Source organism: Amycolatopsis sp. NPDC034160, from assembly GCF_055575355.1.
Genome location: NZ_JBVISU010000005.1, coordinates 170,516 through 228,186 on the forward strand (window position 1 = coordinate 170,516; position 57,671 = coordinate 228,186).

A 57,671-nucleotide genomic window follows, 5' to 3' on the forward strand; every position below is an offset into this window, starting at 1 on the left:
TTGTCCGCCGGGATACCGAGTTCGGCGGCTTCGTCCCGGATGGACTGTGTTTCGGCGATCCGAAACGGGTTCGCCTCCTTCTCCGACTGGGAGAAGCCGATGACCGCGTTCTTCACGTCCACCTGCGGATAGCCGATCTTCTCGCGGGCGCAGCCCGGCCCCGCGGCCTGGCTCGGCGCCGCCGAAGCGGCCGGTCCCGCACCCGACGGGGCGGTTTGCTGGGGCTCGCGGCTGGTGCAGGCGGTCAGCGCGAGCGCGAGGCCGGTCACCAGGAGCAGGGTGCGGTGGATGGGCAGGGACATCGATCGCTCCTCGGGGAAGTCGAGCTCAAGGGTCTGCGGTGACCCCTGTCACTCATTAGGACGATGCCAGATTTACATCGTTGGTACAACGTTGTAAATCGGCCGTTCGCGCGGCTAGGCTGTGCCGGATCCGCGCCAGGGATCTGTGGAGAGGGGAGTGAAGGTGGCCACGCTCAAGGACGTCGCCAAGCTTGCGGGCGTCTCGGTCAAGACCGTGTCGAACGTGGTCAACGGCTACGACTTCGTGAAACCGGAGAACCGCCGCCGGGTCGAGGAGGCGCTGGCGTCGACCGGCTACCGGCCCAATCTCGGTGCCCGCAACCTCCGCCGCGGCCGTACCGGGTTCCTCGGTCTGATGCTGCCCGAACTGAGCATCCCGTACTTCGGCGAACTCGCGGGCCTGGTGCTGCAGGCGGCGCAGGAGCACGAGTGGAACGTCCTCATCGAACAGACCCTCGGCACCCGTGAGCGAGAGCGCGACGCGCTGTCGACGCTGGGACCGCATCTCATCGACGGCGCGATCATCAGTCCGGAAGCGTTGCACACCGATGATTTCGAGGATCTGGCACCAGGCGTCCCGCTGGTGATGCTCGGCGAGCACGTCGTCGACGTCCCGATAGACCACGTCGGGATCGACAACGTCCAGGCCGCGCGGATCGCGGTACGGCACCTGATCTCCTTGGGACGCCGCCGGATCGCCGCCATCGGGGCGCACCCTCAGCGGCACACCGCCGCGCAGCGGCTGGAGGGTTACCACTCCGCGCTCGAAGAGGCCGGGCTCGCGCCCATTCCCGATCTGGTCCTGCCCGCGCTGCGCTACCACCGTGCCAACGGCGCCGAGGCGATGGCGCATCTGCTCGCCCTGCCGGAGCCGCCCGACGCGGTCTTCTGCTTCAACGACCTTCTCGCCATCGGCGCCCTTCGCGCCGCGGCCGAGCGGGGTGTCCAGGTGCCGTCGGACATGGCGATCGTGGGTTTCGACAACAACGAGGAAAGCGCCTACAGCCTGCCCTCGCTGACGACGATCGCCCCGGACAAGGCGGCGATCGCGCGGGCCGCGGTCGATCTCCTGCGACGCCGCATCGCGGGCGGGAGCGACCTCGCACCCGAGGACGTCCAAACGCCGTTCTCCCTGGAGATCCGGAACAGCACCATCACCTGACCCGCGTTTAGTCCTCTGGATGCGGTAGTTGCGCATGCAAGGACCGCATTCAGAGGACTAAACGCGGGGTTGTGCGCGCGGGGGTCGCTTGCGTGGGGGTCGCGGGGTCGAGCATTGTGTGTCCGTGAACCGGGCCCTGGCCGTGCTGACCGTCGTCGCGTACGTGACGTTGCCCCTCGGCTCGGCCAAGTACGAGACGCTCGTGCTGCCGACGCTCCTCGTCGGGCTCGTCTACGCCGGGATCGCGATCGCCGGCTTCCCCTGGGTCCAGAAACGCGGCCGCGCGTTCGCCATCGCCTACGTCTGTGTGCAGTTGCCGCTCGGCTTCACGCTGTTCTCGCTTTCGGGCGCCGCCGTCGGCGCGATCCTGCTGCTCGTCGTCCTGATCTCCCAGACCGTCCTGCTGTTGCCCCTGCCCGTGGCCTTCGGGGTCGCGGTGGTGATCCCGCTGATCCATCTGGGGATGGAGCCGATGGACGGGTTTCGGGAAGGGTTGGGGACACTGGCGGTCATGGTCTTCGCCGCCGTGGTGACCGAGTTGGTCCAGCGGGAGAAGCGGGCACGGGAGGAACTGGCGGCGGCGCACGATCGGCTGCGCGACTACGCGGCGCAGGCCGAACAGCTGGCGACCACGCAGGAGCGCAACCGGCTCGCACGCGACATCCACGACGGCCTCGGTCATCATCTGACCGTCGTGCAGATGATGCTGCAGGCCGCCAGGGCGGTGATCGGCACCGCGGACACGGACCGCGTCGACACGATGCTCGCCAAGGCACAGGACCAAGCCCGGGAGGCACTGGCAGAGGTCCGCCGTTCGGTGTCGGCGTTGCGGGAACCGCGCTCCGAGCCGCTCGCGGACGCGTTGCGGGCCTTGGCCGACGAGGCGTCCGCGGCCGGAGTGCCGACCGGGTTCGAGGTCAACGGCACGGCACGGAACGCCCGCGCCGAGGTGGAGGAGTCGCTGTTCCGGGCGGCTCAGGAAGGACTGACCAACGTGCGCAAACACGCGCGCGCCAAGACCGCGACCGTGGTGCTCGACTACGCCGCCACGGATCTGGTCCGGCTCGAAGTCCGCGACGACGGCCTCGGCCTGACCGGGAATCCACCGGACGGCAACGGATTCGGTCTCGTCGGTCTCCGGGAACGCATGGCCGGGCTCGGCGGGCGGGTCGCGGTGGACTCGACCGAAGGACACGGCCTGACGCTGACCGTGGAGGTGCCGGGATGAGCGTCCGCGTGCTGATCGTCGACGACCAGGCCCTGTTCCGTGAAGCTCTGGCGACCCTGCTGGAGGTCCAGCCCGAGATCGAGGTCGTCGGCGAGGCCGCCGATGGGGAACAGGCCATCCGGCTTTGCGCCGAACTCCACCCCGACGTCGCGCTGATGGACCTGCGGATGCCGGTTCTGGACGGGATCGCGGCGACCACCCGGCTGCGCGCCGAGCAACCCGAGGTCCGGGTGCTCGCGCTGACCACGTTCGACGACGACGAGGACGTCTTCGCCGCATTGCGGGCGGGCGCCGTCGGCTATCTGCTCAAGGACGTGTCGTCGACGCGGCTGGTCGAAGCGCTTGTCGCGGCCAAACGGGGCGAGTCGGTGCTTCAGCCGTCGGTGGCGGCCAAACTCGTGGCCAAGGTCGCCCGGCTGCCCGCCGAACCGCGTCCCCAGCCGCTGGTCACCCCGCTTTCCGAGCGGGAGCTGGAAGTGGTCCGGCTGCTCGCGGACGGCCACAGCAACCGGGAGATCGCGAAGAAGCTGTTCCTCGCCGAGGGAACGGTGAAAAACCTGGTGACGAGTGTGCTGTCCAAGCTCCAGGTGCGGGATCGGACGCAGGCCGCCTTGCGCGCCAGGGAACTCGGCCTGTTCTGAGCCTAGCCGCTCCGCCGTCCTGGGCTTGAAGTACATGAAGGCCCCCATACTTGCGCCTATGTACATGAAGGGGGCCTTCACGTACTCGGGAAGCTGCGAAGGTCGAGTCACATGACCCCGCACATGACTTCCGGCACCTGCCGAAGTGCCCCCGGCCCACCGAACATTGCTCCCGTCGCACCGAACCGCGAGGGAGTCCACGATGAACCACACGACCGAACCGAAGACCCGTAGCCGAGCCGTCCTGCACTTCCTTCGGCACGCCGTCGAAATGCTCGTGGCGATGATCGCCGGAATGATCGTCCTCGAACCCGTCTGGTCGTTCGCTTGGCCCGACCTCGCGAAGAACGTGACCGCGAGCGCGTTGGTGATGGCGACGAACATGTCGCTCGGCATGGCGCTGTGGATGCGGATCCGGCGGCACGGCTGGGCGGCGATCGCGGAGATGTCGGCCGCGATGTACGTGCCGTACGTGATCTTCCTGCCGTTCTTTTGGACCGGCCTGGTTTCCGGATCGACCCTGATGACGGCCGGACACGTACTGATGGTGCCCGCGATGCTCCTGGCCATGCTCCGCCGTCGCGCCGAGTACGGAGCCTGACCATGCGTGCCTTTCTCCGCGGCACGCTGACCGTGCTCGCGTTCGTTCTCGCCGCGTTGGCCCTGCCGCTCACCCTCGGCGGGGTCACGCTGAGCGCCGGTTTCGAAGGCCGCTACACCCCGAGAACCGACGGGATCTCGCCGCAACCGGTCCGCCGGGTGCACGATCCCGCCAAGCCCACCGCGGTCGTCGTGGTGGGGAACGAGGGCGCCGTCGTCTCGGACGCGCTCGCCCCGTACGAGGTCCTGGCGACGAGCGGCGCGTTCAACGTCTACACGGTCGCTCCCGAAGCCCGGCCGGTGACCCTCACCGGCGGGCTGGACCTCGTCCCGGACCTGAGTTTCACCGATCTCGACCGGCTGCTCTCCTCCGCCGCCCCGGACGTCGTCATCGTGCCGGCGCTGCCCGATCTCGGCGAGCCGACCACCCGCCCGGTGACCGAATGGCTGCGGCGGCAGTCCTCGAAGGGCGCGCTGCTCATGAGCGTCTGCAACGGTTCGGGCGTCCTCGCCTCGGCCGGGCTTCTCGACGGTCGCCGCGCTACCGCGCACTGGTTCGGCATCGACGGCTTCGACGACGAATTCCCCGCCGTGGACTGGATTCGCGGCACGCGGTACGTCGACGACGGCAACATCGTGACCACGGCCGGGATCCTGTCCGGGATCGACGGCGCGCTCCATCTCACCGAGCGGATCGCCGGCCTGGACGTCGCCCGCCGGACCGCCGACGCGGTGGGCTGGGTCCACTACTCCCCCGGTTCCGCCGCCCCGATGACACAGAACACCTTCGAGGCGGCGGACACCGTCGTCGGGTTCAACACCGCGTTCCGCTGGGACAAGCCGGTTCTCGGGGTCCTGCTGACCACCGGGATCCGTGAGCTGGAGCTGACCGCGGTGTTCGACACCTACGGGGAATCGCTGGCCGTGCGCACGATGGCCGTCGGCCTGGACGGCGCGCCGATCCAGTCACGGCACGGACTGACCTTCGCTCCGCGGAGCACTCTGGTCGGAGATGATCTCGACCGGCTGATCGTGCCCGGTGCCGACGCCGCCGCCGGGCACGTCGCCGATCAGTACTCCGCGCTCTCACCCGTGTACCTGCACGGAAAACCGGGCTTCCCGTTCGACGCGGTCCTCGAAGACCTCGTGCGCGTCACGGACACCGCGACGACACGCTGGACGGCGAGGACACTGGAGTACCCGACCGGACATCTGGCGCTCAGCGGTTCGGCCTGGCCGTGGACGATCACCCTCCGGCCGGTCGGGCTCGCGGCCCTCGGCCTGCTCGCGGCGTTCGGGATCCGCGCGCTCGTCCGGCGCCGTGGTCAGTCCTCCGCTCGCGGACCAGAGCCGTCTGGGTCTCGGGTCCGCCGACGGCGTACTCGATGATCGAGGAGAAATCGTTGTCCTCGTTCATGTTCGCTCCTCGAAGCAGCTGTCCGGGAGCTCAGGATTCACTCTCCACGTAGGTGGAGATCAAGCGTGCTCCGCCTCATGCGCGACGATCGCCAGCTGGATCCGGTTGCCCAGGTCCAACCGTGTCAGCGCGCTGGAGATCGTCGCCTTGATGCTGGAGCGCGAAAGGTGCAGCCGCTCGGCGATCTCCACGTTGCTCAGCCCTTCGGCCACGGCCCGCGCGACGTCACGTTCCCGCTCGCTCAGCAGGTCCATCCGGGCCCGCGCGGAGCCGGGATCCGGTCCCCGGCGCGCCGCCATCGCGATCACGCTCCGGGTGACCTCGGGGGAAAGCACCGGCTCCCCGGCCGCCGCACGTCGGACGGCGTCGACGATCTGCTCCGGCGGCGTGTGTTTGAGCAGGAAACCGGCCGCACCGGCGCGTAAGGCCGCGAGCACGGTCTCGTCGGCGTCGAACGTCGTCAGCATGACCACGGCGGGTGCCGGTTCTCCGGTGCGGCGGCCGAGCGCGGCCGTCGCGGCGATGCCGTCGAGCACCGGCATCCGCACGTCCATCAGGACGACGTCCGGCCGCAGCCGGGTCACGGTGTCCACCACGTCGGCACCGTCCGCCGCCTCACCGGCGACTTCGACGTCGGCGGCGCCACCGAGCATGAGTTTGAGCCCCGCCCGCACGAGGGGGTCGTCGTCGACCACGAGCACCTTGATCACGGCGTGCACGGTATCCGGGCTCGCATGCGGAACTCCCCCTCGCTGATCTCCCTGGTCAGTTCCCCGCCGTGCAGCGCGACCCGTTCGGCGAGGCCGATCAATCCCGCGCCCGCGCCGGGAATCTCGCTCGTGGTGACGCCCAGCGGCGCGGCGTTGGCCACCTGCACCAGTACTTCGCCTGCCTCGACCTCGCTCACCCGCACGTCGACGGACGCGCCGGGGGCATGTTTGCGGGCGTTCGTCAGTCCTTCTTGAACGATCCGGTAGATCGTGCGCTGCACCTGCGGCCGTAATCGCCCGAGTCCCGTGGCGAAAGCCGCGTTCACCTGTTGCCCGCTGCCACGAGCCTCCTCGATGAGCGCGGGCAGGCGGTCCGCCGTCGGTTGCGGGGCCTCGCGGCCCTCCCCGTCGCCGGGATCCTGACGCAGGAGGTCGAGCACCTCACGCAGCTCGTCCAGCGCCTGGTTGGCGTTGGACCGCACGACCGCCACCACATCACGCACCTCGGCGGCCGAGGGTTCCGGCGCGGCACCCTTCTCCGCCTGCTTCGTGCGGTACTCGAGCGCGCCGGCGTGGACCGCGAGCAGTGAGATCCGATGTGCGAGGACGTCGTGCATCTCGCGCGCGATGCGCTGGCGTTCGGCACGGCGGCTGCCCTCCAGTTCGCGGGCGTGCCCGCGCCGCTCGGCCTCCGCGCGCATCCGCAGGGCCAGTACGACCTGACGGCGGGCGCGGACCGCGAGCCCGGCCGTCACGATCAGCGCGGCGCCGAGCAGGAGGCTGATCAGCCACGGCAGCGGCTGCCCGTCCGCGCCGGGGAAGTTCAGATAGATATAGGGAATGCTGATCAGCACCGCGAGCGCGGTGATCGGCACCGCCCATTTCCAGCCGCGGTGCAGCGCCAGTGAGAACAGCACCAGGATCATCGCCGCCGCCGCGGTGTTCGCCAGCGCCCCGGCCGTCCCGGCCAGCAGTCCGGCCGTCACCGGGAACCGCCGTCGCCACCAGACGGCGAGACAGACGACGGCGCCCGCGACCGGATCCGCGATCCGCACCCAAACGGGTTGGCCGAGCGCGTCGGGAAGGACGAAGTACCGGAATTCGAGCAGCCAGACCAGCACCGAGATCGCGAACATCGTGACGTCCACGACCCAGTCCCGGGCCGTACGCCGCACCCCGCCCTGCCGCTCCCCCGGCTCGTCGGCGCGGGCGAGTTCGCCGGGCAGCATCCAGCGATCCACCGTCACGGCCATCCACGCAGTGTAGATAAGGACGGTCCGGACAAGTGGTCATGATTTTCCGGCCACCCGGCCAGTGATCGTGCCCCCGAGGCCGGGGCGCCACACCCGGGGACCGGTCATCGTGGGTCCATGCTGACCGAACCGGCCCCCGCGCTGCGACTGGACGGGCTGACGAAGACGTACTCCGGGAAGATCGCGGCCGACCACGTGAGTCTCACCGTGCCGGCCGGTTCGCTGACGGGGCTCGTCGGACCGAACGGCGCGGGCAAGACCACCTCGCTCGCCATGGCCGTCGGGTTGCTGCGGCCGGATTCCGGAACCGCGGCCGTCCACGGTGTCGACGTCTGGGCCGAACCCGCCGCGGCGAAGACCATGCTCGGGGTGCTGCCGGATGGTCTCGCCCTGCCGGAACGCCTGACCGGTGGCGAACTCCTGACCTATTGGGGTCTGCTGCGGGGGATGGACGCGGCGGTGGTCCGGTCGCGGGCGCTGGAGCTGATGCGGATCCTCGAACTCGACGACGCCGAGGAACGCGGAGTACTGGTGATCGAGTACTCGACCGGGATGCGCAAGAAGATAGGCCTCGCGACGGCGTTGCTGCACGCGCCCAAAGTCCTCGTGCTCGACGAACCGTTCGAAGCGGTCGACCCGGTTTCGGCACGGGTTCTGCGGGCGATGCTGCTGCGGTTCGTGGCGGCGGGCGGCTCGGTGGTCATCTCGTCCCATGTCATGTCGCTGGTCGAGGACCTGTGCGACCGGGTGGCCGTCATCGCGGACGGCAAGGTCGTGGCGGGCGGCACCCTCACCGAGGTGCGCGGCGGCTCGACGCTCGAGGACGTCTTCGTCCGGCTCGTCGGCGAGCGCGGTGTCGGGGAGGAGGAGCTGCTGTGGTTGGCGACCTGATCCGGTTGAAGCTCACGCTCCAGCGGCACACGATCAGCTGGAAACGGGTGCTCGGAGTGGTCGGGGGGCTCGTGGCCGCGGCGATCACCTGGGCGATCGTGTTCGTCACCGAACCAGCGGCCCGCGCCGACGTCCTGCTGCTCGTCCTCGCCTTCTGGGTCGCGGGCTGGCTGATCGGCCCCGTCCTCACCTCCGGGGCCGCGATACTCCGTCCCGAGTACTTCGCCCTCCTGCCCGTGCCGCGGCGCCGCCTCGGGGCCGGCCTGCTCGTGTCCGCCTTCGTGGGCGTCGGTGGTGCCGTAACGATGATCGCGTCCTTCGCGTTGGTCGCTTACGCCCTCGTCACCGCGACCGACGCGAGCGCAGTCGCCGCGGCCACGACAGCCCTCGTCGGGGCGGTGCTGCTGGTCGTGTTCGTCGTGGCGCTCTCCAGGACCGTCTACGCGCTTCTCGGCGCGGCGATGCGCACACAGCTCGGTGTGGAGCTCGCGGCGGTTCAGTACGGCCTGCTGCTGTCGTCGATGGTCGCGGGCTGGGCCGTGGTCCGCCCGGTGCTGAACTCGATCCCGGGATTCCTGCGCGAAGGTTTCGGCTCGATCCCGGCGCACGCGGTGCTGGAATGGACGCCGTTCGGCTTGCCCGTGCGTGCCGTCGACGCGATGGCCGCCGGGCGGCCGTTGCCCGCGCTGGGTTCGATCACGCTGCTCGCCGCGATCACCGCGGTCGTGACACTCACCGCGGTCGTGCTGCTGACCCCGCACGTCGGCAACCGCACCGCCCGCCGTCGCCGCCGTCCGTGGGGCAGCCGGGTGTTGACCCACGCCCGGCTGCTTCCCGCGAGCCCGCTCGGCGCCGTCGTCGGCAAGGAACTCCGCACCTGGTGGCGTGATCCGTGGCGCAGCCTGGAGGTGCGATCGGCCATCTGGTTCGGCGTGTTCATCGCGGTGTACGGCGTACTCGCCGGACTTCCGGAGATCGCCGGACTCGCCGGTGTCGCGGTCGCGCTGACCGTCGCGCTCAGTGGGGCGAACCTCTACGGCCAGGACGGCACCGCGCTCTGGCAACTGGTGGTCACCGAGAGCCGGGAGGCGGTGAGCGCGGACATCCGGGGTCGCCAGCTCGGCATCACCGTCCTTTTCGGACTGCCCGCCTTCGTCCTGTCCGGGGCGATGATGGGCGTGACCGGGATCTTCGAATACACGATGCCGATCCTGGCGGTCCTCGTCGCCCTGCTCGGTGTCGGCTGCGGTACCGCGGTGGTGATGTCGGTACTCGGCGCGACGCCGGGGGTCGATCCGCATCGCCGGGTCAACGCGACCGACGCGGGCGAGAACACGGTCGGAATCTTCGCGGCGTTCCAGATCCAGCTTTGGGCGACGGCGCCGACGTCGGCGATGGCCGTGATGCTGACCTTCGCCGTCGACTCGCTTCCCGTCTGGTTCGGAGCGGCGACGCTCGTGGTGGCGTTCGTCAACGCCGTCGCCGGTGCCTGGCTCGGTGGTGCCATCGCGACGCGCAGGCTGGCGAGCCGACTGCCCGAGACGTTCGCCAAGCTCCGCTGATCCGCCCGGCCGAGGGGGGTGCGGCCGGGCGGATCGCGGTCTCGGCCGAAGCTGACAGATCGGACACATTGCTCCCACTGGCCCTGGTGATCCGGTAGCGGGTCGACAAGGATCGCCCGATGCGCGAAGGCAAGCTGTTCGACCTGATCGCCCGGGGCGGGCTCGTCTGTTACTCCGTCGTCCATCTGCTCGTCGCGTGGCTCGCGGCGCAGGTCGCGCTCGGCGACCGGGCCAAGGCCGACAAGGCGGGCGCGTTGCAGGTGGTCGTCGCGGAAGGCGGCACCTGGCCGCTCTGGCTGATCGCGGTCGGTCTTGCCGTACTGGCGCTGTGGCAGCTGAGCGAGGCGCTCACGGGACATCGGCACGTGAAGGCCCGGCGGCGGACGGTGCGGCGGATCGTCAGCGGGATCGAGGTCGTGCTCTACGGCTTGGTCTCCTACAGCGCGGTGAAGGTCGCCATCTCGGGTGCCGACGACGGGCAGTCCTCGCTGGTCGCGGACATTCTCGCCGAGTCCTATGGCCAGGCACTCGTGACCGTCGTGGGGATCGTCGTCGTCGCGGTGGCGGTGTTCCTCGCGCAGCGAGGGTTCCGGAAGACTTTCGTCCGGGAACTCGATTTCGGCAGTGCCCCGGCGACGACCCGGACCACGACGATCCGGCTCGGCCAGGTCGGTTGGATCGCCCTCTCCGCCGCGTACGGAACCATCGGCGTCCTGACGGTGGTCTCCGCGGTCACCTTCGACCCCGCGAAGGCCAGCGGTCTCGACGTCGCGTTGAAGACGTTGGTCGCCCAGCCCTACGGCGGTCCCCTGCTCCTCGCGCTCGCGGCCGGGATCGCCGCGTTCGGCGCGTTCGCGCTGCTGGACGCGCGGTTCCGCAAGATCTGATCTGCCCGGCCCGCCGACCTGTGGCACGGTGAACCCCGTCAGGAGGTCGTGATGGCAGGTGTGGTCGAACGGATCCGTGAGCAGGGCGAGGACGGGCGGCGGGCACGTATCGTCGAGGTGCTGGTGGAGGCCTTCGACGACCTCATGCGTGCCGACGCGGACGCGTTCCGCCGGAAGTTCCGCAAGATGGCCGCCGCGCCGTTCGCCTTCTACCGCGGTTCGGCGTGCCTGTTCTACGCGGACATGGCGAACGAGGCCGACCCGTGGGCGAACGACGAGACCAGCCGGGTATGGATCCAGGGCGACCTCCACGCCGAGAACTTCGGCAGCTACATGGATTCGTCCGGGACGCTCGTGTTCGACGTCAACGACTTCGACGAGGCGTATCTCGGCTGCTTCACCTGGGACCTCAAACGGCTGGCCGCGAGCGTCGCGTTGCTGGCCTGGAGCAAGGCGATCTCCGACGACGACATCGCGACGCTGATCGGCACCTATCTGCGCGCCTATGTGAAACAGGTCCGCCAGTACGCCGAGCGCCCCGGTGACGAACTCGTCCGGCTCCAACTGGACAGCACCGAGGGCATCCTGCACGACGTGCTGCTGCGGGCCCGGTTGAAGACCCGGATCGACCTGCTGGACGAACTGACCATTGTGGAGGATTACGACCGGCGATTCCGGCACGGTCCGGGGATCCGGGTCCTCGAAGGGACCGAACGCGCGACCGCGATCACCGCGTTCGAGTCCTATTTGGACACGATCCCGAAGAGCAAGCGGTTCGGCAGCATCACCTATCGGGTCAAGGACATCGTCGGCCGGACGGGGTTCGGCATCGGCTCGGCCGGACTTCCGGCGTACAACATCCTCGTCGAAGGCCGGACTCAGGCGCTCGAGAACGACGTCGTCCTGTCGATGAAGCAGGGCAATGTCGCCGCACCGAGCCGGATCGTGTCCGAGCAGAGCATCCGCGACTACTTCACCGACGAAGGACACCGCACCGCCGTCTCGCAGCGTGCCCTGCAGGCCCACGCCGATCCCTGGCTCGGTCACACGGAGATCGGCGGGACCGGGTTCGTCGTCTCGGAGCTGTCGCCCTACGTCGACGACCTCGACTGGTCGGATCTGACCGAGCCCGCCGAGATGGCGCCGGTGCTCGACTATCTCGGCCGCGCGACGGCGAAGATGCATTGTGTGTCCGATTCGGACTCCGAGCAGACCCTGGTCGATTTCCAAAGCGAAGCGGCCATCGCCGGAGTGATCGGTGACGGCGAGGACGAGTTCGTCCGCGAGCTGACCGAGTTCGGGATGGCCTACGCCGAGCAGTCCCGGGAGGACCACCGGTTGTTCGTGAACGCCTTCCGTGGCGGCGAAATCCCCGCCGTCCGGCCCGCCTCGAAGGGCTGACCGGACGACGGGAAGAGTGCTACTCGCGGAGACCGATCGCCTCGATCGGTTTGGACCGCAGCGCCACCCGGGTGGCCAGGCCGAGCGAGACCAGGCCGAGCAGGACCGCCCCGGCGATGACCCCGCCGAAGACGGCGATCGGTCCGGACAGCAACGGGGTCCCGCGCAGGGCGAGGTTCAGCACGACGAGGGGAACCCCCGCCACCACCGTGCCGAGCACGGCGGCGAGGCCGACGGTCGCCAGCGCTTCGAAGCGCATCATCCGCACGACCTGGTGCTTCGTGGTACCGATGAGCCGCAGCAGCGCGAACTCCCGTGACCGCTGAGCCGTGCTCATCACCAGCGTGTTGGCCACCGAGATCACGACGTAGCCGAGGATCACGCCGACCGCGACCAGGTTCACGTAGAACTGGGCCTGCTCCTGGCCCCCGCCGGGCGAGGCGACCGCCGATCCCGGAGCCACGGCCAGCCCCGGATAGCGGACGGCGAGGTCGCGCAACGCGGCGACGACCGTCGCGGGGTCGGCGCCGGGTTCGTCCCGCACCAGGACCGAGTCGTCCATCCGGTCGCCGGTGTGGGCCCTGGCCAGGTCGGCGGGCAGCAAGTAGCGGCCGAACGCCTGGTCGCGGGTGTAGGTGGCGACCAGCCGCAGCTTCGCCGGAGAGCCGTCACCGAAGTAGAACTCGACCTCGTCACCGATCTTCTTCTCGTACCAGTCGGCTTCCGACTCGCTCATCGCGACGGTGTTCCCGGTGAGGTCGGTGATCCGGCCCGACACCAGGCCCAAGTCGAGGTTGCCGCGCACTTGGCCGCCATCCAGGCCCTGTGCCGCGTACCGCTCGACGCGCAGGCTGTCCTGCTCCTGGACGGTGTTCAGCACCTCGGTCCGCACGACGGGGGTCGCCGCGGCCACGCCGGGAATCCGCCGCGCCGCTTCGGCGACCTCCGGGGAAAGACCGCCGGTGCCGCTGGAGAGGACGTGGTCGGCGGTGGTCGACTCCACCGTCTGCTCCTGCCGGGCGGCCGCGGCGGTGGTCTGGCTGTAGAACATCGTCAGCGCGAACGAGACCGCCAGCATCACCGGGGTCACCGCGGCGGCCAGCCGCCGTGCGTTGGCCTGGCTGTTGGCAGCGGCCAGGTACCCGCTGATCCGGGAGGTCCGGACCAGCACCGGGGCGATCAGTCGCGTCATGAACGCGACCACCTTCGGGCCGACCACGGCCAGCCCGATCACGATGATCAACGCCGAACTCGACGAGGCCGCCAGGGCCGGTTCACCACGCAGGAAGATCGGGACCAGCGCGCCGACGAGGCCGGCCACCACCAGCGCGCCGCCGATGGCGGTGCGCACGCGGCCGAGTTCACGCCGTTCCACTGCGGCCTCGCCGAGTGCTTCGACGGGGCGGATCGACGACGGGCGCCGCGACGCCGACCACGCGGCCAGCCGGGCCGTGCCCAGCCCGAGCGCCAGCGCGGCGATGAGCGGAAGCGGGCTGATCGCCAGCTCGAAGTCCGGCGGGATCACCCCGATGGCACCGAAGGCGTTCCTCAGGCCGTAGCCGACCGCCACCCCCAGACCGCTGCCCAGCAGTCCGGCGATCACCGCGACCAGCATGGTCTCGGCGCCGATGAGCTTGCGGATCTGCTGCGGGGTCGCCGCGATCGCCCGCAGCAGCGCGAACTCTCGGCGGCGCTGGTTGATGACCAGTGCCAGCGTGCTGGCTACGACGAACACCGCGATGAGCAGCGCGAAACCGCCGAACGAGCCCGCCAGCGCCATCAGCAGCATCCGGGTCTGGCTGACGTCGAGGAACTCGACCGTGCTGCGCTCGACCCCGGTCGTCACCGTGACCTTGTCGGTGCCCACCGCGTCGCGGATCCGGTCGGCGAGGTCAGCCGGCGAGACACCCGGATCCGCCAGCACGCCGATCGCGTGCGCTTGGCCGGGTGTCCCGGCGAGTTCGGCCGCCTTCTCCTGCGAGAAGAACAGCGCGGACTGCCGAGTGAGGCCGTTCCCCGATTTCGGGGTGGCGATCCCGGAGACCCGGAATTCCACCGGAGCCGAGCGGACCGCGATCTTCACCCGCTGGCCGACGGCCACCCCGCTTCGGGACGCCAGGTCCGCGTCGAGGACGACCTCATCGGCACCAGTGGGCGCCAAGCCGTCACGCAGCGAGAACGGCGCCAGCGCGGCGGCCTCCCAGTTGTGTCCCAGCGACTGGCCGCCTTCCGGCGCGTTCAGCGCCCGGCCGTCGGCCGTGACGACGTTGGCCGGGAAGCTCTGCTCCGCGACCACGCCGCGGACCCCGGGCACCCCGGTGATCGCCCCGGCCAGCGAGACCGGCACCGAAGCCTGCTCGGCGACCTGCTGGGTTTCGAGAGCACCCACGCCCGGCGGATCGACCGTCTGCTGACCGCCCACGACGACCGCCGCGTCGGCGTAGCGCTGCGTCGGGACACCCGCCCGCAGGCCCGATTCCATCAGGATGCCGCAACCGGCGACCAGCGCCGTCCCGCAGAGGATCGCGACGAACGCGCCGACGAAACCGCTCAAGCGGGTCTTCATCGTCTGCCATGCCAAGTCCCACACGACGGTCACCACTCCCCGAGGTGGGTCATGCGCTCGGCGACGCGTTCCGGGGTGGGCTGCGGGAGGTGACCGGCGAGCTTGCCGTCGGCCAGGAACAGCACGCCGTGCGCGGCCGACGCCGCTACCGGGTCGTGGGTGACCATCAGCACGGTCTGCCCCATGTCGTCCACAATGGAGCGAAGCAGATCGAGTACTTGGCGCGCGGTGCGCGTGTCGAGGGCCCCGGTCGGTTCGTCGGCGAGGACGACCTCCGGCCGGGTGATCAGCGCGCGGGCGATCGCGACCCGCTGCTGCTGCCCACCGGAGAGCTCCGACGGGCGGTGTTCGAGCTTCTTCGCGATCCCGACGCTCTCGACGATCTGCCGCAGCCATTGCGGGTCGGGCTTCTGCCCGGCCAACCGGGTCGGGAGCGTGATGTTCTGCAGCACGTTCAACGACGGCAACAGGTTGTAGGCCTGGAAGATGAACCCGATGCGGGTCCGCCGCAACTCGGTGAGCGCTTTCTCCCGCATCTTGCTCAGTTCCGTGTCCCCCAGCAGCACCCGTCCCGAAGTCGGCCGGTCCAGTCCGGCCGCGCAGTGCAGGAAGGTGCTCTTGCCCGATCCCGACGGGCCCATCACCGCGGTGAAGGTACCTCTGCGCACCCCGACGGTCACCCCGTTCAAAGCCGTGACCGCGCCGTCACCGGAACCGTAGATCTTGCTCACGGATTCCAGCTCCAAGGCGCACGCGCCCCCTGCATTCATCGTTTCCCCTTATGCGGTGGTGATCTGTCTCGTCACAACCTACGGTTGACGAGGACCGGGATCGAACCCGCCAGGGGGAAGCTTCCTGGTAGAGCAGGCACCACCATGGGCCATGGCTGGTAGGGCAATAGCTCAGCCCAGGCAGGCCGAGCCGAGGGTCAACACGGCAAGTCGAACGCTCCGGCGTCCGCACCAGCAACAACTTGCTCACATGCTTCGCCGAGATGAACGCGGCACAAGCCCCGCAGCCTTCCCCGACACACAGCCGTGACCAGTGCCGATCGATACCTGCTGTCACTGCTTTCGCCTGTGCCTCTCATCACTCCTAGCAAGCCTCTGACCGCGTCGTCACGCGTGATCGAGGCTGTACCTGCGTTCCTTGAACGCGTTCGCGAGGAATGCGCTCCGACCACAGTGGACCGGTACGTCGTCACGCTGAAGACACACATCATTCCCGGGATAGGCAGCTCCTGTTCACCGAGTGCACTGTCAGTCGCCTGCAGCAGTTCGAGGCCGGGTTGAGGAGTAAGCAGCACCTCAAGGCACAGGAGAGGCAAAAGCAAGTCCAGCCCAAGAAGCTGGCACCGACGACACGACGCGTTGTCCGTGAGGTCACCCGCGGTCTGCTTCAGATCGGCGTTGAGGCAGGAATACTCACCCACAACCCAGTCAAGTCGATGCGTCGAATCGTGGGGCGACCACAGAACGCCGCAAAAGCAGTCACCGCAGCGGCGGTTCCCTCGCTGTTAGCCAAATCGACGGCGACAAACTGGCGCGTGACGCTGACTTGCCTACCATCGTTCGGGCGCTGTTTGGTCTAGGAGGACACGGTGACGCACTCCCGTACTTCTTCACCGTGTAATCGCGGCTCCGGTTGAGCTTTACGTCGATGCCTTGCCGCGAGCGGCGGTTCCACTGGCGCGATCACCACCACCGCCTCCACTGCGACTCAGCGGACACCACTTTTGCTTTGCTGACAGGATCTGCTATCGCAACCGGTGGAATAGCGCCAGTTCCTCAGGTCAGTCTCCCCGCTCCCCTTACTCGGGTGGTGGTGTTCGCAGTCCGGTCTCGGGCATTCAGCGGCGTGCCGCGCGTTCCAGGCCGCGCCCATCGACTCATACCGCCGGGTGAACTGCGCGTCCCGCCGTGCACGCCACACCGAGGGAACCACCCTGCGAGTGACCAAGAGCTCGTGGGGTGCGTAGTCGTTGCGGGTGCAGGACACCGCCATCCCGGCGGCCGTCAGGATGGTTCGCATCGCCGCGGACATCGCCTCGTCGATCGTAGACAACAACCGCTCGAACGCGGCAGATTCCTCGCCTTCCCGATGAGGGTCCTCGGCCCAGGCGTCCTGTCCCGCATCGAGAAGGACAGCGTGCTCTCGCCAGCCAACCAACACGCCAGGCAGATCTGGTACATCGACCGTCACGACCGCACCGGCGGTCCCTATCGGACCGTCACCAGGGGCACCGGCAATCCGGCGGCAGCCAGTTCAGCCTGAACTACATCCCGTAAATCCTCCAGCTGGAGGCGTCACTCCGGGTCCGCTGCGGCGGGTGCTTCGGTCATGCCGACATCTTTCCGTACACCCACGACAAACCTGAGCCTCGGGACGTCTAGCCACCGCACTGTCCGGGCTATGGCAAGCCTGATCACGACCCGCGAAGCGCTCGGCTAATGACGAAATCGCTTGACGAAGCAATGGCATGCGGTCGGCTACGACTCCGCTTAGCAACCGGCCGCTCAAGTTCCAAGCCGACGGCAGGAGTGGTTGACGATCAAGGCGAGGCCAGCACGGTCTACCACGCGTCCGCGTCTGACCAGGGCACCACCAACCCCGCCCACATCGGAGATCCTGACGACAAGCGAGGAGGTGTGACCCCCGGATCACACCTCCTCGCGAACACGGTCACGTCACGGACGACATCCCACGCCGCCGATATAGACGGCGTACGAGATTCCCGCCGCGGTGCCGAGTCTGGTCTCGCCGGGGCGAACGCACCAGTACCAGTCGTTGGTGAACGGGTTGTGGTGCTCGATGCGGATCACGACGGTGGTGCTGCCGCAGTGACCGTAATACGCAGTGGAACTCGTTTCGTAGAACCCGCATGCCATAGGCCCGATGCCGGTCGGTTCCTCAGCGGTTGCCGCATTTCCGACGCCGGCGCCGCCGAGCAGAAGCGCGCTGGAGGCGAGCGCGGCACCGGCACCCTTCGCGACGTTTCGGAGAGCCGCGTTCATCCGGCCCGTCTTCGCCTGACCGCCGTGACGCTTTTCCCTTGAGATGGACACCATGAATCCTCATTTCTCTTGTGCCAGAAGCAGAAGCGGTTCTTCGTTCGCTTGAGCATGGCGCGACTTCTCCGCCGGCACATCCCCGAACCGTCGTGCCGTATCTACGCAGGAATACGTACGCCGGGATACGCCCTGGAGGGGATGTTCGCCGGTCGCCATCGGGTTACCGTCGAGGCATGGGGCGAGGGGAACGCGTTCGGCGATGGCTGCTGTATGCGTGGCCGAGTCTGCCGTTCATCGGCATAGGCCTGGCCACGACCGGGAGCAGCCAACCCGAGGCATGGCTGGAGCCGGACGTGCCGGCCTATGCGCTCGTGGTCACTGCCTCGCTGACACTGATCATCCGCCGGTATCCGCTGCTGTGTCTCACGGTGAACGGGATCGTGGTCGTCGGCTATCTGTCGCTCGGCTACCCGTTCGGCCCTATCCTGCTCACCATGCCTGCCGTGGTGCTGGTGATGGCCGCGTGCAGCCCGCTGGACGAGGCGATCCTGACTATCGCCGGGTACTTCGCCGTGTTTCTGGCCGCGTCCTGGGCCAAACGTGCCCGCGAGCAGCCGCCGGAATCCGTCGGGGCCGCCATGACGTGGCATGCCGTGGGCTGGGGCGTGCTCATCGCGCTGGCGGTCGTAGTGGGTGTGGCGATCCGGGTCCGTCGCGAAGCGCTCGACACCGCTCGTGTCGATCAGGCACGCCCGTTCGGGTCAGCGGACCGGCTGCGGATGGCCGAGGAACTGCACGACTCCCTCGGCCATGGGCTCGCCGTCATCGCGATGCAGGCAGGTGTCGCGTTGCACGTGCTCGACCGCGACGCGCAGGACGCGAGAGCGGCACTGGAAGCCGTGCGCGCCACCAGCAAGGAGTCGCTGACCGACCTTCGCGCCGCACTGGAGTCGTTGCGCGGCAAGAACACCACGCTGCGTCCCGCACCAGGCCTGGCCTGCCTCAACCGACTGGCCGACCGAGTCCGGCGCGCCGGCGTGGATCTCCAAGTGCAGGTCGCCCCTCGGCTCCCGCAACTGCCGCCGACGGTCGACACGATCGCTTATCAGATCGTGCACGAGTCGCTGACCAACGTGCTTCGTCACGTCGGCCCGGCGTCCGTCCGAGTACGCATCGCCTGCGCCGAGCACGACTCAAAGCTCCTGCTTGAGGTGACCGACACCGGCCAGACGACAGGCGACCCGCCGGTCGGCGCCGGCATCGGCTCGGGCATCAAGGAAATAACGGCGCACGCGGAGGCGGCGGGCGGGGCACTTCGTGCGAGGCCGAGGCCTGGCGGAGGATTCGCGGTCGTGGCTTGGCTGCCACTCTGAGGGGAATTCTCATGACGCGAGTCGTGGTGATCGATGACGAGGCCTTGATCCGGATCGGTGTGCGCACCCTGCTGAAGACCGAGCCCGACACAGAACTGATCGGCGAAGCGGCCGATGGCGGCGCCGGTCTCGCGATGATCCGCGACACCGTTCCCGACGTCGTCCTCATGGACATCCGGATGCCGGGAACGAGCGGCCTGGTCACGCTGAGGAAGATCACCACAGACCCGGCACTGGCCGCGGTGGGGGTGGTGATCCTGACAACCTTCGACCTCGACGAGTACATCTTCGAGGCCTTGCGCTGCGGAGCACGCGGATTCGTGCTCAAAGACGCCGAACCGGCCGACATGCTCCGCGCCATCCGGGCCGTCGCCGACGGCCAATCGCTACTCTCCCCATCGGTCACCCACCGCGTCATCGACCGGTTCCGCCACACCGGCCGGCCGGCGACGGCACACCCGGACATCGCCCGGCTGACGCACCGCGAACGAGAGGTCCTCTGCTGGGCGGCCACCGGAATGTCCAACCACGAGATCGCCCGGCAACTCGTCATCAGCACCGAAACGATCCGGACCCACATCAGCCGAGCCATGGTGAAACTCCACGCCCGCGACCGGGCGCAGCTCATCGTCTACGCGATCCAGGCCGGGCTCACCCTGCCCATATGAGGCACGACGCCAAGTAGCACAGGCCGGACTGGGTTACGAAAGCCACTCAGCCCGTCAACGCTGTGGAGGTGGCTCTCGCAACACCCTCGCCTGGCAGTATGTGCGCGGCGGCTGGTCGCTGTGGTGGCGTGGTCGCCCATAGGCGTGAACCCTGGTAAGGGGGCCAGGGGTTCGAGCCCCCTTGGGAAGCTGGCGGTCACCCTCTTCCGGGACGGGCCTCGTGGGCTCGGGGAGCTGTGGGATCCCTTGATGGCGGCCTTCGTCAGCCTGGCCAGAGCGACACAGCGAGGTGCGGGAGAGAAGGAAACCGTCGACTCGTTCTTCGCCCGGCTCGACCCGGCACGATGGCGCTGCCGGAGACGGTCCGTCGAGCCGTTGCTGGACCTGCTGCTTCAGACTCGCGTACACGCCGATGCCCTGATGCTCTCCACCGCCCAGCGCATCGTGAACATGTCGGTCTGGGAGAGTCGCGACAGCCTGTGGGACTACGTCTACCGCAGCGGTCATCTGAATGTGCTCCGGCGCCGCGCCGAGTGGTTCGAGCTGCCGAAGACGGCGTTCCAGGTGATGTGGTGGATCCCGGCCGGCCACGTGCCCACCGTCGAGGAGGCGGTCGAGCGGCTACAACATTTGCGCACGCACGGCCCGTCGCCCAGCGCCTTCGGGTTCAGGGACACGTTCACACCCGAGGGCGCGGGCCTCGGCCTCGCGACCACCGCCGGACACGACCACCGCCAGACCGCCGGCTGAGCACCACCAGGCGACCGGCACCGGCCGATACCGGCTCCACGCCGAACTTCCCGATCCTGAAACGCAAATACGCCGACGCCAGCGTGAGCCGATGAATCTAGACGTCACTTATTGAGGGGTAAGGAAAATATGGCGTGATCGGGTCGCTGTCGTGAAGCTCCCTTACAGTTTGCGCAGACGTCGCGCACGGCAGCCGGTCCACCGCTCCGGCCGGCCCGCTCCGCCGCACTCGCCTGCCGCAGCAGGGCCAGTGCCGCCTCCGACGGTGAGCCCGCGGGCGTCGTGCACACCACGACGGACTGCCCCGGCGAACGCGCGAGGACGAGGGTCTGCTGGGTGACGGTCACTGTGCCGACGACCGGATGGCGAAGCTCGTAGGTGGCCGCGTCGCACGGCGTCACCCGGTGGTCACCCCACAACGCCACGAATTCCGGGCTCTTCATCGTCAGCTCGCCGATCAGCTCGGCGAGCTGACGATCCTCCGGATGACGGCCGACGGCGATCCTCAGGTTGCCCACGACAGCGCGCGCCTTGCGCCACCAGTCCCCGTAGAGCTCCCGGCAGTGCGGGTCCAGGAACAGCATCCGGCTCATGTTCGGCCGGTGCGCGGCGTCCTGGGGGCTCCGCGGGTCCACGTGGCCGGCGAGCAGGGCGTGACCAAGGGGGTTCCACGCCAGCACGTCCGTGCGCCGGCCGAGGACGAGCGCCGGGACGCCGTCGAAGGAGCGCAGCAGGTCTCGCGTCTCGTCGGCGAGCTTCTCGGGCCGGGGCCTTCGCGCCCGCGGTACGCGGCGGGAAGCCCCGGCGAGGCGTTCCAGGTGGTCCCGCTCGTGGTCGTCGAGCAGCAGGGCGCCGGCGATCGCCTCGAGCACCTCCGCCGACGCGCCACGCGACAGGCCCTGCTCGAGCCGGGTGTAGTAGGACACGCTGACCCCCGCCAGCTGCGCCAGCTCCTCCCGGCGCAGTCCCGCCACCCGCCGGCGCGGCCCGAGGTCGCGGAGACCCACGTCTTCCGGGCGCAGCCTGGCCCGCCGTGCCTGCAGGAAATCGCCGAGCGGGCCTGGTCCGTTCATCACTCCACTATCCACGCCCGCGGCGCCTCGTAGCCAGACCCTCCGGGGGGTAGGACAACGCGGGGCTGGTCGGCGCGCGCGGACACGATCAGGCTCGACCTGGTCAGGGCGGCTGCCCGCGACTCACGAGGAGTGATCATGGATCAGATCAAGCTGGGCGACGTGACCGTGACCCGTGTCAAGGAGTACTACGGCTCGGTCGAGATGGGCCCCGCGGACTTCTTCCCCGAAAGCCCCGACGGCGCCTGGGACGAGCACCGAAGCTGGCTTGCCCCGGACTTCCTGGACTCCGGCGCCGGCGAATGCGTCTCGGCCATCCAGACCTGGCTGCTGCGCAGCGAAGGCCGCACCATCCTCGTCGACACCGGGGTCGGCAACCACAAGGACCGCCCCTACGCGCCCGTCTGGAGCCGGCTGGACACGAACTTCCTGGACAACCTCGCCGCCGCCGGCGTCCGGCCCGAAGACGTCGACATCGTCATCAACACCCACCTGCACATCGACCACGTGGGCTGGAACACTTACCTCGACGACCGGGCCTGGGTGCCGACCTTCCCGAACGCCACGTACCTGATGACGCGGCAGGACTTCGACTTCTGGAACCCGGCCAACAACCACGAACCGCGGTTGGGTCGCGGCAACCAGAACGTCTTCGAGGACAGCGTCGCCCCGGTGCACGAGGCCGGGCTGACCCGTCTGTGGGACGGCTCGTACCGGATCGACCGGAACCTCCGACTGGATCTCGCGCCCGGCCATACCCCCGGGTCGTCCGTGCTGAGCCTGGAGTCGGGCGGCGACCGCGCGCTGTTCGTCGGCGATCTGGTGCACAACCCGCTGCAGCTCGTGGAGCCGGAGACGAACTCCTGCTTCTGCGAGGACCCTGCCGAGGCCCGGGCGACCCGCTACAAGCTCCTCGGCCGCGCGGCCGAGGACAACGCGCTGGTCTTCCCGGCTCACCTCGGTGGCCACGGCGGTGCCGTGGTCGAGCGTGACGGGTCGAAGTTCGCCATCAAGGAGTGGGCGGGCTTCTCCCGCATCGCGTGAATCCGGCCCTGTTCCGCAACAGCCCGAGAGAGGAAGCGTTTCCCGTGTCCCAGCAGGCAGATCCGATCGCCGAGACCCCGGCGGGCGTCGTGCGCGGTGTTCGTGACCGCTTCGGCGAGCTCTACCGGGCCATCCCGTATGCGGCGGCTCCCACGGGCGCCGGCCGATTCGCGCCCCCGGTGTCCCACCCGGGCTGGTCCGGTGTCCGGAACGCCACCGCGCCTTCGCCGACCGCGCCGCAGCCGGTCCGCGACTTCGGGCGGCTCGACATGACCCCGTACTTCGGCCCGGGCTGGGTGCGCGGCGAGGAGTACCTGACCGTCGACGTCCGCACCCCCGGCACCGACGGCGGGAAGCGGCCGGTCATGGTCTTCGTGCACGGCGGCGGGTTCGTCACCGGCTCCACCCGCGCCGCCCTCTACGACGGCCGGGCGTTCGCCCGCGACGGCGTGGTGCTGGTGACGGTGAACTACCGCGTCGGCATCCCTGGCTTCCTCGACCTGGAGGGTGCCCCCGCCAACCGCGGGCTGCTCGACGTGATCGCCGCGCTCGGCTGGGTGCGGGACACGATTGCCGGGTTCGGTGGCGATCCCGGGAACGTCACGCTGTTCGGGCAATCCGCGGGGGCCACCATCATCGGAGCCCTGCTGGCGACGCCGGAGGCCAAGGGGCTGTTCCGGCGCGCGATCGTCCAGAGCGGCAGCGGTACCGGCGCCTTCACCCCCGAGCAGGCGCACCGGGTCACGGCCGTGGCCGCGCGGGCGCTGGGCGTGCCACCCACCGCGGAGGCCTTCGCCGATATCCCGGACGAGAGGTTTCTCGAGATCCTGCCGGATCTCGCGGGGATCGACCTGCGGACCGCGACGGCCACGGACCCGCTCGTCGAGCTGAGCCCGTTCTCCCTGGTCCTGCCCGTACAGCCGGCCGACGCCCTGGCGGAGGGGCCGGCGGGCGAGGTCGACCTGCTCATCGGCACCAACACCGAGGAGGGCCACCTCTACCTGGTACCGCAGGGCAAGCTGGAATCGTCGACGGACGAGGATGTGCTCGCCGTCGCGGCGAAGGTCGACACGGACCCCGCCGCCGTCGTCGCGGCCCATCGGGTGGCCCGGCCGGGGGCGACCCCGGGCGAGCTGCGCTCCGCGGTGCTGGGCGAAGGACTCTTCGGGGCCGGCACCGCGCGGCTGGCCGAGGCCCACGCCCGGCTGTCCGGTGGCCGCACCCACGCCTACTCGTTCGGCTACCGTTCGACGGCTTTGGGCGGGCGGCTGGGCGCCACCCATACGGTCGAGCTGCCCTTCGTCTTCGACATCGCCGATGAACCGTGGCTGCACGGCGACGCCGGTCTGCTCGGTCCCGACCCGGCGCCCGCCGGGCTGGCAGCCCACGTGCACGGCGCCTGGGTCGCTTTCGCGACCCACGGCGAACCGGGTTGGGCAGCGTACGACCCGCTGCGGCCACAGGCGGAAGCCCTGGGTGGCGTTCGCTATTGCCGATGATCCCACCACCCCGACGCATTGTGGATGATCGACACCATCGATCACCTTCCCGATATCGAGACAGCGATCGGCCCGTTGCTCGACAACGTCAACATCGTCGTCAATAAAACCCCCAGGAATCACCACGGCCTCAGCCACAGCAAGAAACGCTTCCACATCAGACGACCAATCGAAGAAATCGACGCAATCTTCCACACGCATGGCCTTCATCTCGCAACAGAACGCGTACCGGCGACATCGGTACAGTGCTGGACGCGACCGACCACCCAGGACGACCACGCCGGCGGTCGCAACCCCAGCCCGTCGCGTAGAACCCCACCGACGCCGACACCTCACCAACTGACCTTGCATTTCTCCAACCGGAGCCAGAATGATCCCCGCACCGGTGAACCACTCCAGTGACGTCGTGCCCACTGAACTTCTCACTTACCTGCGCACTGTGCTGCCCCCACGCTCTCAGTCGAGAACCCCTCACCCGCACGTTGAAACATCCTGGTCTCGGTTTGCAGGGCTTCCATGACTACGCTTGTCTCTCGCGTCTCCATATGCGAAGTATCAGAGTGAAAACGCAAGTTGTCACCTATGAACGATTCGCATCCTGGAGTGAACCCGGGTCAACGCGCATAGCACTAGCCAGTTCACTGAACGCCTCTCGACACGACCGGCTACGTCCGCGATCGGAACTTCTTCAGGCTCCACACCAAAACGGGACTCGACTATCGATAGTCTGATGTCTCCGCGTGGCGATCACTCGTGCCATGACCAAAGCAGGCTCTCCCTCAGCCGTCGCGATCGACCGCACCTGGCAGCCCATCGGGGTCCGAGCTACCACCGGACGACCCTGTGACCGATCGCGACGATCCCGGCGTCGCCGCCATCCGTTTCCGTCCGGCTCAGCCGAGTTCCGGGGCAGACGCTCTAGGGTCGGCCTCTCCGGCCGAGGTGCACGGCGGGAAGTGGTCTGAGCGTGCTGATCTGCGACTGAGGTCTCGACCGGATGGGGGCACCGAACTTCCGCACACTTGTCGGTCGGACAAGGCAACCACAGCGACCAGTCGCGCGTGATCCTGCAGACCGCTTCCCGCGTTCCAAGGGGTATTCATGCGTAAAGCCGTACTAAGCGCCGTACTCGGCGCGTCGCTCGCGTTCGCCGTCACCACCGCCCTCCCCGCCACCGCGGTGGCCACACCCTCGGCGGCTCCCTGCACCTGGGTCGCCTCCGACCTGCCGGTCCCCGCCGGAGCCAGCGGTGGCTCGGTGGCCGTCGCCGGACCGAACGGGTACCTGGCCGGGTTGGTGTGGAAGGAGAATAAAGGCGTGAACGTGCTGTGGCACAACCGCGAGGTCGTCGAAATGCCGCAGCCGCCGAACGGCACCGCGGTCCAGTTCAAGGCGATCAGTGGCCGCGGCGAGGTTGTGGGATATCAGTCCTCGGCCGACGTCAGCGCGGGATTCCGTTACCACGACGGCGTTTACGAGACCCTGCCGAGCCCGCCCGGGGTGCGGGCCACTGCCACCGCCATCAACGAGTCCGGTGACATCGTGGGGTACGTCGGTGATGGACGAGTGCCCTACCAGGTCATCCTCTGGCCGGCGAATGCTCCCGGCAGCTACCGGATCATCGCCGACGGCATAGCGGTCGGCATCGACAACGCGGGCCGGGTGGTGACCGAGCCCGGGCTGGTGTGGTCGCCCGACGGCTCCACCCGGCGGCTGGCCGGGTACGGCGATCTCGTCATCCAGCGATACCAGGGCGAGCGGATCGTTGGCTTGTCAAGGTCTCACGGTGAGCAACTCCTCGAGTGGGACGTGAACACCGGTGCCGTCCTGGGCGAGACGCCGGGGACCACCGCGATGGGCATCAACGCGAACGGCCTGCTCGCAGCGTGGTATTTCAACGACAACGGTTCGCACACGCTCGGCATCTGGCGGAATCGGACCTTCATCGGCGACTTCGCCCCTGCCAGCAGGATCTCCGCGGTCACCGACGACGACCAGCTCGCCGGTTCGCACGGCCCGGCGTCCCCCTGGGTGCCCGCTACGTGGAGCTGCGTTTCCGCGCCATGACCGGCGTTGCAGATCGAAACGGTCGAGGTACCTGGCGCGCCGATCATCGGTCGCGTCGGTGAGGTAGGAGCGGACCGCGGCCGGGATGGGTTTATAAGTCACCGCTGAGGATCGGCGTGTCGCCGGGGTGAGGTCAGAGCGGATGGTCGTGTGGGTGAAGGCCGACCTGACCGGTATTGACGATTAGCGGCGGGATCACTGGGAGGACCTGTGATCCCGCCGCCGTTAGTCGAAATCGCCACCTACAGATCAGCAGGTGCAGACGCCGCCGTTGTTGACTCCGGCAATGCCGTTGCCGCCGCCGAGGCCGCTGGCGCCGGACGGGGTGGCGATGGTGTCCGCGCCGTCGTTGATGGTTCCGGAGTTCCCGAGGCCACCCGCGCCCGCGGCGCCGCCGAGGCCACCAGGACCGCCGGGGCCACTGCAACCGGTACCGCCGTTACCGCCGCCGGCACCGTTGCCACCCTTGCCGCCTGCCGCGGTGATGTTGTCGATACCGGTTCCGCCGGTGAGCGTGCCGGAGTTCCCGATCCCACCTGCTCCACCGGCACCGCCGACACCACCGGCTCCGCCGGGCTGGACGGCGGCGAGGCCGTTGCCGCCCTTGCCACCTGCGCCACCGTTACCGCCGAGCCCGCCGTTGACCTTGAGTGTGTCGACACCGGCACCACCGCTGATGGTCCCGGCGTTCCCGACGCCGCCGGCTCCCCCGGCGCCACCGACCCCGCCGGCGCCGCCGCCGTGACCGCACCCGCCGACGCCACCGGCCGCACCGGTACCTCCGGCGCCACCGTTGGCGGTGACGTTGTCGAGACCGGGATCGGCGAGATTGCCGGTGAATGTTCCGGAGTTTCCGACGCCACCGGCCGCACCCGCGCCACCGATACCCCCGGCGCCCGCGCCACCGGCGACGAGGCCGCTGTTACCGCCGCGACCACCGAGACCACCGTTGCCGCCCCTGCCCGCGGTGAAGATGACGGTGTCACTGCCGACGCCACCGGTGACGTTCCCGGCGTTACCGGCGCCGCCGATCCCGCCGACACCACCGTTACCACCGGCGCCGCCGGCGCCGGTGGCGAATCCGGCGCCACCCTGGCCGCCGTTCCCGCCGTTGCCTCCCGCACCACCGAGGACGGTGATGCTGTCCGTACCGGTACCGCCGTCGATCACCCCGGTGCTGCCCACACCGGCACCGCCGACGCTTCCAGTTCCACCGTTTCCGCCCGCGTTGCCCGCGGGAGTGCCCGCGTTACCGTCGGCCCCCGGAGGACCGTTGGTGCCTGCGGTACCGGCGACGCCGGTGACCCTGATCGTGTCATTGCCGGCGAGCCCGTTCACCGTGCCGTTCACAGCGCCGCCGGTGATGGTGATGATGTTGTTCCCCGTGGTGCCATCCAATACCTGACCGGCGGGAATCCCTGCCGTGCAAGTGAAATTGGCGCCGCTCTGGGTACATCCCGGCGGAAGCGCCCACGCCTGCGCGGGCACGAGAAGGGCGAATCCTGCCCCGGTGCCCAAACCAATCAGGGCCCGGCCGACCCGGCCTGCCGTGCTGATACGTGCTGTCGATCTCATGATCAACCTTCCACCCGTAAGGGGGTCCGGGACTGATGCCACGGACCTGCGAGGTGGTGTGTGCTGACCGGAGTCTGGGGCCATTGCCCGGTGCCGCATACCTGAGGGCACCGGATCAACCAACACCCTCGACATGACCGACCCTTCGCCCCTTCACCTGGGTTTTGCAAGCGCAACCGCGGCCAGTCACCCATACGCCATCAGACCCCATGGATGCCAGCGATCGCGGCCGCCGTCAGCCGGCGGCGATATCCGCCGTGCGGCGCCCTCTCACTCACCGCATACGCTTCTTGCGCTGCACGCCAGGCTCGGAATCGAAAACCACACCGACGAAACTCGTTCGGCCCTTTCGCCGACCTCGCGCATCCGCCGACGTCACTCGGAGGTGAAGTCGGTGTCGCCGTGTGCGGCCGAGGGCGGCGCCCAAGAGGCGAGACACTCGACCACGCGGCGGTGCACACGACGTTCGCCGATGGCCGTGATCTGCAGGCACAAGCCTCCTCTGGGGGCGCCACCGGACGTTCCGGCAGACCGAAGATGGCTCAGAGGGGACCCCGACACCCTCATTTCACCGGAAATGCGCGAAATGATGTCGCGCGAACTCAGTCGGCCGGCGACGGCGGCCCCGCGAGGTGCGGAAGGCAGTCGACTTGGTCGATATTGCCCGCCTTACCTGCCGATCCGGCCCCTGACTCGCCGGTCCAGCACCACGCTGATGGAATTCCGGACCGCAACCGTCCCGGCGCAGGGTCCGAGGGCGGCAGGCTCGTCTTCGAGGGCTCACCCGCCGAACTCGCCTCACGACAGGACTCGCTCACCGGCTTGTCGCTCGCTGCGGCGACGCGAGCAGCGCACTGAGCCCCGAAAATTGCTGGCCGCGCGTCCACGTCGCCGCTCAAGGGCGCACCGCGCGGGCGCGACGATCTCCCCATCCAGCACCAGATCGCCCAGCCCGGCCGCCACCGCCCATGAGGTCAGGGAACCGATCGGCCAAGTTCGTCTCCCGGCGCGGCTTCAACCCACCGCCCGCGGTGGCGCAGCACCCGCCAATCGTCGAGCTTCGGCTCGAACACCCACTCGCGACCCGGCCGCGCCCCTGGCGTTGAAGTGAGTCAGTCGCCTGAAGCGTGGTTCTTTCCCTGCCCGCGTCAGGCAAAAGCGGTTGGACGCTGCTGCGGAAGCCGCCCTGCCGTCGTGGCTCGAATCTACCGCCCCCAGCCAAGGACGCAGGTTACGGAGAGTGTTCGTATCCGGGATTCGCTCAAAGGGTGGGTGGTTCGGGTTCTCGATGGTGTTCGTCGCGCCCCGGGATGAAGCCGGGCGAGTTGTACTGGCGTGCGCCAGAAACCTTCGAGAACAAGGAGAACTCATGTTGGTGCGTACCGCGTTCACCACCCTGCTCGCCGCGGCCGCGGCCGGAGCCCTGATCGTGCCGTCCGCCGCCGCGGACGAACCGGCCGATTACGTGATCGAGTCGGCGAACGGCACGGAGCGTGTGTGGCAGCAGACGTGGTGGGATGGCGAGCCCACCATCACCGGGGATTTCCGTGGCAGCGACAACCAGCACTGGATTTTCTGGGGGAACCGGACGATCCAGAACACGGGAACCGACTTGTGCGCCACCGCCCACTACGGCCGGGTCATCGGCGCGGACTGCAACGGCGACGACCCGGGGCAGCGGTGGCGCGTCCTCGGAGAGCGCAACCAGAAACAGCTTCGGAACGACGAGAATGGCCTCTGCGCGACCTATGAGGGCCACGACGACCAGCTGAGCCTGCACACCTGCGACGGCGGCCGTGTCAACCAGCGCTGGTACCTCAACATCTGAGCGACTCAAGGCCATCGTTCTTCCAGCCCATCATTGAAATTGTCCGGAGTCACCCATTTCAGGACGGCCGGGGCGATGCGAAGTCAGCGCCCCGGCCACGACCCCGGCGGCCTACCCCAGTACCCGGACTTCCAGCTGGCTACACACTCGTCTCACAGTCCCCGCGGACGCTGCAGCAGGTCGTGATGCGCGGTGTCCCTGGCGCGCTTCCACCTCGAACCCGCCGGGCCGTAAAACCACCACCCCGGGGAAACGGGGTCCAGTCGGCCAATACGGCGGGCTACGTGTCGAACGCGGACATCGGGAACAGCACCGCCTATCCGGCGGGCTTCAGAAGAACTGACCTCCGCGCTGAAACCTCGAGAAACACCCTGTCGGAAAGTTATCGTCCCGAACAGGCTCACCAACCGCCGCCCGGAAAACGGTGCGTCACTTTTTTTCACTATTCCGGGGGGCTGTCCGCGTGCTCCCGCCTCAATAACATGAAAGGTCGCCGACGTTTTCCCCGAGTGAGGGATGGTTATGACGACCTCGGAACAAACCTGGCCCTCGACCGACTGCAACGGCATTACGCTGGTCGATCCCGTCGGTCTCACCCTCGCGGGAACAGTGGTGCTACTTGCCCGAAAAGCCGCCACGACGGTCACTTCGCTGTATTACAACGTGCGTGTCTCCGGGGCGGACCCCGGCGTTCCCCAGGAATGGGCAGGCTGGAACGAACTGCGGCTCACCGGGAAAACCGCCGGGTCGGCGGATGACCGTCCGCTGTTGCGGATCGCCGGCATGGACCTGATCACCGTCGCTTCGGCCACCGCCGCTCCGAAGCCCGCGAATGCGCCTTTCCGGGCCGTCACCGACGGCAGGTACATCTCGTGCTTTCGCCAGTCCGCCTCCGGCACTCTCTACGTGGATCGCTTCGCGCTCGTGCGGACTCCGCCACAGCAGTCCAGCGGGTCGCGTGACGGTGAGAACCAAGGCGGCTGGCGGATGGAGCGGGTGTGGGAGGTGCGGTACCGGCGCAGCGAGCGCCGCGACGCGCCGGCTGGGCCCGGCGACGAACTCGGCTTCCGCAACATGATCGACGAGCCGTTCCCGGAGCCCACCATCGAACTGTCGGCGCTGTCCGGTATCACCGGCGGCCGTTTCGACGTCGTTCTCGCGCCCACGTCGGACGCCGATGTCCGCCGCTGGCACATCATCGCCACCACCGGCGAAGTCCTCACCTTCGTCTCGTATCCGCAGGACAGCACGGGCGGCATCGAGGTCGATCCGGCGCTGTCACGTACCTTCACGATCACCCCCACCCTCTGGAATTCGGGAAAGAGCACCCCGTTGACCCCGACCGCCGGTGTCGGCGCGAGCCTGTACGCCGAGCAGGAAAGGACCGGCGCGGAGCCGAGTCTGCCGTCGAGCTTGCGCCGGGCCGTCCGCCTGGGCGTCACCGTCCCGGTCTCCAACGCCGGGGCCGGACTACCGGGAGCGCTGGCCGTCTACGACTTCGGCGTGCTGCCGGACGGGACCATCCCGATGTTCCCGGCGGGGATCGGCTGTGTGCTGATCGACGGCACGTTGAACGGCGGCGGTTTCACACCGGGCGCCGGCGACCACCCAGTCCCCGCCAAGGCGGTGCGCTCGGCCGGTGCCGGCACGGTGAGCGCGGTCCTGCTGGGCACGCCGAGACCGGCTGCCGCACCCGCCGTCCTCGACAGTGCCGACGGGCTCGTGCACTGCTACTTCCCCCAGCCGTCCAGCCCGGCGGGCACCGAAGCTTTCGCGGTCGCCCAGTACGACCCCACGGTGACCAGGACCCGGCTCACGATGCCCTGGAACGCCGACGACCAGACCGGCACGTTCACGCTGATCGCCCGGCGCAGTGGCAGCACGGTCGACGACGTCGTGGCGACCGTGGCGCCCTGCGTCCGTGACGGCGTCACCGCGTCCGACCTCTGTGACGTGACGATCGACTACGGCACCGCCGCCGGCCTGCCGCACGAGAACTGGGGCGGTGTCCCGCGAGACGTCCGGGGGATGGTCTCGGTCCTCAACGGAGCGTTCTCCGACGACCCCGCCGACAAAGCGGTCCTGTCCGGAGCCCGGCCGTTCTACGACTTCCTGGGCCACCAACCGTCGGTACGGTTGCCCCTGGCCTCGGCGGGCAGGCTCGTGCTGATCTCCCACCGTCCCGACATGCCGCTCTCCCGGGTCGAGGTCACCGCCGCAGCGAACGGGACCGTGGATCTGATCATGCGCTACACCTCGGACACCGGTGTCACCGCGGTGCAGACCTGGCAGACGGTGCCGGCAGGCACCGCCAACGCGGCGCCGGTCCTCAACGGTGACGCGGATCCGGCGACCTACCCCTATCACCGGGCCGCGGCCGACACACCCGTCTACGCGTTGAGCACCGGCGGTGGCAGCATCCTGCTCTTCGGCAAGACGACCGCGAATCCGTCGCTGACGGTCTCGCCGGCGGACGGCGATCCGTCGCACTGCACCATTTCCCTCGTCACCGGCGGACGGCCCGCCTTGAGACTCGAGAACGTTCCGCGTGACCAGGCGGGTTTCGTCGCCCGGTTGCGTGCCTGGAGCGCGGCCGACGCGGTGTTCGGCTACATCTCCGCCGATCCGAAACCAGGCCCGGTCGCCGACCAGACCTTCACCACTCCCTTAGATCTGCGCGGGGGTTCGGTGCTGTTCGACGTGCTCCAACCGGCCGACGTGGGAGATCTCGCCGTCGGGCAGGTCGACGCGGCGAGCTGGCAAGGACGTTCGCTGACCCCGGCGCCACCGGACGGCACCGTCGGCCGGGGGATGATCGCGATGACCGCGCTCCCGCCGGAAAGCCCGCTGTTCGGCAGGGCACCGCGGGCGGTGGACGGCACGAGTACCCGTACGGTGACCGGCGACAACGGCAAGTGGCTGGCCGCGCACCAGGCGAAAGCGCTCACCCTGAACGGCCACCAGGCGATGCGCGTCGCGCTCACCAACACCCAACTGGCGCCGCGACCGGCTTGGACCATGGAATCCTGGATCCGGCCGGAAGGCAGCGACCCGGCCACGGTGATCACCTACGACAACGGGCCGATGAAGGGGCTGGGCGAACTCACGCCGTCCTACTATCTCGGCGTCGCCGGTCTGCCCACGGTGCGCTTCGATGCCTTCACCCAGAAGAACAACACCACAGGCTCCTACCTCGCGGTGCCGTCGAACCCGGCCTTCACGCCCGGCCCCACCGGCTTCACCTGGGAGGTATGGATCAAACCGGACCAGAAGCCGTGCCCCAAGGCGAACCGGCTCGGCAGCGTCCTGCAGGTCTGCGACGCGAAGAGCAAAAGCAAGCCGCTGCTCAATCTCGGTCTCGACGTCGGGCGCCACCTGTCGCTGGGCTACCGGCCGCAAAGCCACGAGCCGAAGTCGAGTTATCTCACGGCCGTGGATCCCCTGCCCGCCGGTGTTTGGTCGCATGTCGCGGCGACGGGGGCATGGCGGAACGGGACCTGGACGCTGAAGATCTACGTCGGCGCCGTGCTGGTCGACACCGTGCGGAACGTCAAGCTGCAACCACCGTCGAAGTCGACCTCGCCGTCGCTGGCGATCGGCGCGGCGATCGGCCCGCACGTCAGCATGTTCGGCGCGCTGTCGGATGTGCGTTTCTGGTCCTTCGCCAGGACGGCCGCGGAATTGCGCCAGACGAACACCGCCGCGCTGACCGGAAGCGAACCGGGGCTGGAGGGCGCCTGGTCCTTGGCCGAGGGGCACACCACCGCCAAGTCGGTCTTCGCCAACCACGCGACCGCGACCGGGTCCGCGCTCGACGCGCAACTGAAGCTCGCCAGATCCCAAGCGGTCGGTGCCAGCGATGACGACCCGTTCCTCGGCATCGTCGCCGGCGTCGGCGGGACGGCGCCAGTGCGCGCCCGGGCGCGCCTGCGGCCCGGCGAGTGGAACCATGTGGCTGTCAGCTATCAGGCGGCCGGAGCCCTGAAACTGAACCTCCCGGCCGCAGCCTCGGCTCCGCCGGCCTACGGCGTCTGCCCCGAACCCGGCGACCTCGCGTTCGACGGCCAGTTCAGCATCGACTGTTGGGTGCAGGGGGCAGGCTCCACTGGTCTGGAGCAGACGATCCTCGCGCAGTGGGGAGAATCCGGAAAGGACCAGTCGTTCCGGCTCGCGCTGGACTCCGACGGGCATCCGTTCTGCACGGCCGGATTCGCCGACCCGGCGAGTGGCGACCGGAGCAGGCTGACCGTGCGGAGTAGCGCGTCCGTCCTGACCGGCCCGGCCGTCCACATCGCCGTGACGCTGACTTCGGCTCAGGTCAAGGCGGGCCTGCGGTGCACGCTCACGATCTACGTCGACGGTTTCGAGAACGGAACGGCGCAGACGACACTGAGTGGCGCGAAAACCGTGACGTCCGTCGATTCCTCGGCACCACTGACACTCGGCATCGGCACTCCGCCGTCGAAGGCGGGCCGGGTGGCCTTGGAAGCGCAAGCGCGCTTCACCGGTGCCTTGGGCGGACTGCGATTCTGGTCGGCAGGCTTGTCGGCGGCCCAGGTGCGGTCGGTGCTGCGGCGCAATCAAGCCGCCGACACCGACCACGGCGTGGTTTCGGCGTGGTGGTTCACCGAAGGTTCCGGCAATGTCGCCGCGGATTCGGTGAACGACAACGACTTCCTGCTCACCGACACGGATCTGTGGGGTGTGCTCCAGAACGTCGGCCGGTACCGGTGCTACCACGACGGCCTGCCGATCGGGTCGGTGCTGCCGGCGGGCGAAGTCGACGGCTATCTCGGGTACGACCAATGCACCTTCGGCGCCTACCAACAGAGCGCGGGAAAGTTCCAGGACACCCTCACCGGATCGCTGGCCGAAGTACGGATCTGGCGCTCCGCGCGCACCCGTTCCCAGATCACGTCCACCCTGTTCCGGAAGCTGAAGGGCGACGAAACCGACCTGGCGGGCTACTGGTCACTGGACAAGACCAGCGCGGACCTGACCGGCCAAGGCGCGAACGGGCATCCCATCGGCTCACCCGGCTATGTCGCCTCCACCGCGCCTGTCGCGAACGAGGGTCCTCAGCTCACCAACGTCTACCAAGGTCCGCGGACCCGGTTCCAGCGCCCGCTTTCCGGCAAGGCCGCAGTCGTCGAATACCCGGAGATGGAGACCCACGGGGACGGCACGCCCTACGCGGTGATGCGTCGTGCCTATTTCTTCGAGGACACCGCGCTCACGTTGTCCACCGGTTACGGCATGGGCGAGACGGATCTGGTGTACCTGGGCCAGATCCAGACCCGGCCCACGCTGATCGGGTACATCGAGGGCGCGCCGCCCGTGCCCAGCGAAAACCTGTCCCGCCCGCTCTACGACAGCCCGTTCGGCTACAACTCCTATCAGGACGCGTCCACGGTCACCGTCCGGTCCGAGGAGAGCACGTCGGTCGAGTTCACGTCGTCGGACTACAAAACCGCGGTGAAGATGGAGATCGACACGAAAGCCGGGGTCGCCGCGAAATGGGCGGACAGCGCGTCCGTGCTGGCGTGGACGCATCTGCTCACCGCCGGTACCGGGAAGATCGGCGCCCGGCACAAGTCGAACCTGGAAACCGCCCGCCAGCGGGACGAAACGTACCTCTCCGCGTGGACCCGCACCACGACGGACACCTTGGGGCTGCGGGGAATGTGGGAACAGGCGCGGCCGGACCGGTCGGACTACCTCAACCCGGTGGTCGGCCGCCGCTACCAGCCGCTGAACCTCGGGTACGCCATCGTCGAGTCGATGACGGCCGATCTGTACGCGATGCGACTGCACTCCACCGGGGCGATGGTCGGCAAGGTGGTGCTCCCCGATCTGGGCATTCCGCCGGACCGCAACATCCTCACCTTCCAGATCGACCCGCGTTACGTGAAGAACGGGACGCTGGACGGGAAGGTCGGCCTGGTCAACGACCCCGACTTCCCGCGCGCCGACGTCGGCAGAGGCAGCTACTTCAAACCGGACGAGGCCTACCGGCTGGCCGCGAAGATAGCGAAGTCCGACGCGGCCATGCGGAGCAGGTACAACCAGTTCAGGGCGGCGAGCCTCGGCGAGAAAGGCAGCGCCGACCTGGACGGGATCAAGAACGAGCAGTTCTACGACTTCGGCGGAGACGTCCCGACCCGCGGCATCGCCAACCGGTACGTCTGGACGGCGTCCGGCGGCCTGCACACCGAAACTGAGCAGTTCTCCTCCGCCCACGAACGCGTCTACACGGGATTCAGCGACTACACGCATCTGACCGGCCTCACCGGCGAGATCACCTTCACCGCCCAATTCGGTCTGTACGGCGCGATCGACGCGTTGTTCGGCGGACACGTCAAAGTCCAGGTCGGCAAGTCGGAGAACGAGTCGCGAGGCTTCTCGCTGGCGGTGACCTGCCCTGGCGATCCGATGCTGCAGGGCTACCACGCGGAGACCGGCTACACCCCGGATTACTGCCCCGGCAAGGTCGACGCCTACCGGTTCATGTCGATCTACCTGCCGCCTTCGGCGGACAATGGTGACACGTTCCACGATCAGGTGGTCGACAAGCAATGGCTGACCTCCAGTAGCGACCCGGACGCGGTGGCCCTGCGCAACGTCCAGCTGACCGGGCAGGGCGCGTGGCGGCTGCTGCACCGGGTCACCTACGTCAGCCGGGTACCGCCGCAGTTCGACACCAATCCGGACCAGACGGTCGCCCACGAGCCCGCGCAGGTGATCGACCTGGCCGACAACCCGCTGCTGATCGAACTGGTCGAAGACGAGGTGCCCGCCGAGCACCCCTCCCCCGCCGACATCGGGAACGGGGTGGCGAACGTTCTGGCGCCGCTGGACGGCCACACGGCATCGAAACTCGGCGATCTCGTGCCGTGGTGGGCGGCGTTCCTCGCCGCCACCCGCCTCGCGAAGCCGGATCCCGCGAAAGTGGCGCTGCTGAACCGGATCCTGACCGACACGGTGGCGTACTTCCAAGCCGGATACGCCTCCGGTTTGCTGCCGCGGCCGGAAACCAGGCGCGACGGGCACCTCGTTCCGGCGCCACGGACTTCGGAGAGTCTGAGCGCATCGGTGCCTGTCGGGGCCGGAGATGGGTCTCCGGTCTCATGATCCTGAAGGCCCACTTCGTTGCGCCTGGCGCAAGGAAGTGGGCCTTCAGGTGGTAGCTCGCTCAGGCCGTCGAACTGCCCCTTCCGGTACGGTAGCCCCCGTTCGCGGCGATGTTGATGTCACCTATACACGTCCATAATGGAGTCTGGAAAAGCACGACGGCTCTGATTCGGGCTATTTCCTCGCGGCATGATTTTCCTTTACAGCGTTCCGGCGATGGCCATGCGACACATGCCTAGCTCGACCCGCATCACGAGCCCGAATTTTTCTCCATTCCTCACTCAATGGTTCCGGATCGCTTCCCGTGTGAGGAGGATGGTCTGCGCGGGTGAAATGCCGCGCGGCCCGGCCGGGGACGGCTGTCCGAAGCTCACCATCGGCGGCGAGCGTCGTGGATCGCTGTTCCAGCATGCGTCTGGGCGGGGGCTGGCTGTCCCTGGGCGAGGCCGTGCTCGTAGGCGTAGATCACGGCGTGCACGCGAGTGCGCAGGCCGAGCTTGGTGAGGATGCGTGCCACATGTGTTTTCACGGTGCCCTCCTCGATGGTCAGGGCGGCGGCGATCTCACCGTTGCTCAGGCCGCGGACGACGTGCGTCAGCACCTCGTGTTCGCGTGGGGTGAGCTGGTCGTGCGGGCGTGCCGCGGGCCGGGGCGACAGCTGAGCGAAACGGGCGATGAGCCGCCCGGTCACCTTCGGGTCGATCAGGCCGCGTCCCGCATACAGGTTGCGCACGGCGTCCAGCAGGAGGGCGGGATCGCTGTCCTTGAGCAGAAAGCCGGCGGCTCCGGCGGCCAATGCGCCGAAGAGGTACTCGTCGAGGTCGAACGTGGTCAACGCGAGGACCTTCGCAGGAGACTCGGCCGCGGCCAAGCGGGTGATCGCGGCGATGCCGTCGCCGCGCGGCATCCGCAGGTCCATCACGACCACGTCGGGGCGTCGGGTCAGCGCCAGGTGGACCGCGTCGGCGCCGTTGGCCGCCGCACCGACCACTTCGATATCCGGTTCGCCTTCGAGGACCATTCGCAGTGCTTCCCGCACCGCGTCCTGGTCGTCGGCGACGAGCACACGGATCGTCATTGCGTCGTCCCTCCTGCGGGTAGTTCGGCCCGTACCCGCCATCCGCCACGCGGCTGATCGGGGCCGATCGTGAGGCTGCCGCCGGCCACGCGCACCCGTTCCCTCATGCCCCGGATGCCCTGGCCCTCCAGGTGCGGCCGGGCGACGTGCGGGCCGTTGTCGGAGACGGTGACGACGAGGCGGTCCCGGTCTCGGTGCAGCTCGACGTCGATTTCGACGGCCCCCGAGTGCTTGGCGGCGTTGGTCAAGGCCTCTTGCACCACCCGGTACGCGGTGTGGTCCACGGCGGGCGGCAGTGGGGACGAGGCCCCGGACCGTCGCACCGTGATGCGACGGTCCGGGGCGGAAAGCCGTTCGGTCAGCTCGTTCAGGGCCGCCAGCCCGGCACCGGGCTGGACGTCCCGCAACGCGGTCAGCAGATTCCGCACCTCGGTCAACGCGGACAGCGAAAGCTCGGCGATGGTGCCCAACGTCCGGTCGGCGACCGGTGACGCGCCGTCCATGGCCCGGCGAGTGGCCGTGGCCTGCAGCCGGATCGCGGTGAGATGGTGGCCGACGCTGTCGTGCACGTCGCGCGCGAGCTGTGCCCGTTCCTCGGCGAGCACCCGGTCTGCTTCCGCGCGCTGCACCCGCAGCGTCTGGTCGGCGCGCTCCCGGTGCAGGCGCAGTGCGTAGCCGGTCGCCACCGGCGCGACACCCATGACGAACAGGTCGGTGATCGTGAAGATCTGCACCGGGTCTCCCGCGATGACCGCACTGACCAGTACCCAGCACGCGCACACCGCCAGCACCAGCCCCGGACCCCGGTCACGGTGGTACACGGCCGCGCAGAAAGTGCCCATCGTGACCAGCATCCCCGGCCAGGAAGGCAGGAAGCCGAGACCGCCGAGCCCCACGACCGCGGACAGCACCGCGCTCGTCAACGGCAGCACGCGCCGCAGCAGCAACGGCAGGCTGACGCAGAGGCTCGACCCGAGCAGGACCAGAAGGTCCACCGGTGGTTGCCCTCGCGCCTCCCAGCACGTCAGCAGCACCAGCAGCGCCGTGACGCTCAGGATCAGCAGGACTTCCCGCAGGTATCGCATGACACCATCGTCTACGCGGCGCCACACGCCGTGCCGTCGGGCGGCAGTGCGCCGGTGGTCAGGTAGCGGTGCACGTGCGCCCGGACGCACGGGTGCCCGCCGAGGTACAAGGCGTGGCCACCCTGCACCGGGAGGTAGTACGCGTCGCCGAGCCGCGCCGTCACGCGCCGCGCGTCCCGTGGCGGTGTCGTGGCGTCGTACTCGCCACTGGCCACGAGAATCGGCGGGAGCACCCGGACGTGCAGCGGGTACGGCGGATAGGTTCCGGTCCCGGCCAGTCCGGCGCAGTGGTAGGCCATCGGCCACGTCTGGACCCACCCGATGTGCGGCGTGATCTCGCGCAGCCGCGCTTCCCACGACTTGAGTACCCGATAGTCGGAGGGGTACGGGAAGTCGGCGCAGAAGCTGATCCGGGACAGGTCGGGGTCTGGGTGGCCCGGCGGCTGCGCGGCGAACAGCGTGGCGTCGCCCGCGTGTGCTTCGGCGATGGACCGGGCCAGGCGTGACCACTCCTGCGCGAACCCCGGATTGGTGCGCGAAACGATCAGGGAGAGGTTGGCGGTCGTCCCCGCACCGGGAGCGGGGATCGGCTCACGCGCGGCGCGGGCGAGCACTTCGTCCCAAGTGGTGAGGACGTCACGGCCGTGCAGCGCACAGGTCGGTTCCGCGGCGCACCACTCGGCGAACCGGACCATGTTGCGCTCCATGGTCTGCGCGCGCGGCACCAGCCAGTCGACCCAGGAACGGTTGGTGTGGTCCAGCACGCTGTCCAAGTACATCCGGCCGATGCGCCAGGGGAAGAGCCGCGCGTAAGCCTGGGCGTAGACCGTGCCGTAGGAGTTGCCATAATAGTTCAGTTTCGGCTGGCCCAGCGCGGCACGCAGCGCGTCCATGTCGTGGGCCGCCTGCCAGGAATCGAGGTTGCCCGCCAACGGCCCGGCCGTCTGGCCGCAGTCGGTTCCGAATTCGCGATTCGCCGCGCGGTACCGTTCGTAGGCGGCTTGGCCAGGGGACGCCCACTCCAAGTTCTCCGGCAGCGGCGCGGGGTAAGGGCACTTGATCCCGCCGCTCTCCTCGAACCCACGCGGGTCGAAGACGACGACGTCGAACCATCGGGTCAGGTCGGTGAACGCGCTTTTCGCGATGCGCAGCACCGAGATCTGCTGCGCGGGCCCACCGAGGTTGACCAGCAGCACGCCCTTCTTCGCGGCCTGGTCCTGTGCGGGCAGCCGCGCGACGCCGAGCTCGACGCGCGTGCCGGACGGTGCGGCCCAGTCCACCGGCACGGTGATCGAGCCGCACTGCAACCCGTCACCGCAGTCCGCCCACGACAACCCGCTTCCGGTGGCCTCTGCGACGGCAGGCGCGGCGGTGAGCGCGGTGAGCAGACAGACCGTGCTCGCCAAGCCCTTGATCGTTTTTCTCATGCGTCCAGGGTGCTCGCCGAGCACGGCGCGGCGCGTCTGTCTTTCGGCAGACATCGGCAGTGCGATTCCCGCCGATGGAGCCGTCGTGGAGCTGGTGGTGACCCGCAGCCGGGCGCAGGCCAGTACCCGCGGGCACCGGCACCAGGGCCGCGATCAACCGCCGACCAAGCAGAACAACTCCGCGACACTCTCGCCTCCGCCGGACTCCTCGGCGACGAATGCCCACCCCGCTCCCCCTCACCGCCCAACGCGATGACCGAGCACGATAGTCGTAGCGCCGAAAACGCGACATATTCCGGGTGCGCCAACGCATCCTGTGGGGCCGGACAGGGTGTCCCAATATGCCGTAACCCTCGCATGCTGGGTTCATGGTCACTCTGGAGCTGCACCGGCAGAGAAACGCCGCCCCTCAACGAAAGCCCGAGGCGGATGCGGCTGCACAGGCAGAACTGCGGCGGCGGCGGCCGATTACGGCAGCGTGGCCGATGTCAGGCGGAGCCCACGCAGGCCTCGGACCACTTCGTGTCCGGGCGCTTTGCTCGCGAGGCGCCACCGGCGTTCGGGTGCGGGTCCGGCGTTGATGCTCGTCGCACCGGCTGGGGTGTCGAGGGTGCAGCTTCACCGATGTCGGCGACGCGATAGCCCCGGTGTCGGTACCACCGCAGGACCGGCCGTCCCCCGCGTCGACCTTCGCGACGAACACCCGCACACCTTGATCACCGAGGTACCGCTCGGAATGGTCCAGCAGCGCAGTTCCCGCTCCGCTGCCACGCGCCCCCGCCTCGACAGCCGAGATCTCGATCTCGGCGACAGACTTGGCGAGCCATTTCCTGTGCTCGCTGTGATGCGACAGTGCGCCGAAACACCAGCCCAGGCAGCCGGGTAGTCCGGGGAACTCGCCCCGGCCACCGGACAGGTCGAGAGCCGCTTGCAGAGCCCCGCCTTCCGCGGGCGCGGGCACTGCCGCCCGGCCGCGTAGCCGGCTCAGACGCACTGACCGGGGATATTGATCGACACCTCGAACATCAATGGATATAAGATGTCCACTATGAAGATGGGCAAGGGAGTCGAGGCAGCGCTTCACTGCTGCCTGATCATGTACTGGCTGGACGGCCGGCCCGTGACGTCGGCGCAGCTCGCCGAATTCTTCGACCTGCCACCGGCGTATCTGCAGAAGACCCTGCGCATGCTGGTCAGCGACGGGATCGCCGAGGCCGTTCGTGGCCAGTCCGGCGGGTTCACCCTTACCCGCTCCGGCACCTCGATCTCCCTCATGAACGTCGTTGCCGCGATCGAGGGCCGCGACCCGGCCTTCCGGTGCGAGGAAATCCGTCGCGCCGGACGTTCCGGCCAGCTTGGGCCCCGCTCGGGTGAGTGCGCGATCTCGCAGGCCATGAACCGCGCCGAGTTGGCCTACCGGGCCGCGCTGGCGGCGGAGAATATCGCCGACCTCGCCCAGCAGGCCGGGTCAACAGTGCGCGACCGCACCCTGAACGCCTTTTCCTGACCGGCCGCCCTGCTCACTGCGCATGCAGGCGCACCCATGAAAGGATTGTGGACATTGAATATCCGTAATTACGAGGGTTGGTGGTTTCGGTTGCTGCCCTTGCTCGTCGCGACGATCGCGGTGGGAACTGACGCCTGGGTCGTCGCCGGATTCCTTCCCGCGTTGGCACGCGACATGGCCGTGACCACGAGTGCGGCGGGGCTGTCAGTGACCGTGTTCGCCGTCGCCTACGCGCTGGGCGCGCCGCTCTTGGCCGCATTGACGAGCACTGTCCCACCCCGTCGGGTAATCGCCGCTGCCTTGGCGGTCCTGGCTGTGGCGAACGTGCTGTGCGCGGTCAGCGACGGGTTCACGACGTTCTTGGCGGGACGGGTGCTGGCAGCGGCGGCCGCGTCGGTGGTCACGCCGTCGGCTGGGGTGCTTGCTACCCGAGTCTCCGGCGAGCAGCGTCGGGGACGTGCGTTGGCGCTGGTCATATCCGGGTTGACGATCGCGACGGCCGTCGGAGTGCCTGTCGGCAGCGCTGTCGCGACGGTGACGAGCTGGCGGACAGCCCTGTTCGCCGTTGGGGGACTGGCCGCCCTCGCCGCTGTGCTCATCGTGGCGACCGCACCCGATCCCGCTCCCGGAGCCCGACAGAGCATCCGGGACCGTCTCGCGCCACTAGGTCACTCACGCGTCCTGGTAATCCTCGCTCTGACCGTCCTGGGGATGGCTGCTGCCTATGTCCCGTACGCCTACGCCGCCCAGCTCCTGTCCACGGGCAACAGCGGATGGCTTGTCGCCGTCCTGGCCGCCTACGGGATCGGCGCCGTCGCGGGGTCGCTGGCAAGCGGGACGCTGACCGACAAGTTCGGACCCGATCGGACTCTCATGGGTGCATACACGCTGATGGCGACATCCTTCGCCACCTTGGCGTTCCACCCACCCGCCATCGCTGTGGTTGCGCTGGCCGCAGCGTGGGGTGCCGCCAGCTGGATGCAGACGCCCCCACAGCAGCACCGACTCCTCGCCGCAGCTCCACAGCACGGGACGGTGACGATCGGTGCGAACGCCTCGGCACTGTACGCCGGCATCGCCATCGGCAACGCCACCGGTGGCCTCCTGTTCACCCACGGCAGCATCCTGATGTGCCTTGTCGCAGCAGGCATCGCGGTGGGCGCACTCGCATGGAATCGCGCGCTGACGAAGCGCGCGGTCGCGAGCAAGGAAGCGATCGGTGCGGCAAAGTCCACCGGATAGCCACCGCCGGGAAGATGCCTGACCTGGCAGCTGCCGAGCTCCGCCATCGTGGATACGGCGACGCGCCGGGTTCCAGCAGGGACCAGGTTACCAACCTTAGCCGGCGGTGTCGTTGTCGTGGCGGCAGGGCCGGGAGCCGGCGCGCCAGGCGCTGCGCGAGCTTCTTGGCATACGCGGAAGAGACTGCGGGGTCGCCGGTAGCGATCGCGCAGTAGAGCTGGATGTCTTCGCCATCGGGGTCAGCCTGTCGGCGACCAGGGCATCGTAGAGTCGATCGGCGACGCGGCAGCAGTGCACGATCGATTAGGACCCGAGTGATAGCCGCACCGCCACGGCAACGCACCCACATGCCGCATAGAGCTCACCGGCAAACCCTGCGGCGTTCGCTGGCCGGTGATGCTCCTCGCCGACTCAGGCAAGGAGTCCGACGACGCGGTCAAGCACGAGCCCGAACTTTTCGACGTCGTCCAGCTCGATGTTCTCAGCGGCCGGCTCGTCGATGCCTGGGTACATGACGAGAACGTCCATCCAGCCACCGGCGTACAGCACAAACTCCGCTTCCACCCCGTCCCCGTGCACACGTACACCCAACGACCTCGGCCGACGCGCCTCGCTGCGAATCCGCAGAAGCGGCGCTGGCCACGAAACATCGTTGTCCGTCCAGGTGATCTCATCGGCCACCAACCCCAGCTCACGCCAGTCGCCACACCGGGCGGCCACCATCACGGCCGCCCGGTCGAGGTCAAGGTTGCTGAGGTCGATCCGGCGCTCCACAACGCCCACAGTAACGACGTTCAGCGCACTACGACCGAAACTGCCGGTCGCCCACAACCGGTGCCGAAGGCAGCGGAAATCCGCTCACGGCGTTGATCGACTGTTCGTGAACGCCGACTGTCCTCGTCGACCCCGGCTGGGCGACACCGCGATGGACGACCTCGCCCAGCAGTCCGGAAGCCGCCGCAGAGGCTGGTGACGTCCCCGGCCCACAGGAACCAGCTCTGGAGGGGAATCTGGCAAGGTCGCAGCAGGACGTCAGTTCTGATCTCATGGGGGGTATGACCCGGACGAGGCTTCCCTATCCCTCCGCTCAACCGGTGTACTCGGCGGCGCAGCTGTGGCGCGACCGGTGCCTGCTCGACGATCTCAGTCTCTTCGAGGACGACCGCGTTTCCACTCTGGAGAATGCGGAGATCCTGGTCCGTGACTACGTACACCAGCCGGACCTGGGCGCAGGCACGTTCCTCGGCAAGCTGAAGGGCCAGCTGGCAACGTCGTCACCAGGAGCCGTGCGGCTGGCCGCGGAACTGTTGTACGTGCACTTGCTGATCGCGCGTAGCTCCGCGATCGGCGGCCAGAAAAAGCTGGAACTGGTCCGCGGTGTACTCGGCTTTGTCGGCGGCGGCCACGATGTTCGCGAGGATCTCGCCCACACGCTCGACTCCGGTCTGATCAACCCCGGCCAGGGATACAACAACTACCGGTGGCGCCAGTATGCGTATCTGATCGAGGCAGTCGCGGCACTTAAGAGGCTGCCCGACCCGGACCGCCGCCGCGTGCTGGAGGAGCCTCGCGCGCTCGTTGAGCTTCTGGACGGTCTCGAGGACAACGGCGCGGCGATCCAGCGGTTCTCCCTGGAGCATCTGCTCTTCCCTGACGTGTTCGCCCCGGTCGTGAGCCGCGAACATCGCCAGAAGATCCAGGCAACCTGGCCCCATCTGGCTGGCCTAGCCTCCGAACCGGCGTCCTTCCGCGTCGCGTCTATAGCCCACGGTCTGACCCCGAACGGGCGCTGGGGCACTGACGAATTCGTCAACTTCTACCGGGCGCCCTACGTGTGGGACTGGGGCAAACCTAACGGCCGCTGGCGAGCCCTAGTCCTGTGGGGACAGCGGATGCAACGGTCGATCGACCTCGAGGGCCAGGAGCGCGATTACAAAATTGGTGGTGCCTCGGCAGTGCTGGCCGCCAGCACATCAAACGACACTTCCGCCCTCACGTTTCTCCGACAGCACAACCTGGTCGACTGGCGTACCGTGGACAGCTTCTTGCGCTGGCTCAACGAAGCCGAGGACGGCTGGGACATCCTCGGCGGCCTCTGGATAGACGCCGGTCCCGAGTCTGTGGACCAATTCCTCACCGACCTCCCCCGATCCGCTGCGGACGGCGCGGGGGCACGGCTCAGCCTGGCATCCGTGCTGCTGGGAGCGGACGACGTCAGCCATTACCCGCCATGGCGGGCGCGGGCGGTCGATCTCGCGTATCGCCTCACCGGCTATACCAAACCGGAGCCGGCCGCGACCGATGGCGAACGATACGAGGCTTTCCTGGTCTTCCTCGATCAGGTCATGGACGCGTTCCGCCGCCACGGCACCCCCCTGTCTGACCGGCTTGACGCACAATCGATCATCTGGGCGCTGACGAACTACGATCCTCCCGAGGCCTGGACAGAGGAGGAGACCGCGGCGTTCCGTGACTGGCGCCGCGGCACCGGTGCGATACCGCCCCAACTCCCTGCCACGCCGGACACAGGTGACGATGCCGGACAGGTCTCCGTCGAGGGTGAGCCTGACAGCCCGCTGAGTGAAGTCGCCGAGCACCTGCACCTGGACGAGGCGTTCCTCGACAAGGTCGTCGCTCTGCTGAAGGACAAGAAGCAGGTGATCTTCCAAGGCACCCCAGGCACCGGCAAAACCCACGTAGCCCGGAAACTCGCCGAATGGCTAGCTGGCTCAGCGGACCGGGTCCGGCTTGTGCAGTTCCACCCCACCTACTCCTACGAGGACTTCGTCGAGGGCTACCGCCCCCGCCAGGACGGAAACGGGTTCACCCTCATCCCGGGCCCGCTGCTCGCCATCGCTGAGCAGGCACGCAAGAATCCGGACCACGACCACGTCCTGATCATCGACGAGCTCAACCGCGCCAACGTCGCCCGCGTGTTCGGCGAGCTCTACTTCCTCTTGGAGTACCGCGATCAGTCCGCTCACTTGATCTACCGGCAGCAGCCGATCACGCTGCCGCCCAACCTGCTGCTGATCGCCACGATGAACACCGCGGACCGGTCGATCGCCCTGCTCGACAGCGCGCTGCGGCGCCGGTTCTACTTCGTGGACTTCGCTCCCGACGCCGAGCCCGTGGCCGGGGTACTCCGCCGCTACCTGGACAAGCACCAGCATGAGTACCGGTGGATCGCCGACGCTGTCGAGAGGGCCAACGAGAAGATCGCCGATCCGGACGCGGCCATCGGCCCGAGTCACTTCTTCCGGGACACACCGATCGACGATGCCTGGCTCGAGCTGATCTGGGAGCACGCCGTCCTTCCGACACTACGCGATCACTTCCACGGCCGGACGCACAAACTGGATGAGCTCTCGCTCGTGGCTTTGCGCAAGGAGGTGACAGGCGGCGCCGATGAGGACACTCCACTTTCATGAGTACCAGGAGCAGCGCGACGTGCCGCTCACGCCGGCCGAAGTCAGCGTCCTGCGCACGACGTTCAAATGTCTCGTCACCCGAACCGACAACGGTGACGGACAGTACAACGTGCGAGCCCAGGACCGGGTCGGCATGGTCATCGTCGGCGACACCGCGATCGTCGTGGCACCGAAGCTACCCATCGCCCGAGTGCTGTTCCTGATCACCTATGCCGTGGATCCCTCGTGGACGAGCGAGGCCGCGCTCGGCACCGCCGAATCCTTGACCGACGCCATGGCGGGGGTCTTCACGCACATGTGCGACCAGGCCGTCCGCACCGGCCTCCTCCGCGGATACCGCGACCATCACGAGCGACTCCACACCGTCCGTGGCCGCATCGACTTCGCCGAACAACTCCGGGTGTCCCCGGGACGTGACCTCCCGATCGCGGTGACCTACCAATCACACGACGAGGACATCCCCGAGAACCAGCTGCTGCGCACAGCACTCGACCTGCTGACGCAGGTCCCGATCAACTCGAACGACGTCCGCCGATCGATAGCCCGGCTACGGCGCATGTTCGAGTCGGTGACTCCGATCCCCCGCAACCTGTGGTCGTTACCGGTAGTCCGATGGACCCGGCTCAACGAGCACTACAGGCCGGCGGTCGAGCTCGCCCGGCTCATTCTCCTCGGCACGGAGCCCGAGCTCGCCCCAGGAAGGATCACCGTCCCCGGGTTCGCCGTCAGAATGACCGAGGTGTTCGAGAAGTTCGTCCGCACGAGCACGCGGCGGGCGCTCGGCCTGGACGAACACGACTTCCCCGCAGGCGCTGACTCGTCGGCGCTGCACCTCGACCACAGGCGAGTGCTGCATGTCCAGCCGGACTTGAGCCGCTGGGTCGACGGTCACTGCCGCTTCGTCGGCGAACTCAAATACCGCCTGGACACCGGCCGCGGCGACGCGCAACACCTCTACCAGACCCTGGCCTACGCGACCGCGGCCAACCTGCCCGACGCGACCCTCATCTACGCGGACGGCCCACATAACGGCACGACCCACGTCCTGCCTACCGCCGGAATCCGCATCCACGTCCGACACCTGGACCTGAACGTCGAACTCGGCCGGCTACTCGGCCAGATCGACGCGCTTGCGCATCACATCAACGAGCTCACCACTCTTCCCTGACCGCACTAGCACCCGTTACAGAGGACGAGGCCCGGTATCCGGGCGGGGCTGTAAATGCACTTGCTGCGCAACAGTTTCCGCTATGCCGGCCGTCAGCACTGGGACGCGATCGCCAAGGCCCTCAAACCGGTTTACACCGCGCCGACCCAGGCCGCCGCGCGCGAGCGGTTCGCCGAGTTCACCGAGACCTGGAGCGCCCGATATCCGGCGATCGTGTGGTTATGGGACAACGCGTGGGCCGAGTTCGTGCCGTTCCTCGCGTTCGATCCGGAGATCCGTCGGGTGATCTGCTCGACCAACGCGATCGAAACCGTCAACGCCCGCATCCGCCGCGCCGTGAAGGCCCGTGGCCACTTCCGCAGGCGAGCAAGCCGCGCTCAAATGCGTCTATATGGCGATCATGAGCCTCGACCCGACCGGCACCTTGTCGAACCGGTGAGGAAGACGTGACCGAGGGAGCCTCCGACACCATGCCCACCCCCCTCCGCGCGGGACACGAGCGCGATCCTGAGCGAATGACGTCAGCTGATCAAATCTCACTTTGGCTCGCTACGCTCGTACTGTCCCTGGAAGCTGTTGTGGCCGACTAGGCTCTGAGCCATCGATCTGGCGCGGGCAGTCGGCTGATCATCAGCCCTGCCCACCACAGCTCGCCCGCCGGGCGGGCTGGTTCTGCCTCAAGTACCCCTCGGTGGAGGGCGGGCGTCGCCCACCCTCCACCGACTCCGAAACATCGCCAGGATTTCGGAGTCGTGTACATCGGGCTTGATTTTCGGGCCGGAACCTCAGCTCTTGGTCAGGGTGCGGCCGAGAAGGGGCAATAGGCGGTCCCAGTGAAGCTGCAGTGCGGCGGGGTTGAAGGTATCGGTGTCGGACATGGTGAAGCCGTGGACGGTGCCGGGGTAGATCTCGGAGGTGTAGCCAACACCCGCCGCGTCCAGGGCCTTGTTGAGCTCGCCGAGGGTCTCGGGCGTCAAGTCGCTCTCGGCGTGACCGAAGTGCACCTCGGCTGTGAGCTTGGAGAGGGTGTCGGGTCCGTCGGCTCCCACCGGGCCGTGGAATGCGGCGAGTGCGGCTACCTGGCCGGGGTGGGCCGCGGCGGTGCGCGTCGCCAGGAGGCCGCCGATGCAGTAGCCGGTCGCCGCAACCGGTCCGGGGCTCACCTCGGGCTGGGCGGTGAGGAACTTGAGATAGGCGTCGGCGTCGCTCAGGACACGATCTGTCGTGTGCGCCTCGATCAAGGGCATCAGCTGAGCGAAGACCGCGGGCCGGACCTCTTCTCCGATGTGCTCGGGAAGTTCTATCACCGGTGCAGGGCCGTGTCGGTAGAAAAGGTTGGGGACCAGCACGTAGTACCCGTGCCCGGCCAGTTCGCTGGCCATCTGCCGCAGCACGGGCCGGATCCCGAAGCCGTCGGCGTACATCAGCACCCCCGGGTGCCGACCGCCACCGTCAGGGACAGAGGCGAACGCGTCGGCCTGGCCGTCCGCGGTGGGAATCTGCAGCATTTTGGTGGGCATGAATTCTCCTGTCGTGGTTGACGTGTCGAGCCTGTGATCAACAACGACAGAGGCGGAGCCCGCGCGGCCGCGCGAGATCCTCGATCCAGCAGCGGGCCGTCACCGGCCCGTGCGGCGCTCAGAGGAGCACCGGGTCACCAATCCGTGTGTGGCGCAATGCCGTCCCGGTAGTCATGGCTTACAACTTAGCCCACCGGATGAAGCCGATACCAGCCCATCAGGCCACAGTGCTGTTCGCGAGAATGATCTCGGTCGACCCCTCGGGATCCCTGAACCCGGTCGACGCGCTGCCCGTGGCAGGGATATTCACCTTGCGGCTGCACGCCCGTCACCGTACTTCGAAACACTCCGGACGTGGCCGAACCAGAGCCAGCCTTCCGGTCTGGTTCGGTCCTGTTCGTAGGCCTCCACTGTGAAAGGTCTCCGCCCAGGGCACGCGGCATTCGGTGTACGGCCGGTCCCAGGTCGGTCACGGCGTCGTCGTCGACATGTCCGGACACAACACGATCCACCTCTTGGCGCGGCGTTTCGGGTCGGTGACCACGGAGCCGACGTAAGCGACCTTGCGGCCGATCTGGACCAGCGAGCCTGCGCTTCCCGGTGGCGGGGCCGCGCAGGTCGAGGTGTTCGTGACCGTCAATCGCTCGCCGCGTTCGAGGATCTGTCGGCTTCGGCCTCGGCGCGAAACCCGGGGTCGGACATTCCTAGTAGTGGAGTCGGCTATTGCTACAACTGCTGGAATGCCACGTCGGCGCGGACCCCATCGTCGTCGACGCGGGCACGACCTGGCGCGACGTCCTCACGGCCGCGCTCCGCGCCGGCCGGTCCTCCCCGAGTACCTCGACCTGACGATCGGTGGCACCGTCACCGTCGGCAGCGTCGTCGATTACCCTTGGGGCCCGTCGGGAAACCGTCACACCGGCGTCAGAGCGACGATTCAGCCACTCCAGGCTTGGGCAGTGGACGGAAATGGAAGCCCTGTGTACCCGGTCCTTCACGTCCCGCCCGTCCCATTCCAGCAGAGTCCCGGCGTCAGGGACGCACTTGTCGTGATCGAGGCTCCCACAAGGCGGCTGACGATGATTTGCTGATTGAGCTGCCGATACCTCTTGCCTGTCTCGTACTTCATCCGCACGATGATCCGGAGCAGCCCGAGGCGCAGATCTTTGTTCACCACGGTGAGGACCCCTGCTGCACGTTTGCTGTTCTTCTCGTCCTGCCCCTTGTTCTCGACCGCCAGCTGGCCGCTCTTATTGAGGGAGTCAGGGATGCCCGCGAGCGCCTCCGTCTTCACCAGCCCTCCGACAGGTCGATCACCGCCGAGATGGCAGGCGCCAGGAAAGAGACAAGACGAGTTCAGGTGATGGTGATTTTGGCGTGGGGAATGCTTAGCCGGGCGTGCTTGAGGTCGGTGTTGACGACGGTCACGTCGGTCAGCGTGATGTAGGGCAGCACCAGTGGCGGAGGATGAGCCGGCGTGAAGTCGACCGGGATGCCGATGAGGCCCAGCAAGCTGAGGGTGCCGGTCAGGCGCAGGGTGAACAGTTCGACTGGGTCGCCGGTGGCGACCGAGACGCTTCCGGGTGGTGCGATGATGGTGCTGATGCGCCCGTCCACCAGTTCGCTGGTTTGGACAAGGCTGCCGATCTCGACACGGTGGGCGGTGAACTTGAGCACCTCGACCGTCGCGCCGCCCACCTCGGTGGTCCCTACGCCCAGATAGCTCAGTCCCCCCAGCCGCAGCACGGAAGCTTTCAGCATCCACACCCGCCCGGCAAGCGGCCTGTGCATGACGGTGGCGGTCGAGGTCCGAACTACTCGCTCCCCGTGTTCGGCCGGAGAAGAAGCCGCCGAAACCACGGTCAACGTGCCAAGGAGGAGCACCGCCATACCCGCGGCACGGAACCGCGGTGGCGGTGGGCCCGTTCCACCGTCCTGTTCGTGGTCCGGCTCGTCGGTCGTGGCCGGGCGAACCGGAGGTGCCCACGAAAGCGCCAACGCCCCGCCCACGAGCCCCAGCACGGTACCCACCAGGAAGCCGCCGAGGTTGGTGCTGACCAGAGCGACCAACGACACGAGGATCGCCGTGACCCCGGCGGCCACCCGGTACTGTGGCCTGCTCCACAGCGACCCCGCGCAGATCACGAGCAGGGCGGCGATCAGCGCCCCCGACATCCCGCCGATGGTCCCGATCGAGAGCACGAAGTCACCAAGGCGGAAGGAGGCGAACGGCGGAAGTCCGATCGCGACACCAGCCGGTATCAGGAACAGACCGGCCGCGAAGGGCCGCTGCCGCCGCCAGCCGCGGAAAGTCCGCCAACTTCCCTTGAGCCGCCCAGGCACGCCGCCCGTCATCGGACGGGCCGGCGTCGATGTGGCAGCGCAGGCGTGCCGGGCTCAGAAACATTCATTCTTACCGCTCCTCAAAGACAGTGAGAGGTTCTTCAGCCGCAGGGTCTGCGCGTTGGTGCTCCAGGCGATCTGCCGGAGACCGCCGATGGTCGCGGTGTCGGCCTGCAGCCCGAATGCCCCTGGCCGGCCTTTGGCGGATTCCGGGCCTTTGGAAAGCCGGGCGGCGTCGATGCCGATCTGGGTGTTGGTGAGCGTGAGGTCTCCCGTGAGCGAGGCGATGCCGATGACGATGTCGGTGGCGGCCATCCCGCCGGGTCCACCGGAGGTGAGCACCAGGGTGGTGTCACCGACCAAGGGGACCTTCGGCAGGAACACCGACTGGCAGAAGTTGTCGAGGGTCGCCTTCCGAAAGGCGCCGACGGCCACGACGTGGGCGTCGTCGGCGCCTCGGTCGACGTCGCCGTACTGGACGAACCCTTCACCCACCAGCTTGTCCGCGCTGACCTGGAACGCGCCGCCGGACACCGTGAACGACGCCGCGAGCGCGCCCTGTGACAGTCCGGTGATCAGCAGAGCCGCCACGGCGAGCGCTCCCCCGAACACTCCGGCGAACCGTGCCCACCGTGTTCCTCCCGTTGTTTCCGAGCGCTTCATGTCCTTGTCCTGCCTTCCTGGTCGGGTTCGAACTGGTTGTGTAAAAGACCGGCCGGCCTTGGAGTTCAGGCGTCTCGCCCGGCGTGGACATCGGCAAGGAACACTGAGCCCGGCGGGTTCCGGGTGCGCACCGTGACGGTGTCGCCCTGCGTGTCGACCCGGACGAAATACCGCTCGCCGGGCCGTTCGCGAGGAAAGGCGCTGCGCGCGTCCTCGGCAACGACCACCGCGGAGGGATGCGTCCGCGTCCGGCGGCCGACGTGGTCCTTGACCGCGATCTCCGCCAGGTGCTCCGAAGGACGCGCACCCTCGGGCAGCTCGTAGAGATCGGCCACGAAACCGGGAAGTTCCCCGGCTCTGGTGACGTCGGCGGCGGTCAGAGAGGTGACTCCCGATTCCGTGACCGACAGTCCGGCGTCCGCGCAGAAGCGCCGCTCGTGGACGAACGCCAACCTCTGCCGCGGGGACAGCGCACCCAGGCGTCCGATGGACACCAGCACCAGGACCAGGCACAGAGACACCGCTACGCGGCCGTCGACGATGAGCTGCAGGTCCACCTTCGGAAAGCGGTGCTCGTCGTCGGCGAACCCGGTGAACCGGGCTTCGACCCGGACCGTCCCGGATCGGGGCAGGGGCTCGAACAGCAGCAGTTCGTCGACCCGGTGAGGGAACGAAACCTGATCCTCGCCGATCAAGGGCGACCAGTGCCGGAGCCGGTGGTGCGGGATGACGTGCAGCGCACCGTCGAGCAGCCCTTGATGCAGCAGGCCCGGGGGCACGGTGCCCGCGCCCGCGTCCAGGGAACCCGACGCGCCGGTCGTGCCGACGTCGTACTCGACGAGGTAGTGGAAGGCCTCGCCGTGGAAGAGCCCATCCGAGAGGTAGGGATCCTCAGGCTGGGCGTCGGGCAGCGGATCGAACGGCCGCGGACGGCCGAGGGGACGTTCCCCCACCCGTACGTGCGCCGTCGCCACCGGCTCGAACCTGGACAGTCCCGATACCCCGGAGTTCCGCCAGGCGGACAGGGTGACCACCTGGTCGCCCCGTCGTTTCCCCGGCACCGTCGTGACCCGCGTCCGCATCGGCCCGTCGAAGGTCAGCCACCGGCTCAGCCGGACGTCGCGCAGCAGACTCACCGGAAGGCCGGACTGCTCCGCCGTACCGCGGGCGAGCAGGTCCACCACCGACATCATCGGCAGCACCGGGACCGTCCCCCAGGGACGGTGATCGCCGAGCCAGTGGTCGATGGCCGGATCGAGGACCTCCTCGGGCACGGCGTCTTCCGCGGCGGCCACGGCCCGCATCCCGATCCGCGGCAGGTGGTAGATGCGGCGGCCGTCGACCCACAGCCACGCCGTTCCGAGCGCGTGGACACCACGCTCGTCGTCACCGGCTTCGGTGATTTCGAGTTCGACGGTGACCACATCGTCGGCGGGCACCACCTGGCCGCGGTACTTCCAGCTGAGCGGGCTGCCGAGCATGACCGGTTCGAAGCGTGCGCCGGGCAGGTGCGCAATGCGCCCGGACACCACCAGGTAGTGCTGCAACAGCCGGCAGACGGCTTCCACGCCCAGGGACCCGGGCTGCACCGGATCCTGGAAGAAGTGTGCCCGGAAGTACCACTCGCCGGGGTCGATGTCCTTTTCCCCGCGAAGCCGCCCGAGTCCCGCCGCACCGCCGTCCGGCCAGTACCCGGTGATCCGGTCCAGCATCCTGAGCATCGGCCCTGGCGGATCGAGAGCGGTGCGGTCCGTCTTCTCCGCCGCCCGAAGGTCCAGCACGGGACCGCCGGAAGCGGCCGGCCAGACGTCTTCCTCCGCCGACGGCGGCAGCCCGACCTGATCGACGAAGGCGGCCGGCGGGAAGAAGCCGAACGTGGTCCGGAGGGTGAACAGGGGCATACCGTCGGCGGTGCATTCGACCGCGAACTGCTCGATGATGATCCCGTTGTGCTCGGCCACCGAGAGAAGTTCCACCTCCGTGCGCAGCACCTGCGGGCCAGGCCGCACTTCGCCGAGCACGGTGCCCTCCCCGTCGAGGTTTCGGAACAGCAGGTCGTCGGCGCTGTGACCGATACCTCCGGTGTAGGCCGCCAGCCAGCCGCACGGCTGCAGGAGGACCTCCATCAGCGCGGCGAAGGGCATGGTGGGCGTGTTGTTCTGCTCGAAGAACCAGGCCTCGGCGGGCACGTCGTACTCCGCGGTGATCCGGCCGCCCGGGCGCGCCGAGCCGAAGGTCCCCTCGATCGAGACCACCCTGCTGATGAAGTGGTACGGCGGGCCGGGCAGGCGCGGGCAGCGGTGAACGCCGTCGAACGCGGCGAACTGCGGTCCGAAGGCCGCCGAGGGACGGCCCCAGGCCGAGGCCAGCATCGAGGCCAGGTCGGCGCGGACGCCGTCGACCAGCGCCACCTCACGGCTGTCGTCCTGCCCGGTCAGGCCGCCGAGAGCCGGCAGCGGTACCGGGTCACCGGTGGTCTGCTGGCGGTGCGGGCCCAGATGGCGCCAGTGCTCCAAGGGCCAGTCGGGGACCAGCCGGAGCCCGACCCGGGCGGCGTGGAAGGCCGGGACACCGTCGACAGTGCACAGCAGATCGGCGATCAGGGTGGGCTGGGGGCCGGCCACCACCGAGACGACGAACACCTCGTAGGTGAGCAGATGCGACTCCGGTGTCGCTTGTCCTCGGCACAGCATCGGGCTCGGCCGTCCCGGTACCGGTTCGAACCGCCAGCCGTCCCGGTCCACGGTGTGGCCGAGGGCGGCGAGGTAGAACGCCATCGCCTGGATGCCGCCCTCCAGCATGAGGGTGCCGGGCATGCACGGGTCGTTGTGGAAATGCCCGGCGAAGAACCATTCGTCCCCGGTGATCGCCGTCCGGGCACTTAGGTAGCCCCGCCCCCACGGGCCGCCCGCAGGAGCGAATTCCGTGACCTCGTCCAGGAGCAGCAAGCTGTCGTCGGCGATGCGCGGGGTTCGCACGTGGCTGCGGGTGGCCCGCCAGCCGGGGCCGAAGCACGCCTCCGGGCGGCCGGCGGCGAACGCCCGGACGGCGTCCGCGTCGAAGGATGCCGGTGCCCCGGTGATCGCCGGAGGCTCCACCGGCGCGTCCTCCGGTGAATGGGTGGCGGGATCCCACCGCACCCCCGCGCTGGCCGCGAGTTCGCGGTCGGTGAAGAAGCCTGCCTGGCCCCCGCGCACGGTCAGCCGGAGCTCGTCGCCGACGTGGCAGTCGTAGTGGAAGAACATGAGACGGACACCGTTGTGTTCGGCGTGCCCGTCGACGTGGATCTCGTAACGCAGCGTCTCCCCCGGCCGGGGTGGTTCGCCGTGGTAGGTCAGTTCGCAGCCGAGCAGCCGGTAGACCCGGTCCTCCCCGATCTCGAGGTCGACGCCCATCCAGCTGATCAGCAGCAGGTCCGCCTGTCCGGCTTCGACCAGTACACCGGCGGGCATCCGCCCGGCCGGGTCGAGATACCAGCTGCCGAGGGTGACGTCGGTTTCGGTGTGGATGACGCCGGAGCCCAGTACCGCAGGCGGGGCGTCGATCGCGGTGACCCGGTCCACCAGCAGCATGGGCGGCGCGGGGAGCCTGGTCTGCCGCCGCTTGGCGTCCTGTGCCGCGAATCGCGGCCCGAACAGCTCCGAGATCCGGCCGGTGGCCAGGTACTCCAGTTGCTCCCGTCCTAAGCGTGGCCCGGTGCGGGGCTCGGGGGCCGGCGCGGGAACGGACGGGGCAGGCGAGAGCACGGGGGTGACGGCCGCGGCTGGCGACGAGCTGATCAGCGTCTGGAGGCGCTGACGGGTCTGCAGGAACGCGGTGTGCGCCGCGCCCAGCCGCTCCAGGAAGTGCCGGTGCCCGGCACTCACCCGATCGCGGTGCGCGACCGCGACCAAGGCACGGCCAGGTGCCGGAACCGGCACTGCCGCGGGCCGCGCCGGATTGGGGCGCGACGGCGCTTCCGGCAGCGGGACGGGAGCCGGGGGCAGCTGGGGGGCGCGGCTCAGGACCGCAGGCCCGAGGGCCTGGGGCGGGTGCACCGGCGGTGGGTGCGCGGGCAGCGCCACGGTGGCCCCCACAGGCCGGGCCACCGGCGCCGCGTCCGCGAGGGCGGAGAACAGGGCCGCGTGCTCGATGGGCACACCGGCAGCGACCAGTTCCGCCACCGCGGAGCACAGCTGTCGCAGAGCGGAGCCGTTCGCGGCGTCGAGCGCGACCGCCAGGTGATCGTGTGCGCCGAGGGTGCGCCGGATCCACCCGGTGCACAGACCGCGCGGGCCGTGTTCGACGAAGACCCGGACGCCGTCCGCGTACGCCCGTTTCACGGTTCCGGCGAAGTCCACCATTTGGGTGGCCTGGTCCATCATCGCCTTGGCCGCGTGCTCGGTCGTCGGCGTGTACGGCTCGGTGGTGACCCCGTTGTAGAACCGCACTCCGGACACCGGTCCGACCGGGCGGTGGTGGAAGTCCCACCACTGCTGAGCGACTTCGGCCACTTCCGGAGCATGGGCGGCGAGGTCGTAGCCGATGCGCACGGCCACTTTCGCGCCGAAGCGCGAAAGCCATGCCTCACAAGCGTTCTCTTCACCGCCCACGACGCAGACGTCGGGCGCGTTGACGGCCATCAGATGAACGGCCCGTTCACCGGTCAGCGCCGCCCGGACCGCTCCGGCGGGGGCGTGCACGAGGTGATTGACCCACCGCTTCCCCGCGATGCCGTGCCGGGCCCAGAACCGCCGCACCCCGCGGAACTCACCCGCAACCTCGCGGGTGAACAGGTCGGCCGCCAGCACGTCCCGGTGCACGCGCGCGGAGTCCGGCCACACTCCCTGAGCGATCAGCGCGGTGGATTCGCCGGACGAGTAGCCGAGCACCGCGTCCGGGGTGAGCCCCAGCAGCTCGGTGCTGACTTCGGTGTGCAGCAAGGCGAGCCGGGAGACCGTGACGATCTGGTCGATGGCGCGGGTCGGCCCTGGCGCGGGCTCGGTGACGGGAAAGACCCCCGTCCGCCGGAAGATCCGGTCCACCAGGCCGGGCAGCGCCAAGGCCAGCTCCCCGCCCATGCCGTCATAGGCCGCGGAACCGTTGGTGTAGACGAAACCGACTTCGCCTCCCAAAGGCGCGTCGCGATAGGCGGTCGCAGAGGGCCGCAGACCGCCGTTGTCGAGCCAGTCACAGGCACGCCGGAGGACGGCTTCGCGGGTGTCGTCGTGGACCACCACGGCCAGCCGGGCAGGTCCGGTATCCGATTCGACCCCGGCCCGGGCCGCCGCCGACACGCCGGCCCGGTCCCGGCCGGAGAACACCAGCAACCGGGGTGCGGCCAGGACCGACCACGCGCCGGGCGAGCCCGCTCGCACCGACACCGCCCGGGGCGGTGCGCCCAGCGGGGCGACGGTGATCCGCGCGGTCCGCAGATCCGGGCGCGGAAGCCCCCGGCGGCCGCGACCGGGGATCACCCGGTGACGCATCGCGGTGACTGCCGTCGCCAGAGCCAGCAGTCCGGTGGCCGCGTGCGGCCTGCCGAACAGCTCCGCCGGATCGAAGTGGGGCGCGCCGGTTGCGGGCAGG

The 57,671-nt window shown here is 68.7% G+C and carries 42 protein-coding genes and 1 pseudogene (2 of these 43 running past the window's edge); 24 read left to right on the plus strand and 19 right to left on the minus strand.

Annotation, left to right across the window (positions count from 1 at the left end):
• Positions 1 to 302 carry the beginning of an ABC transporter substrate-binding protein gene (locus ACZ54P_RS14245; RefSeq protein WP_465461953.1) on the minus strand. 766 nt of this gene lie to the left of the window's left edge, so the window shows 302 of its 1,068 coding nt (coding positions 1–302); it begins with the start codon at positions 300 to 302; its stop codon lies beyond the left edge, outside the window.
• Between the two features lie 163 nt (positions 303 to 465).
• On the opposite strand from ACZ54P_RS14245, the gene ACZ54P_RS14250 reads away from it, so the two are divergent.
• The 5 genes from ACZ54P_RS14250 to ACZ54P_RS14270 all read left to right on the plus strand — a co-directional run bounded on the left by ACZ54P_RS14250 (position 466) and on the right by ACZ54P_RS14270 (position 5,322).
• On the plus strand, positions 466 to 1,464 hold the full coding sequence (locus ACZ54P_RS14250) for a LacI family DNA-binding transcriptional regulator (RefSeq protein WP_465461954.1): 999 nt from the start codon (positions 466 to 468) through the stop codon (positions 1,462 to 1,464).
• Between the two features lie 124 nt (positions 1,465 to 1,588).
• Positions 1,589 to 2,692: a sensor histidine kinase gene (locus ACZ54P_RS14255; protein ID WP_465461955.1), complete on the plus strand. Its 1,104-nt coding sequence runs from the start codon at positions 1,589 to 1,591 to the stop codon at positions 2,690 to 2,692.
• Entirely contained in the window at positions 2,689 to 3,333 is a 645-nt protein-coding gene (locus ACZ54P_RS14260) for a response regulator (RefSeq protein ID WP_465461956.1), read from the plus strand. The genes ACZ54P_RS14255 and ACZ54P_RS14260 overlap by 4 nt, the downstream gene beginning before the upstream one ends.
• Positions 3,334 to 3,535: 202 nt before the next feature.
• The gene (locus tag ACZ54P_RS14265; RefSeq protein WP_465461957.1) at positions 3,536 to 3,934 is read left to right on the plus strand and encodes a hypothetical protein; all 399 of its coding nucleotides are present in this window, start codon (positions 3,536 to 3,538) and stop codon (positions 3,932 to 3,934) included.
• Between the two features lie 2 nt (positions 3,935 to 3,936).
• Positions 3,937 to 5,322 carry a GlxA family transcriptional regulator gene (locus ACZ54P_RS14270; RefSeq protein WP_465461958.1) on the plus strand — a complete coding sequence of 462 codons (1,386 nt, stop codon included), beginning with the start codon at positions 3,937 to 3,939 and terminating at the stop codon, positions 5,320 to 5,322.
• Between the two features lie 87 nt (positions 5,323 to 5,409).
• Here ACZ54P_RS14270 and ACZ54P_RS14275 read toward each other — a convergent pair whose 3' ends face one another.
• The gene (locus tag ACZ54P_RS14275; RefSeq protein ID WP_465461959.1) at positions 5,410 to 6,060 is read right to left on the minus strand and encodes a response regulator; all 651 of its coding nucleotides are present in this window, start codon (positions 6,058 to 6,060) and stop codon (positions 5,410 to 5,412) included.
• On the minus strand, positions 6,057 to 7,313 hold the full coding sequence (locus ACZ54P_RS14280; protein ID WP_465461960.1) for a sensor histidine kinase: 1,257 nt from the start codon (positions 7,311 to 7,313) through the stop codon (positions 6,057 to 6,059). Before ACZ54P_RS14280 ends, ACZ54P_RS14275 begins: the two co-directional genes overlap by 4 nt.
• 117 nt (positions 7,314 to 7,430) lie before the next feature.
• Between ACZ54P_RS14280 and ACZ54P_RS14285 the strand changes: the two genes are divergently transcribed.
• The 4 genes from ACZ54P_RS14285 (at position 7,431) to ACZ54P_RS14300 (ending at position 12,054) form a co-directional block, all read left to right on the plus strand.
• Positions 7,431 to 8,204, plus strand: coding sequence for an ABC transporter ATP-binding protein (locus tag ACZ54P_RS14285; RefSeq protein ID WP_465461961.1), 774 nt, complete (start codon positions 7,431 to 7,433; stop codon positions 8,202 to 8,204).
• Complete coding sequence (locus ACZ54P_RS14290) at positions 8,189 to 9,766, plus strand: hypothetical protein (RefSeq protein ID WP_465461962.1); 1,578 nt, start codon at positions 8,189 to 8,191, stop codon at positions 9,764 to 9,766. Before ACZ54P_RS14285 ends, ACZ54P_RS14290 begins: the two co-directional genes overlap by 16 nt.
• A 119-nt stretch (positions 9,767 to 9,885) precedes the next feature.
• On the plus strand, positions 9,886 to 10,653 hold the full coding sequence (locus tag ACZ54P_RS14295; protein ID WP_465461963.1) for a DUF1206 domain-containing protein: 768 nt from the start codon (positions 9,886 to 9,888) through the stop codon (positions 10,651 to 10,653).
• Between the two features lie 51 nt (positions 10,654 to 10,704).
• Positions 10,705 to 12,054, plus strand: a complete 1,350-nt coding sequence (locus tag ACZ54P_RS14300) for a DUF2252 domain-containing protein (protein ID WP_465461964.1) — start codon at positions 10,705 to 10,707, stop codon at positions 12,052 to 12,054.
• Between the two features lie 19 nt (positions 12,055 to 12,073).
• Here the strand turns inward: ACZ54P_RS14300 and ACZ54P_RS14305 are convergent, their stop codons facing one another.
• The 3 genes from ACZ54P_RS14305 to ACZ54P_RS14315 form a co-directional block, all read right to left on the minus strand.
• Positions 12,074 to 14,644 (minus strand): ABC transporter permease, encoded by a 2,571-nt coding sequence (locus tag ACZ54P_RS14305; protein WP_465462096.1) that lies wholly within the window; start codon positions 14,642 to 14,644, stop codon positions 12,074 to 12,076.
• A gap of 5 nt (positions 14,645 to 14,649) precedes the next feature.
• Positions 14,650 to 15,390, minus strand: coding sequence for an ABC transporter ATP-binding protein (locus ACZ54P_RS14310; RefSeq protein ID WP_465461965.1), 741 nt, complete (start codon positions 15,388 to 15,390; stop codon positions 14,650 to 14,652).
• Positions 15,391 to 17,307: 1,917 nt separating this feature from the next.
• Complete coding sequence (locus ACZ54P_RS14315; RefSeq protein ID WP_465461966.1) at positions 17,308 to 17,688, minus strand: DUF6355 family natural product biosynthesis protein; 381 nt, start codon at positions 17,686 to 17,688, stop codon at positions 17,308 to 17,310.
• Between the two features lie 176 nt (positions 17,689 to 17,864).
• Between ACZ54P_RS14315 and ACZ54P_RS14320 the strand changes: the two genes are divergently transcribed.
• The 3 genes from ACZ54P_RS14320 to ACZ54P_RS14330 all read left to right on the plus strand — a co-directional run bounded on the left by ACZ54P_RS14320 (position 17,865) and on the right by ACZ54P_RS14330 (position 20,422).
• A complete protein-coding gene (locus tag ACZ54P_RS14320) occupies positions 17,865 to 19,004 on the plus strand; it encodes a sensor histidine kinase (protein ID WP_465461967.1) in 1,140 nt (379 codons plus the stop codon).
• Between the two features lie 11 nt (positions 19,005 to 19,015).
• Positions 19,016 to 19,672, plus strand: coding sequence for a response regulator (locus tag ACZ54P_RS14325; protein WP_465461968.1), 657 nt, complete (start codon positions 19,016 to 19,018; stop codon positions 19,670 to 19,672).
• A gap of 249 nt (positions 19,673 to 19,921) precedes the next feature.
• Positions 19,922 to 20,422 (plus strand): DUF3291 domain-containing protein, encoded by a 501-nt coding sequence (locus tag ACZ54P_RS14330; RefSeq protein ID WP_465461969.1) that lies wholly within the window; start codon positions 19,922 to 19,924, stop codon positions 20,420 to 20,422.
• A gap of 104 nt (positions 20,423 to 20,526) precedes the next feature.
• On the opposite strand, the gene ACZ54P_RS14335 is transcribed toward ACZ54P_RS14330, so the two are convergent.
• Positions 20,527 to 21,495: a helix-turn-helix domain-containing protein gene (locus ACZ54P_RS14335; RefSeq protein WP_465461970.1), complete on the minus strand. Its 969-nt coding sequence runs from the start codon at positions 21,493 to 21,495 to the stop codon at positions 20,527 to 20,529.
• Positions 21,496 to 21,633: 138 nt separating this feature from the next.
• On the opposite strand from ACZ54P_RS14335, the gene ACZ54P_RS14340 reads away from it, so the two are divergent.
• From ACZ54P_RS14340 to ACZ54P_RS14355, 4 genes are all read left to right on the plus strand, one after another.
• Positions 21,634 to 22,539, plus strand: coding sequence for an MBL fold metallo-hydrolase (locus tag ACZ54P_RS14340; RefSeq protein ID WP_465461971.1), 906 nt, complete (start codon positions 21,634 to 21,636; stop codon positions 22,537 to 22,539).
• Between the two features lie 44 nt (positions 22,540 to 22,583).
• On the plus strand, positions 22,584 to 24,038 hold the full coding sequence (locus ACZ54P_RS14345) for a carboxylesterase/lipase family protein (RefSeq protein WP_465461972.1): 1,455 nt from the start codon (positions 22,584 to 22,586) through the stop codon (positions 24,036 to 24,038).
• Between the two features lie 24 nt (positions 24,039 to 24,062).
• Entirely contained in the window at positions 24,063 to 24,440 is a 378-nt protein-coding gene (locus ACZ54P_RS14350) for a hypothetical protein (protein ID WP_465461973.1), read from the plus strand.
• Positions 24,441 to 25,139: 699 nt separating this feature from the next.
• Complete coding sequence (locus ACZ54P_RS14355) at positions 25,140 to 26,105, plus strand: hypothetical protein (RefSeq protein WP_465461974.1); 966 nt, start codon at positions 25,140 to 25,142, stop codon at positions 26,103 to 26,105.
• A 249-nt stretch (positions 26,106 to 26,354) separates the two neighbouring features.
• Here the strand turns inward: ACZ54P_RS14355 and ACZ54P_RS14360 are convergent, their stop codons facing one another.
• Positions 26,355 to 27,503: a hypothetical protein gene (locus ACZ54P_RS14360; protein ID WP_465461975.1), complete on the minus strand. Its 1,149-nt coding sequence runs from the start codon at positions 27,501 to 27,503 to the stop codon at positions 26,355 to 26,357.
• Positions 27,504 to 29,049: 1,546 nt separating this feature from the next.
• Between ACZ54P_RS14360 and ACZ54P_RS14365 the strand changes: the two genes are divergently transcribed.
• Together ACZ54P_RS14365 and ACZ54P_RS14370 are read left to right on the plus strand one after the other, a co-directional pair.
• On the plus strand, positions 29,050 to 29,508 hold the full coding sequence (locus ACZ54P_RS14365) for a ricin-type beta-trefoil lectin domain protein (protein WP_465461976.1): 459 nt from the start codon (positions 29,050 to 29,052) through the stop codon (positions 29,506 to 29,508).
• 522 nt (positions 29,509 to 30,030) lie between these two features.
• Positions 30,031 to 36,639 carry a LamG domain-containing protein gene (locus tag ACZ54P_RS14370; RefSeq protein WP_465461977.1) on the plus strand — a complete coding sequence of 2,203 codons (6,609 nt, stop codon included), beginning with the start codon at positions 30,031 to 30,033 and terminating at the stop codon, positions 36,637 to 36,639.
• 370 nt (positions 36,640 to 37,009) lie between these two features.
• On the opposite strand, the gene ACZ54P_RS14375 is transcribed toward ACZ54P_RS14370, so the two are convergent.
• The 4 genes from ACZ54P_RS14375 to ACZ54P_RS14390 all read right to left on the minus strand — a co-directional run bounded on the left by ACZ54P_RS14375 (position 37,010) and on the right by ACZ54P_RS14390 (position 41,313).
• Positions 37,010 to 37,717 carry a response regulator transcription factor gene (locus ACZ54P_RS14375; protein WP_465461978.1) on the minus strand — a complete coding sequence of 236 codons (708 nt, stop codon included), beginning with the start codon at positions 37,715 to 37,717 and terminating at the stop codon, positions 37,010 to 37,012.
• Positions 37,714 to 38,802: a sensor histidine kinase gene (locus ACZ54P_RS14380; RefSeq protein WP_465461979.1), complete on the minus strand. Its 1,089-nt coding sequence runs from the start codon at positions 38,800 to 38,802 to the stop codon at positions 37,714 to 37,716. The genes ACZ54P_RS14375 and ACZ54P_RS14380 overlap by 4 nt, the downstream gene beginning before the upstream one ends.
• An 11-nt stretch (positions 38,803 to 38,813) precedes the next feature.
• Complete coding sequence (locus tag ACZ54P_RS14385; protein ID WP_465461980.1) at positions 38,814 to 40,229, minus strand: alpha/beta hydrolase; 1,416 nt, start codon at positions 40,227 to 40,229, stop codon at positions 38,814 to 38,816.
• Between the two features lie 409 nt (positions 40,230 to 40,638).
• Complete coding sequence (locus tag ACZ54P_RS14390) at positions 40,639 to 41,313, minus strand: GNAT family N-acetyltransferase (RefSeq protein ID WP_465461981.1); 675 nt, start codon at positions 41,311 to 41,313, stop codon at positions 40,639 to 40,641.
• Between ACZ54P_RS14390 and ACZ54P_RS14395 the strand changes: the two genes are divergently transcribed.
• The gene (locus tag ACZ54P_RS14395) at positions 41,278 to 41,736 is read left to right on the plus strand and encodes an RrF2 family transcriptional regulator (RefSeq protein ID WP_465461982.1); all 459 of its coding nucleotides are present in this window, start codon (positions 41,278 to 41,280) and stop codon (positions 41,734 to 41,736) included. The two genes, ACZ54P_RS14390 and ACZ54P_RS14395, sit on opposite strands and share 36 nt — an antisense overlap.
• A gap of 54 nt (positions 41,737 to 41,790) precedes the next feature.
• Positions 41,791 to 42,978 (plus strand): MFS transporter, encoded by a 1,188-nt coding sequence (locus ACZ54P_RS14400; protein WP_465461983.1) that lies wholly within the window; start codon positions 41,791 to 41,793, stop codon positions 42,976 to 42,978.
• Between the two features lie 411 nt (positions 42,979 to 43,389).
• On the opposite strand, the gene ACZ54P_RS14405 is transcribed toward ACZ54P_RS14400, so the two are convergent.
• Entirely contained in the window at positions 43,390 to 43,752 is a 363-nt protein-coding gene (locus tag ACZ54P_RS14405) for a hypothetical protein (protein ID WP_465461984.1), read from the minus strand.
• Positions 43,753 to 44,033: 281 nt separating this feature from the next.
• Between ACZ54P_RS14405 and ACZ54P_RS14410 the strand changes: the two genes are divergently transcribed.
• The 3 genes and pseudogenes from ACZ54P_RS14410 to ACZ54P_RS14420 all read left to right on the plus strand — a co-directional run.
• Entirely contained in the window at positions 44,034 to 46,409 is a 2,376-nt protein-coding gene (locus tag ACZ54P_RS14410; protein ID WP_465461985.1) for an McrB family protein, read from the plus strand.
• Positions 46,387 to 47,577, plus strand: a complete 1,191-nt coding sequence (locus ACZ54P_RS14415; protein ID WP_465461986.1) for an McrC family protein — start codon at positions 46,387 to 46,389, stop codon at positions 47,575 to 47,577. Before ACZ54P_RS14410 ends, ACZ54P_RS14415 begins: the two co-directional genes overlap by 23 nt.
• A gap of 54 nt (positions 47,578 to 47,631) precedes the next feature.
• A pseudogene (locus ACZ54P_RS14420) lies at positions 47,632 to 48,013 on the plus strand (transposase); the annotation flags it as partial.
• A 349-nt stretch (positions 48,014 to 48,362) separates the two neighbouring features.
• Here ACZ54P_RS14420 and ACZ54P_RS14425 read toward each other — a convergent pair.
• Together ACZ54P_RS14425 and ACZ54P_RS14430 are read right to left on the minus strand one after the other, a co-directional pair.
• Positions 48,363 to 49,097, minus strand: coding sequence for a dienelactone hydrolase family protein (locus ACZ54P_RS14425; protein WP_465461987.1), 735 nt, complete (start codon positions 49,095 to 49,097; stop codon positions 48,363 to 48,365).
• A 469-nt stretch (positions 49,098 to 49,566) separates the two neighbouring features.
• Complete coding sequence (locus ACZ54P_RS14430) at positions 49,567 to 49,737, minus strand: hypothetical protein (RefSeq protein ID WP_465461988.1); 171 nt, start codon at positions 49,735 to 49,737, stop codon at positions 49,567 to 49,569.
• Between the two features lie 83 nt (positions 49,738 to 49,820).
• Here ACZ54P_RS14430 and ACZ54P_RS14435 point away from each other — a divergent pair, with 83 nt between their 5' ends.
• Positions 49,821 to 49,946, plus strand: a complete 126-nt coding sequence (locus ACZ54P_RS14435; protein ID WP_465461989.1) for a hypothetical protein — start codon at positions 49,821 to 49,823, stop codon at positions 49,944 to 49,946.
• A 145-nt stretch (positions 49,947 to 50,091) separates the two neighbouring features.
• Here the strand turns inward: ACZ54P_RS14435 and ACZ54P_RS14440 are convergent, their stop codons facing one another.
• The 4 genes from ACZ54P_RS14440 to ACZ54P_RS14455 all read right to left on the minus strand — a co-directional run.
• Complete coding sequence (locus ACZ54P_RS14440; RefSeq protein ID WP_465461990.1) at positions 50,092 to 50,391, minus strand: hypothetical protein; 300 nt, start codon at positions 50,389 to 50,391, stop codon at positions 50,092 to 50,094.
• A gap of 62 nt (positions 50,392 to 50,453) precedes the next feature.
• On the minus strand, positions 50,454 to 51,440 hold the full coding sequence (locus ACZ54P_RS14445; protein ID WP_465461991.1) for a DUF6114 domain-containing protein: 987 nt from the start codon (positions 51,438 to 51,440) through the stop codon (positions 50,454 to 50,456).
• A gap of 54 nt (positions 51,441 to 51,494) precedes the next feature.
• Entirely contained in the window at positions 51,495 to 52,103 is a 609-nt protein-coding gene (locus tag ACZ54P_RS14450; RefSeq protein WP_465461992.1) for a DUF6230 family protein, read from the minus strand.
• Positions 52,104 to 52,168: 65 nt separating this feature from the next.
• A protein-coding gene (locus ACZ54P_RS14455) for a beta-ketoacyl synthase N-terminal-like domain-containing protein (protein ID WP_465461993.1) crosses the window boundary here: on the minus strand, positions 52,169 to 57,671 show its 3' portion. Its footprint extends 2,063 nt past the window's final position; only the last 5,503 of its 7,566 coding nucleotides appear in the window; the start codon falls outside the window, past its right edge; the stop codon is at positions 52,169 to 52,171.

Excerpts from the sequence above, each read along its gene's own strand:
- ACZ54P_RS14450 (WP_465461992.1), bottom strand. The coding sequence starts at position 52,103 with ATGAAGCGCTCGGAAACAACGGGAGGAACACGGTGGGCACGGTTCGCC.
- ACZ54P_RS14280 (WP_465461960.1), bottom strand. The coding sequence starts at position 7,313 with ATGGCCGTGACGGTGGATCGCTGGATGCTGCCCGGCGAACTCGCCCGC.
- ACZ54P_RS14350 (WP_465461973.1), top strand. The coding sequence starts at position 24,063 with ATGATCGACACCATCGATCACCTTCCCGATATCGAGACAGCGATCGGC.
- ACZ54P_RS14270 (WP_465461958.1), top strand. The coding sequence starts at position 3,937 with ATGCGTGCCTTTCTCCGCGGCACGCTGACCGTGCTCGCGTTCGTTCTC.
- ACZ54P_RS14300 (WP_465461964.1), top strand. The coding sequence starts at position 10,705 with ATGGCAGGTGTGGTCGAACGGATCCGTGAGCAGGGCGAGGACGGGCGG.
- ACZ54P_RS14375 (WP_465461978.1), bottom strand. The coding sequence starts at position 37,717 with ATGACGATCCGTGTGCTCGTCGCCGACGACCAGGACGCGGTGCGGGAA.
- ACZ54P_RS14335 (WP_465461970.1), bottom strand. The coding sequence starts at position 21,495 with ATGAACGGACCAGGCCCGCTCGGCGATTTCCTGCAGGCACGGCGGGCC.
- ACZ54P_RS14285 (WP_465461961.1), top strand. The coding sequence starts at position 7,431 with ATGCTGACCGAACCGGCCCCCGCGCTGCGACTGGACGGGCTGACGAAG.
- ACZ54P_RS14295 (WP_465461963.1), top strand. The coding sequence starts at position 9,886 with ATGCGCGAAGGCAAGCTGTTCGACCTGATCGCCCGGGGCGGGCTCGTC.
- ACZ54P_RS14265 (WP_465461957.1), top strand. The coding sequence starts at position 3,536 with ATGAACCACACGACCGAACCGAAGACCCGTAGCCGAGCCGTCCTGCAC.
- ACZ54P_RS14385 (WP_465461980.1), bottom strand. The coding sequence starts at position 40,229 with ATGAGAAAAACGATCAAGGGCTTGGCGAGCACGGTCTGTCTGCTCACC.
- ACZ54P_RS14370 (WP_465461977.1), top strand. The coding sequence starts at position 30,031 with ATGACGACCTCGGAACAAACCTGGCCCTCGACCGACTGCAACGGCATT.
- ACZ54P_RS14395 (WP_465461982.1), top strand. The coding sequence starts at position 41,278 with ATGAAGATGGGCAAGGGAGTCGAGGCAGCGCTTCACTGCTGCCTGATC.
- ACZ54P_RS14325 (WP_465461968.1), top strand. The coding sequence starts at position 19,016 with ATGACGCGAGTCGTGGTGATCGATGACGAGGCCTTGATCCGGATCGGT.
- ACZ54P_RS14310 (WP_465461965.1), bottom strand. The coding sequence starts at position 15,390 with ATGAATGCAGGGGGCGCGTGCGCCTTGGAGCTGGAATCCGTGAGCAAG.
- ACZ54P_RS14410 (WP_465461985.1), top strand. The coding sequence starts at position 44,034 with ATGACCCGGACGAGGCTTCCCTATCCCTCCGCTCAACCGGTGTACTCG.
- ACZ54P_RS14425 (WP_465461987.1), bottom strand. The coding sequence starts at position 49,097 with ATGCCCACCAAAATGCTGCAGATTCCCACCGCGGACGGCCAGGCCGAC.
- ACZ54P_RS14415 (WP_465461986.1), top strand. The coding sequence starts at position 46,387 with ATGAGGACACTCCACTTTCATGAGTACCAGGAGCAGCGCGACGTGCCG.
- ACZ54P_RS14315 (WP_465461966.1), bottom strand. The coding sequence starts at position 17,688 with ATGGTGTCCATCTCAAGGGAAAAGCGTCACGGCGGTCAGGCGAAGACG.
- ACZ54P_RS14340 (WP_465461971.1), top strand. The coding sequence starts at position 21,634 with ATGGATCAGATCAAGCTGGGCGACGTGACCGTGACCCGTGTCAAGGAG.
- ACZ54P_RS14330 (WP_465461969.1), top strand. The coding sequence starts at position 19,922 with ATGGCGGCCTTCGTCAGCCTGGCCAGAGCGACACAGCGAGGTGCGGGA.
- ACZ54P_RS14365 (WP_465461976.1), top strand. The coding sequence starts at position 29,050 with ATGTTGGTGCGTACCGCGTTCACCACCCTGCTCGCCGCGGCCGCGGCC.
- ACZ54P_RS14260 (WP_465461956.1), top strand. The coding sequence starts at position 2,689 with ATGAGCGTCCGCGTGCTGATCGTCGACGACCAGGCCCTGTTCCGTGAA.
- ACZ54P_RS14355 (WP_465461974.1), top strand. The coding sequence starts at position 25,140 with ATGCGTAAAGCCGTACTAAGCGCCGTACTCGGCGCGTCGCTCGCGTTC.
- ACZ54P_RS14380 (WP_465461979.1), bottom strand. The coding sequence starts at position 38,802 with ATGCGATACCTGCGGGAAGTCCTGCTGATCCTGAGCGTCACGGCGCTG.
- ACZ54P_RS14320 (WP_465461967.1), top strand. The coding sequence starts at position 17,865 with ATGGGGCGAGGGGAACGCGTTCGGCGATGGCTGCTGTATGCGTGGCCG.